Annotated in this window: 59 protein-coding genes, 6 pseudogenes and 1 riboswitch (1 of these 66 cut by a window edge); of the genes and pseudogenes, 13 read left to right on the forward strand and 52 right to left on the reverse strand. The window is 60.7% G+C overall.

What is annotated here, in order from left to right; genetic code table 11:
- A partial coding sequence (locus tag BFD71_RS35870) for an ABC transporter ATP-binding protein (protein ID WP_069268997.1) occupies positions 1 to 1,786 on the reverse strand: 1,786 nt, incomplete at its 3' end.
- A 613-nt stretch (positions 1,787 to 2,399) separates the two neighbouring features.
- Between BFD71_RS35870 and BFD71_RS35875 the strand changes: the two genes are divergently transcribed.
- Together BFD71_RS35875 and BFD71_RS35880 are read left to right on the forward strand one after the other, a co-directional pair.
- Entirely contained in the window at positions 2,400 to 2,798 is a 399-nt protein-coding gene (locus tag BFD71_RS35875) for a response regulator (RefSeq protein WP_069268950.1), read from the forward strand.
- Positions 2,798 to 3,202: a response regulator gene (locus BFD71_RS35880; RefSeq protein WP_069268951.1), complete on the forward strand. Its 405-nt coding sequence runs from the start codon at positions 2,798 to 2,800 to the stop codon at positions 3,200 to 3,202. The genes BFD71_RS35875 and BFD71_RS35880 overlap by 1 nt, the downstream gene beginning before the upstream one ends.
- Before the next feature lie 478 nt (positions 3,203 to 3,680).
- Here the strand turns inward: BFD71_RS35880 and BFD71_RS42480 are convergent.
- Positions 3,681 to 3,821 (reverse strand): annotated as a pseudogene (locus BFD71_RS42480) (IS110 family transposase); the annotation flags it as partial.
- Between BFD71_RS42480 and BFD71_RS35885 the strand changes: the two are divergent.
- Together BFD71_RS35885 and BFD71_RS35890 are read left to right on the forward strand one after the other, a co-directional pair.
- Positions 3,816 to 4,073, forward strand: a pseudogene (locus tag BFD71_RS35885) (DUF2384 domain-containing protein); the annotation flags it as partial. The pseudogenes BFD71_RS42480 and BFD71_RS35885 sit on opposite strands and share 6 nt — an antisense overlap.
- A gap of 84 nt (positions 4,074 to 4,157) precedes the next feature.
- Positions 4,158 to 4,240, forward strand: a riboswitch (ZMP/ZTP riboswitch).
- A 168-nt stretch (positions 4,241 to 4,408) separates the two neighbouring features.
- Complete coding sequence (locus tag BFD71_RS35890) at positions 4,409 to 5,257, forward strand: tetrahydrofolate dehydrogenase/cyclohydrolase catalytic domain-containing protein (protein ID WP_069268952.1); 849 nt, start codon at positions 4,409 to 4,411, stop codon at positions 5,255 to 5,257.
- Between the two features lie 346 nt (positions 5,258 to 5,603).
- Here the strand turns inward: BFD71_RS35890 and BFD71_RS41025 are convergent, their stop codons facing one another.
- The 10 genes from BFD71_RS41025 to BFD71_RS35935 form a co-directional block, all read right to left on the reverse strand.
- On the reverse strand, positions 5,604 to 5,771 hold the full coding sequence (locus tag BFD71_RS41025) for an acetyltransferase (protein ID WP_141710917.1): 168 nt from the start codon (positions 5,769 to 5,771) through the stop codon (positions 5,604 to 5,606).
- 703 nt (positions 5,772 to 6,474) lie between these two features.
- The gene (locus tag BFD71_RS35900) at positions 6,475 to 6,870 is read right to left on the reverse strand and encodes a hypothetical protein (RefSeq protein ID WP_069268954.1); all 396 of its coding nucleotides are present in this window, start codon (positions 6,868 to 6,870) and stop codon (positions 6,475 to 6,477) included.
- A gap of 36 nt (positions 6,871 to 6,906) precedes the next feature.
- A complete protein-coding gene (locus BFD71_RS35905) occupies positions 6,907 to 7,353 on the reverse strand; it encodes a hypothetical protein (protein WP_069268955.1) in 447 nt (148 codons plus the stop codon).
- The gene (locus tag BFD71_RS35910) at positions 7,331 to 7,741 is read right to left on the reverse strand and encodes a hypothetical protein (protein ID WP_069268956.1); all 411 of its coding nucleotides are present in this window, start codon (positions 7,739 to 7,741) and stop codon (positions 7,331 to 7,333) included. The genes BFD71_RS35905 and BFD71_RS35910 overlap by 23 nt, the downstream gene beginning before the upstream one ends.
- Positions 7,675 to 8,061, reverse strand: a complete 387-nt coding sequence (locus BFD71_RS42930; protein ID WP_083245673.1) for a helix-turn-helix transcriptional regulator — start codon at positions 8,059 to 8,061, stop codon at positions 7,675 to 7,677. Before BFD71_RS42930 ends, BFD71_RS35910 begins: the two co-directional genes overlap by 67 nt.
- Before the next feature lie 98 nt (positions 8,062 to 8,159).
- Positions 8,160 to 8,678: a 3'-5' exoribonuclease gene (locus tag BFD71_RS35920; RefSeq protein WP_069268958.1), complete on the reverse strand. Its 519-nt coding sequence runs from the start codon at positions 8,676 to 8,678 to the stop codon at positions 8,160 to 8,162.
- 174 nt (positions 8,679 to 8,852) lie between these two features.
- A complete protein-coding gene (locus tag BFD71_RS42485; protein WP_256095066.1) occupies positions 8,853 to 9,158 on the reverse strand; it encodes an HAD domain-containing protein in 306 nt (101 codons plus the stop codon).
- Complete coding sequence (locus BFD71_RS42490; RefSeq protein WP_256095067.1) at positions 9,073 to 9,414, reverse strand: HAD domain-containing protein; 342 nt, start codon at positions 9,412 to 9,414, stop codon at positions 9,073 to 9,075. The genes BFD71_RS42485 and BFD71_RS42490 overlap by 86 nt, the downstream gene beginning before the upstream one ends.
- Positions 9,415 to 9,489: 75 nt before the next feature.
- Positions 9,490 to 9,762, reverse strand: coding sequence for a hypothetical protein (locus BFD71_RS41030; RefSeq protein ID WP_256095068.1), 273 nt, complete (start codon positions 9,760 to 9,762; stop codon positions 9,490 to 9,492).
- Positions 9,763 to 9,948: 186 nt separating this feature from the next.
- Positions 9,949 to 10,425 (reverse strand): hypothetical protein, encoded by a 477-nt coding sequence (locus tag BFD71_RS35935; protein ID WP_069268960.1) that lies wholly within the window; start codon positions 10,423 to 10,425, stop codon positions 9,949 to 9,951.
- 239 nt (positions 10,426 to 10,664) lie between these two features.
- On the opposite strand from BFD71_RS35935, the gene BFD71_RS35940 reads away from it, so the two are divergent.
- A complete protein-coding gene (locus tag BFD71_RS35940) occupies positions 10,665 to 11,000 on the forward strand; it encodes a helix-turn-helix domain-containing protein (protein WP_256095073.1) in 336 nt (111 codons plus the stop codon).
- An 867-nt stretch (positions 11,001 to 11,867) separates the two neighbouring features.
- Here BFD71_RS35940 and BFD71_RS35945 read toward each other — a convergent pair.
- Both BFD71_RS35945 and BFD71_RS35950 read right to left on the reverse strand, forming a co-directional pair.
- The gene (locus BFD71_RS35945) at positions 11,868 to 12,761 is read right to left on the reverse strand and encodes a 4-hydroxy-tetrahydrodipicolinate synthase family protein (protein WP_069268962.1); all 894 of its coding nucleotides are present in this window, start codon (positions 12,759 to 12,761) and stop codon (positions 11,868 to 11,870) included.
- Between the two features lies 1 nt (position 12,762).
- Positions 12,763 to 13,095, reverse strand: a complete 333-nt coding sequence (locus BFD71_RS35950; RefSeq protein WP_069268963.1) for a hypothetical protein — start codon at positions 13,093 to 13,095, stop codon at positions 12,763 to 12,765.
- Positions 13,096 to 13,543: 448 nt separating this feature from the next.
- Between BFD71_RS35950 and BFD71_RS35955 the strand changes: the two genes are divergently transcribed.
- Complete coding sequence (locus BFD71_RS35955; RefSeq protein ID WP_069268998.1) at positions 13,544 to 13,957, forward strand: universal stress protein; 414 nt, start codon at positions 13,544 to 13,546, stop codon at positions 13,955 to 13,957.
- 79 nt (positions 13,958 to 14,036) lie between these two features.
- Here the strand turns inward: BFD71_RS35955 and BFD71_RS35960 are convergent, their stop codons facing one another.
- Positions 14,037 to 14,444 carry a hypothetical protein gene (locus BFD71_RS35960; RefSeq protein ID WP_083245675.1) on the reverse strand — a complete coding sequence of 136 codons (408 nt, stop codon included), beginning with the start codon at positions 14,442 to 14,444 and terminating at the stop codon, positions 14,037 to 14,039.
- A 113-nt stretch (positions 14,445 to 14,557) separates the two neighbouring features.
- Here BFD71_RS35960 and BFD71_RS41715 point away from each other — a divergent pair, with 113 nt between their 5' ends.
- Positions 14,558 to 14,701, forward strand: a complete 144-nt coding sequence (locus tag BFD71_RS41715; protein ID WP_176733010.1) for a hypothetical protein — start codon at positions 14,558 to 14,560, stop codon at positions 14,699 to 14,701.
- A gap of 45 nt (positions 14,702 to 14,746) precedes the next feature.
- Here BFD71_RS41715 and BFD71_RS35965 read toward each other — a convergent pair whose 3' ends face one another.
- The 8 genes and pseudogenes from BFD71_RS35965 to BFD71_RS35995 form a co-directional block, all read right to left on the reverse strand.
- Entirely contained in the window at positions 14,747 to 15,121 is a 375-nt protein-coding gene (locus BFD71_RS35965; RefSeq protein WP_069268964.1) for a hypothetical protein, read from the reverse strand.
- A 167-nt stretch (positions 15,122 to 15,288) separates the two neighbouring features.
- Complete coding sequence (locus BFD71_RS35970; protein ID WP_083245676.1) at positions 15,289 to 15,534, reverse strand: hypothetical protein; 246 nt, start codon at positions 15,532 to 15,534, stop codon at positions 15,289 to 15,291.
- 408 nt (positions 15,535 to 15,942) lie between these two features.
- The gene (locus BFD71_RS35975; RefSeq protein WP_256095069.1) at positions 15,943 to 16,233 is read right to left on the reverse strand and encodes a hypothetical protein; all 291 of its coding nucleotides are present in this window, start codon (positions 16,231 to 16,233) and stop codon (positions 15,943 to 15,945) included.
- 167 nt (positions 16,234 to 16,400) lie between these two features.
- Complete coding sequence (locus BFD71_RS35980; protein WP_069268967.1) at positions 16,401 to 17,015, reverse strand: GNAT family N-acetyltransferase; 615 nt, start codon at positions 17,013 to 17,015, stop codon at positions 16,401 to 16,403.
- Between the two features lie 13 nt (positions 17,016 to 17,028).
- Positions 17,029 to 17,247: a hypothetical protein gene (locus tag BFD71_RS41035; RefSeq protein WP_141710919.1), complete on the reverse strand. Its 219-nt coding sequence runs from the start codon at positions 17,245 to 17,247 to the stop codon at positions 17,029 to 17,031.
- A 241-nt stretch (positions 17,248 to 17,488) separates the two neighbouring features.
- A pseudogene (locus BFD71_RS35985) lies at positions 17,489 to 18,103 on the reverse strand (potassium-transporting ATPase subunit KdpA); the annotation flags it as partial.
- A 72-nt stretch (positions 18,104 to 18,175) separates the two neighbouring features.
- Positions 18,176 to 19,264, reverse strand: a complete 1,089-nt coding sequence (locus BFD71_RS35990; RefSeq protein WP_069268969.1) for an OpgC domain-containing protein — start codon at positions 19,262 to 19,264, stop codon at positions 18,176 to 18,178.
- A 485-nt stretch (positions 19,265 to 19,749) separates the two neighbouring features.
- Positions 19,750 to 19,968, reverse strand: coding sequence for a hypothetical protein (locus BFD71_RS35995; protein ID WP_069268970.1), 219 nt, complete (start codon positions 19,966 to 19,968; stop codon positions 19,750 to 19,752).
- Positions 19,969 to 20,213: 245 nt separating this feature from the next.
- Here BFD71_RS35995 and BFD71_RS36000 point away from each other — a divergent pair, with 245 nt between their 5' ends.
- Positions 20,214 to 20,846, forward strand: a complete 633-nt coding sequence (locus BFD71_RS36000; protein ID WP_069268971.1) for a lytic transglycosylase domain-containing protein — start codon at positions 20,214 to 20,216, stop codon at positions 20,844 to 20,846.
- 561 nt (positions 20,847 to 21,407) lie between these two features.
- On the opposite strand, the pseudogene BFD71_RS36005 reads toward BFD71_RS36000, so the two are convergent.
- The 3 genes and pseudogenes from BFD71_RS36005 to BFD71_RS36010 all read right to left on the reverse strand — a co-directional run.
- A pseudogene (locus BFD71_RS36005) lies at positions 21,408 to 21,590 on the reverse strand (transposase); the annotation flags it as partial.
- Positions 21,591 to 22,115: 525 nt separating this feature from the next.
- Positions 22,116 to 22,256: a hypothetical protein gene (locus tag BFD71_RS41720; protein ID WP_176733011.1), complete on the reverse strand. Its 141-nt coding sequence runs from the start codon at positions 22,254 to 22,256 to the stop codon at positions 22,116 to 22,118.
- Between the two features lie 1,124 nt (positions 22,257 to 23,380).
- On the reverse strand, positions 23,381 to 25,054 hold the full coding sequence (locus BFD71_RS36010; protein ID WP_069268973.1) for an NRAMP family divalent metal transporter: 1,674 nt from the start codon (positions 25,052 to 25,054) through the stop codon (positions 23,381 to 23,383).
- A gap of 1,079 nt (positions 25,055 to 26,133) precedes the next feature.
- On the opposite strand from BFD71_RS36010, the gene BFD71_RS36015 reads away from it, so the two are divergent.
- Positions 26,134 to 27,315 carry a cation:proton antiporter gene (locus BFD71_RS36015; protein WP_069268974.1) on the forward strand — a complete coding sequence of 394 codons (1,182 nt, stop codon included), beginning with the start codon at positions 26,134 to 26,136 and terminating at the stop codon, positions 27,313 to 27,315.
- Positions 27,316 to 27,343: 28 nt separating this feature from the next.
- On the opposite strand, the gene BFD71_RS36020 is transcribed toward BFD71_RS36015, so the two are convergent.
- The 15 genes from BFD71_RS36020 to BFD71_RS36085 form a co-directional block, all read right to left on the reverse strand.
- On the reverse strand, positions 27,344 to 27,772 hold the full coding sequence (locus BFD71_RS36020; protein ID WP_370684341.1) for a universal stress protein: 429 nt from the start codon (positions 27,770 to 27,772) through the stop codon (positions 27,344 to 27,346).
- A 95-nt stretch (positions 27,773 to 27,867) separates the two neighbouring features.
- A complete protein-coding gene (locus BFD71_RS36025) occupies positions 27,868 to 28,566 on the reverse strand; it encodes a response regulator (protein WP_069269001.1) in 699 nt (232 codons plus the stop codon).
- 5 nt (positions 28,567 to 28,571) lie between these two features.
- Positions 28,572 to 31,385 carry a sensor histidine kinase gene (locus BFD71_RS36030; protein WP_069268975.1) on the reverse strand — a complete coding sequence of 938 codons (2,814 nt, stop codon included), beginning with the start codon at positions 31,383 to 31,385 and terminating at the stop codon, positions 28,572 to 28,574.
- A gap of 82 nt (positions 31,386 to 31,467) precedes the next feature.
- Positions 31,468 to 32,049 (reverse strand): potassium-transporting ATPase subunit KdpC, encoded by a 582-nt coding sequence (gene kdpC / locus BFD71_RS36035; protein WP_069268976.1) that lies wholly within the window; start codon positions 32,047 to 32,049, stop codon positions 31,468 to 31,470.
- Between the two features lie 3 nt (positions 32,050 to 32,052).
- Entirely contained in the window at positions 32,053 to 34,203 is a 2,151-nt protein-coding gene (gene kdpB, locus BFD71_RS36040; RefSeq protein WP_083245678.1) for a potassium-transporting ATPase subunit KdpB, read from the reverse strand.
- Positions 34,204 to 34,216: 13 nt separating this feature from the next.
- Positions 34,217 to 36,025 (reverse strand): potassium-transporting ATPase subunit KdpA, encoded by a 1,809-nt coding sequence (kdpA, locus tag BFD71_RS36045; RefSeq protein WP_069268978.1) that lies wholly within the window; start codon positions 36,023 to 36,025, stop codon positions 34,217 to 34,219.
- Entirely contained in the window at positions 36,022 to 36,117 is a 96-nt protein-coding gene (locus BFD71_RS36050; protein ID WP_069268979.1) for a potassium-transporting ATPase subunit F, read from the reverse strand. The genes kdpA (BFD71_RS36045) and BFD71_RS36050 overlap by 4 nt, the downstream gene beginning before the upstream one ends.
- 333 nt (positions 36,118 to 36,450) lie before the next feature.
- Positions 36,451 to 38,262: a potassium-transporting ATPase subunit KdpA gene (gene kdpA, locus BFD71_RS36055; RefSeq protein ID WP_141710921.1), complete on the reverse strand. Its 1,812-nt coding sequence runs from the start codon at positions 38,260 to 38,262 to the stop codon at positions 36,451 to 36,453.
- A 340-nt stretch (positions 38,263 to 38,602) separates the two neighbouring features.
- Positions 38,603 to 39,241, reverse strand: coding sequence for a GNAT family N-acetyltransferase (locus BFD71_RS36060; RefSeq protein WP_069268980.1), 639 nt, complete (start codon positions 39,239 to 39,241; stop codon positions 38,603 to 38,605).
- Positions 39,242 to 39,363: 122 nt separating this feature from the next.
- Positions 39,364 to 39,558: a potassium-transporting ATPase subunit C gene (locus tag BFD71_RS42495; RefSeq protein WP_141710922.1), complete on the reverse strand. Its 195-nt coding sequence runs from the start codon at positions 39,556 to 39,558 to the stop codon at positions 39,364 to 39,366.
- Positions 39,506 to 40,222, reverse strand: a complete 717-nt coding sequence (locus tag BFD71_RS42500) for a potassium-transporting ATPase subunit C (RefSeq protein WP_256095070.1) — start codon at positions 40,220 to 40,222, stop codon at positions 39,506 to 39,508. Before BFD71_RS42500 ends, BFD71_RS42495 begins: the two co-directional genes overlap by 53 nt.
- A gap of 99 nt (positions 40,223 to 40,321) precedes the next feature.
- Complete coding sequence (locus BFD71_RS36070; RefSeq protein ID WP_069268981.1) at positions 40,322 to 40,687, reverse strand: copper resistance CopC family protein; 366 nt, start codon at positions 40,685 to 40,687, stop codon at positions 40,322 to 40,324.
- Positions 40,688 to 40,705: 18 nt separating this feature from the next.
- Complete coding sequence (locus BFD71_RS36075) at positions 40,706 to 41,605, reverse strand: hypothetical protein (RefSeq protein WP_069268982.1); 900 nt, start codon at positions 41,603 to 41,605, stop codon at positions 40,706 to 40,708.
- A 129-nt stretch (positions 41,606 to 41,734) separates the two neighbouring features.
- Complete coding sequence (locus BFD71_RS39870) at positions 41,735 to 42,127, reverse strand: DUF2946 domain-containing protein (protein ID WP_176733012.1); 393 nt, start codon at positions 42,125 to 42,127, stop codon at positions 41,735 to 41,737.
- Between the two features lie 596 nt (positions 42,128 to 42,723).
- The gene (locus tag BFD71_RS36085) at positions 42,724 to 43,206 is read right to left on the reverse strand and encodes a cache domain-containing protein (protein ID WP_069268984.1); all 483 of its coding nucleotides are present in this window, start codon (positions 43,204 to 43,206) and stop codon (positions 42,724 to 42,726) included.
- Positions 43,207 to 43,453: 247 nt separating this feature from the next.
- On the opposite strand from BFD71_RS36085, the gene BFD71_RS36090 reads away from it, so the two are divergent.
- The gene (locus BFD71_RS36090; RefSeq protein ID WP_069268985.1) at positions 43,454 to 44,446 is read left to right on the forward strand and encodes an NAD(P)H-dependent flavin oxidoreductase; all 993 of its coding nucleotides are present in this window, start codon (positions 43,454 to 43,456) and stop codon (positions 44,444 to 44,446) included.
- A gap of 386 nt (positions 44,447 to 44,832) precedes the next feature.
- On the opposite strand, the gene BFD71_RS36095 is transcribed toward BFD71_RS36090, so the two are convergent.
- Both BFD71_RS36095 and BFD71_RS41055 read right to left on the reverse strand, forming a co-directional pair.
- Positions 44,833 to 45,780, reverse strand: coding sequence for a Vgb family protein (locus BFD71_RS36095; protein WP_256095074.1), 948 nt, complete (start codon positions 45,778 to 45,780; stop codon positions 44,833 to 44,835).
- Positions 45,781 to 46,197: 417 nt separating this feature from the next.
- A pseudogene (locus BFD71_RS41055) lies at positions 46,198 to 46,368 on the reverse strand (helix-turn-helix domain-containing protein); the annotation flags it as partial.
- A 444-nt stretch (positions 46,369 to 46,812) separates the two neighbouring features.
- Here BFD71_RS41055 and BFD71_RS36100 point away from each other — a divergent pair.
- From BFD71_RS36100 to BFD71_RS43080, 3 genes are all read left to right on the forward strand, one after another.
- Positions 46,813 to 47,571, forward strand: coding sequence for an SDR family NAD(P)-dependent oxidoreductase (locus BFD71_RS36100; RefSeq protein WP_069268986.1), 759 nt, complete (start codon positions 46,813 to 46,815; stop codon positions 47,569 to 47,571).
- 48 nt (positions 47,572 to 47,619) lie between these two features.
- Complete coding sequence (locus BFD71_RS41835) at positions 47,620 to 47,991, forward strand: iron-containing alcohol dehydrogenase (RefSeq protein WP_218108687.1); 372 nt, start codon at positions 47,620 to 47,622, stop codon at positions 47,989 to 47,991.
- Positions 47,992 to 48,426: 435 nt separating this feature from the next.
- Positions 48,427 to 48,726: a hypothetical protein gene (locus BFD71_RS43080; protein ID WP_218108690.1), complete on the forward strand. Its 300-nt coding sequence runs from the start codon at positions 48,427 to 48,429 to the stop codon at positions 48,724 to 48,726.
- An 801-nt stretch (positions 48,727 to 49,527) separates the two neighbouring features.
- Here BFD71_RS43080 and BFD71_RS36110 read toward each other — a convergent pair.
- The 9 genes and pseudogenes from BFD71_RS36110 to BFD71_RS36150 form a co-directional block, all read right to left on the reverse strand.
- A complete protein-coding gene (locus BFD71_RS36110; RefSeq protein WP_069268987.1) occupies positions 49,528 to 50,004 on the reverse strand; it encodes a DUF3788 domain-containing protein in 477 nt (158 codons plus the stop codon).
- A gap of 44 nt (positions 50,005 to 50,048) precedes the next feature.
- Positions 50,049 to 50,552 carry a YkgB family protein gene (locus BFD71_RS36115; RefSeq protein WP_069268988.1) on the reverse strand — a complete coding sequence of 168 codons (504 nt, stop codon included), beginning with the start codon at positions 50,550 to 50,552 and terminating at the stop codon, positions 50,049 to 50,051.
- Between the two features lie 202 nt (positions 50,553 to 50,754).
- Positions 50,755 to 51,203 (reverse strand): annotated as a pseudogene (locus BFD71_RS36120) (GNAT family N-acetyltransferase).
- Positions 51,204 to 51,370: 167 nt separating this feature from the next.
- Entirely contained in the window at positions 51,371 to 51,841 is a 471-nt protein-coding gene (locus tag BFD71_RS36125; RefSeq protein ID WP_069269004.1) for a pyridoxamine 5'-phosphate oxidase family protein, read from the reverse strand.
- 88 nt (positions 51,842 to 51,929) lie between these two features.
- A complete protein-coding gene (locus tag BFD71_RS36130) occupies positions 51,930 to 52,349 on the reverse strand; it encodes a cupin domain-containing protein (protein ID WP_069268990.1) in 420 nt (139 codons plus the stop codon).
- 54 nt (positions 52,350 to 52,403) lie between these two features.
- A complete protein-coding gene (locus BFD71_RS36135) occupies positions 52,404 to 53,099 on the reverse strand; it encodes a glutathione S-transferase C-terminal domain-containing protein (RefSeq protein WP_069268991.1) in 696 nt (231 codons plus the stop codon).
- A 121-nt stretch (positions 53,100 to 53,220) separates the two neighbouring features.
- Positions 53,221 to 53,766 (reverse strand): carboxymuconolactone decarboxylase family protein, encoded by a 546-nt coding sequence (locus BFD71_RS36140; RefSeq protein ID WP_069268992.1) that lies wholly within the window; start codon positions 53,764 to 53,766, stop codon positions 53,221 to 53,223.
- A 188-nt stretch (positions 53,767 to 53,954) separates the two neighbouring features.
- Positions 53,955 to 54,572 carry a nitroreductase family protein gene (locus BFD71_RS36145; protein WP_176733013.1) on the reverse strand — a complete coding sequence of 206 codons (618 nt, stop codon included), beginning with the start codon at positions 54,570 to 54,572 and terminating at the stop codon, positions 53,955 to 53,957.
- Between the two features lie 451 nt (positions 54,573 to 55,023).
- Positions 55,024 to 55,213, reverse strand: the 3' portion of a protein-coding gene (locus tag BFD71_RS36150) for an AraC family transcriptional regulator (protein WP_069268993.1). 767 nt of this gene lie beyond the right edge of the window; 190 of the gene's 957 nt are visible here — the last part of the coding sequence; its start codon lies beyond the right edge, outside the window — the gene reads right to left on this strand; the stop codon is at positions 55,024 to 55,026.

A 55,213-nucleotide genomic window follows, 5' to 3' on the forward strand; every position in this document is an offset into this window, starting at 1 on the left:
GATAGATTCCGGGCCGACGCGTCAGTTCCCGCGGCGTGCCATCGTCGACAAGGCGCCCGTGCTGGATCACAACGATGCGATCGAAGTTCTGCAACGTCGAAAGACGATGAGCGATGGCCACAACCGTACGGCCCTTCATTAGCTTTTCCAGCACAGCCTGGACGACAGCTTCCGACGCGCTATCGAGTGCGGACGTCGCCTCATCGAGCAAGAGGATTGGCGCGTCCTTCAGGAAGGCGCGCGCGATCGCGATTCGCTGCCGCTGGCCGCCAGAAAGGCTCGATCCATGCTCACCCACAACGGTGTTCAGGCCGTCGGGCAACGAACGGATCAACTCCAGGCACCCTGCATGCTCGCAGGCCTTCATCACCTGATCTTCCGTTGCCTCAGGGCGGCCGTAGCGCAGGTTGTCGAGCAGCGAACGGTTGAACAGCGAAATGTCCTGAGGCACGATACTCACCGCATCGTGCAGGCTCCTCAGGCTCACGTCACATAGGCGCTGCCCGGATATGCATACTGCGCCGGCGCCCGCAGGTGGATCAAACCAGCGAAGGAGCAGCGCGAGTACCGTGCTTTTGCCGGCGCCGGACACTCCGACAAGCCCAACGCGCTGCCCTGCATCGATATGCAGGCTGAAGTGATCAAGCACGCGACGTCGTCCCGGATACGAGAACGAGATATTCTCAAAATCAATGTTCGCGTCGCGAATCTGCAGATCCGGGACGTCCACTCCCTGCTCCATTTCCCGCGGGATGAGCAAGGACTGCGCGGCCTCCGCAAGACGGGCGACATGCTGGGTCATATCCACGAGCGCCACGGCAAGATCTCGCGCGCCGTGCAGGATGGCGAAGCCTAGCGAACTCACCAGCACGACATCGCCAGTGGTGGCGCGCTCCTCGCTCCAAAGCCAGATGACCCATCCCAGCAGCAGGCAAGACAGTAACACCGTCATGATAGCGTGGACCAGGCGGAGCTTTTCGAGGTGACGCAATGAGGATTGGCGTGAGCGGATCTCGCTGTCGAGAAAGTTGCCGAAGCGCAGGCATTCGCGTGCCGTCGCATCAAACGCCCGGATAGTTGACATATTGCCGATGAGGTCGACCAGTTCCCCGTCGACTGACGCGGCCCGAGAAGCAAAATGCAAGTGACGCTCCCCTCCCTTTCTGGCGATCCAGGACAGGAACGTTGTCATGCATACGGAAATTCCAGCTAGGGCGAAAGCCATTCCTTTGCTTACCGAGCCGATAAGTACAACGGATCCCAATACGGACAGAAGCGTCGGAATGGCACTCCATGCCGCCATATTTTCGATCGTGAAAATGGCGATGGCGGTCGACGAGATCCGGCTCGCAAGCGTACCCGGCTGCATGTTCGAAAAGTAAGCGGGCGAATGACCGGTGAGGTATCCGAACAGTTCACGGCGTACATCCCCTGTCACCGCGACGAAGGTCCGCACGCCGGCCAGGCCTGCAAGACGCCAGAACAGGTTATCCGCGAACAGGAGTGCAACGATGATGAGGAATGCCTCCACTACACGACCGGGATGCGCGTGACCTGCAGGTAGCGTGTCGATGAGATTCTTCGTCGCGAACTGGGCGCCCAGCGAACAGGCAATGGCTGCCACGATGCCAGACAGGACCACCAGGTGGCCGTAGGGATGTGCCCGGACGTAACGCAAGAGCAGACTGATCGGTTTGCATGCATACTGAATCAACGCCGTCGCGCGGCGTCCGCGAATCTGCCTTCGGGGTTCCCCATCTGCAATGTCTGCACGTGTCGTAACCATCGCGGTACGCCCCTGTTAGCGCCAGATGAACGTCTGATCAGAAATGGCGCCAGCGGTAAGTGCGCATAAGTCGTTCCTGAGAGCGCGTGTTGTCATTGCACGACCGGTAATCCAGTCCGGAAGTTATAGCCTGCGCCGCTGCCGGTCGTACGTACGAACAGGAAAAAAGCTGATGAAGCGTATTACCGCGGATCAAGTCAATGACGCAAGCGGGGCACTTGGCCCAATACCTTGGTGACTTCGCTCGTTGGATGGCCGTTCCGTAATCGACAAAGGACATCGGAATCAACGGGACCGTCACGGGTCGAACTTGGTCACGTTCGATCAACCCTTCTCTCGTCTCAACGCGCATGGACGTGGCAAGGCTTCTCATGGGGAGCTGAAGTTGAAAGATGATTGCCTTGAGCCTGCCTGTCTTTCGGTTTCACACTGGATGCGTTACAAGACCGCGCTACGCCCCGCAGGGGCGTCGGGCCCAAACCATTGCCAGACAAGGCTTTGGCGCAGGAAAACCCGCCGTAGCGCACCGACAAGACACGCCCGAACAACCCCGGTGGGGAACGACAATTGCGACCTAGCTGTGGTGTGATCGCGCTTTCCTCGGGGAAAATCGATGGTGCCTCAACCGCAGCCGCAGCAAGGCGTGGCTCACGTCCTGGTCGCCGAGGATGACATCCTTGTTCGCGTGGCCTTGGCCGAAGAACTGCGTGCGGTTGGGTTTGCCGTGATTGAGGCGAGCTGCGCCGATGATGCATTGGCCTATATCCGCGCCGGAGGAAAGGTCGACCTTGTGTTTTCCGATATACAAATGCCCGGCGTGCTAGACGGTCGACAACTGGCCGAGTTGATTGCCAGAGACCATCCTGGCATTCCCGTCATCCTCACTTCCGGCGACATTCAGCTTGGCGCCGGCCTGCCGACGGGGTTCTTCGTCGCGAAACCGTATCGCATCCCACACACGGTGACGTTATTTTTTTCAGTGCTGGGCTTGCTACCACCGGAAGGGTCTTAGTGACTACACCTCATATCCTGATTATTGATGCAGACATACTCGTTCGCGCACCGCTTGCGGAATATCTACGCGAATGCGGATACCTCGTCATGGAGGCGGTTGACAGCGTAGAGGCCCAGGCCCTACTCGCCGACAAGCCTTCAGCCGTCGATATCGTGCTTGCGGACGTTGGGGGCCCTGACCGCAGCGGATTCGCGCTGGCGAAGTGGATACGCGAGCGGTTCCCCGACATTCGGGTGATCCTGGCTGGAAGCGTTGCCGGATCGGTCGAAAAAGCCGCAAGATTATGCGATGACGGTCCCGCACTATCAAAACCCTACGATCACCGGATCGTGCTGGAGCAAATTCAGCGTCTGCGCGCGGCCAGGAAAGGCGCGCCCGCAGATGGTTCCGTCAACTCGTAATCCACCTTGTCATCGTCCGTCAGCCAGCCTGGACGGGCGTCCGAGCGTCCACCTGCTACGTCCGGCGCTGTCCAGCTAACAAACGGCAGTTCGACGTTTGAAGGAAACTCGACTACGACACGCTCACCGGCAACGGCGCCGCGTGGGCCAAGGCGAAGTCGAGCAGCTATGCCGAGTCGTGTGTGAGCGAACTCGGCGCGTTGTCGCTGGATCTGCCGCAAATCGCTCACCATGCGGCCACGGCGCAACCGGCGGCACACCAGGCGCATTGATCCGCGATGCGTGAATCGCCCGCACGCTGGCCAGCGCGCGGCTGTGACGGACAGTCTCAGCACCCGTGCCGCGCCGAAGCCGCACATTATCGAACTATCAAGCAACCGAAGGGTAGCGCGTTGGCATCTGGCTGGCTTCTGGGGCACGGCAAACGGACATTCCTTTCGGTGCGAGGACAGACCGCTTCACGCCCTGAGTCACTCAGTCAAGCTTTTGGAGGGGGAACCGTGAGGTTTGCAAGAAGGGGCGAGCCTCGCTTCCTCAGTGCGTTCAGGTAGATGCTTTCATCGTATCGTGTCCCGGTCTGCCAGCAACGGTAGAGGATGCGTATCCATTTGAACGCCAGGCACACGTCCATAGCAACACGATCAGCAGGATGTCCGGCGCCGAGAGCGTTCAGCGCTTCCTACGGGAGGCCCTGCGCGTCATCCGTGCAGCAACGGATCTGTCTGGCGACGTTTCGAAAGCGCTGTTCTGGTATCGCAACGAGCCACTGCCCCTCTTCGATTACAAGACGGCCGAGCAACTGGTTTCGGAAGATCGTACGGACGACGTGCTGCGATATATGACGTCGCTCGAGGTGGGTGCCGCCGGATGACCCTCGTCCCGGCTTCGGCCTCGGGCAGGCGAAGTCCTTTGTACCCGGCTGAGTCATTCGTGAACCGCGGGATGCGGTAGAATTCGACATCTACGTGACTGGCGAGAACGGATGGAGCCCCATCGGGGAGCGTAGACGCAGCGCCGCCGTTCGCCTGGGCATCTTGATCGTCCATTCCTGAGACTTCCAATGATCACTGCCCCCATCTCCGTCTTGTTCTTGCACTCTTCACTGGGCCGGCCGCGCCCACCGATACTTTCGACCTCACGGTGCAGTTTTTGCATGCCACCTGTGTTTGAACAGGTAGAGGCAAAGCCCGCACGGCAGGAGGTCCTGTGACCATTCTGCTTGATGGCAAAAGACTGGCGGCACTCCAGGAACACGAATTGTCTGATCGCGTTACTGCACTCAAGACAAGGAACGGCGGGCAGACGCCGGTGCTGGCGACGATTCTAGTGGGCGACGATCCTTCGTCGGCGGTCTATGTGCGCATGAAAGGCAATGCGTGCCGCCGAGTTGGAATGGATTCGCGCGCGATCACGTTCCCTTCATCGGCGACAACCGAAGACATCCTGTCGCAAATCGACCAGCTGAATGCAGATCCGGATGTACACGGCATATTGCTCCAGCATCCGGTTCCGGCACATGTCGACGAACGCGCCTGCTTCGATCGAATCTCGGTTGCAAAAGACGTCGATGGCGTTACCAGCCATGGCTTTGGGCTCATGGCGCTCGGTGAACCCGCCTTCGGGTCTGCAACTCCAGCCGGAGTCATGCGCCTGCTTTCACACTATCAGATTGACGTATCAGGCAAGCGCGCCGTTATCGTGGGACGCAGTCCGATTCTCGGAAAACCCATGGCTCTCATGTTGGCCAACGCCAACGCGACGATCACGTTGTGCCATTCGAAGACCGTCAATCTCGAAGCTGAAGTTCGGCGTGCGCAACTCGTCGTCGGCGCTGTAGGGAAGCCCAATTTCATTCCGGGCGAGTGGATAAGCGACGGGGCTATCGTTGTCGATGCGGGCTACCACGTCGGCGGTGTTGGGGACATTGAGTCCGGCGACCTGCTGGATCGATGCGCTGCCGTGACGCCAGTTCCAGGGGGCGTCGGCCCAATGACCATCTCGACGCTGATCTCACAGACTGTGACAGCGGCAGAGCGCGCGGCCAAAAGCGCCTGAGGCCCAGGCGAAGGATTTCGAGGAGCAGCCCGGGGTCGGCGTCGGCTTGTCATATCCGGGCCGGCTCTATGGGACAATCAGCCAAAGCTTCAGGGCCATTCCGGCAGGATTCGCGAACAACTTCTGTTCCGATAGCGGCGGCGAGCGCAACGCCGAAATCTACACGCGGTCGGCACCGCCAAACTGAATGGTCTGAATTCCGGGGCCTCCCTACGCCAGGTCATTGCTCGCATCACCGAATACCCCGTCAATCGCGTCGACGAACGGTTGCCAACGGTCGTTTCGCACAAGCGCCTGAAATTCCCAGCGACTCGTCAGGACGGCGCTCGTTCAGTCCGCTTACGGTTTAACGTTCAGCGAGCGCCCTGATGACCTTCGCATGGGTCGCGAGGACGCGCCGAACTGCGGCGCGCACGATCCGCTCGCCCTCCGGGCCAGACAGGTCAATGTTGACCGGCCGGACGGGTTCGCGGCTCGGCAGGATGGTGATGCCGTGGATCTTCCTTACGGTCATGATGGCTCCGGCGATTCCGGTGATCTGCCCTGCCGCGCAGCGGCACGTGAAGGTTATGTCTACGAGAAACGAAAGGGACTGGCTTACGTCTGACGCGAATGCGATTGCCTGATATCGTGATTCATACATCGACGGCGCGGGAAAACGCATATCGAGCGAGCACTGCGGCATCCTTTCAGTCGGCGATACGGTGCCGGTCGGCCGGTTACGCGCCAACCGGACCCATACGGGTCTCGCGCATCCGGCATGGGATCGAGGTGTAGTTCGCCAGCGTGATTCGATAGTGCCGAATTCCGCTGGACGTGTCGAGCACCCTGCTCCATCGAAAGACGCTGGAAGCGTCGGCGACTTCCTGACGTGACTCACCACGGCCTGTACAGGTCTTCGCGGGGCGTGGCCAATCTGTCTTGCAGCAAGTTGAAGTCGTCGATCCAGGCAATAGCGCTTGGGATCTCTCCAGCGTGATTTGCGAGGCCTCGAGTTGGAGCATGAGCCAATAGGACACCCATTTACACCCATTTAAACCCCTCCGGGATCGAACCGTGTTTGCGCACACTCATCCGGCTCACGCGGCACGCGTAGATTCACCAGTTCTGGGAGATCTGGCCTGCCAGGACGACCTCAATGACATGCGAAAGGACACCCTGCATGACCATTTTCCGAGGACCTTGCAAACCGCCAACCGCATGATCGATGTACCTTGTCAGCTTTTTCCTGCGTGGACAGGGCATCGGGTTCGCATCCACCCCGTCTCGATCGTCTGTCCTGGATTGCCGCATGTTTCGCACAGCCGCCCGCTCATCATCTCGGCGAGTTCAATCATGCCGCGTTGTCGCTCGTCGGCGCCGGAGGCATTGAAGCGCAACGTCCCGAACTTTTCCTTGACCTGCCTCACGACGACCTGCGGTGCGCCATGCCTTGTCGCGAGTTGCAGTCGCGCGCACAACACGTCAATCAGATCAAACCAGCCATCTCCGCACTCGAATCCCCACAGTGAGAATACCGATGGCATGGCGTCCGGCATGTCGGCGACTGCCAGATCAACTGCAAAAATGAGCGGGTATCGTTCCCGCAGGATTCTCGACAACTCTTCGCGCACTGTCCTCTTTCTCCCTTTCCGGCATTGCTGTCGCGGCTAGCCGTACGGCACGCCGCGCGCCTCTTCGTGCGCAGCGGCAATCACACGCTCGGGCTCCGCGGCCAGCAGGTCAAGCGGGCGTCTGCCGTCGAGCCAGCTGTTGACCGACGCAAACCAGAATGCGAGCCGCCAGCCATCTTTCGTCTCACCAAACACGTGCAGGACCCTCGCAAGGGCGGCCAACGGTCGGTACTGCCGCTCAGGATCGAGCCCGTAGGACGGAAAGTATTCGCCTTGCCCGCGCCGGACGGAAAAGAGCCGCCCCTCCTGTTTCCAGCGCTCTGCCAGGAGAGGCTGGGTATCAGCATCCGGGCAGGCGAGCCTGTCCACCTGCGCCGCAGTCAGCCAGTCGCACGCTTCAAATACAGCCTGTCTGGCGGCTTGCTGCACTGGGGCGCCCTCATTGCCAGCATCCCCGTCGTCATTGCTGCGCGGCCTGTTCATCAGCAGTCCTCTCTTCAAGATTCTCGTGCAACGAGCGTTGCCCCATGTACGTGTTGTCGCCCTGAACGGCTTCGAAGCTCGCCTTTTGCGAGATCCCGGCACGCAAGTCGGCCACAGCCATGGGGACACCTGCATCGCTGATTCGCCGGGACAGCATCTCGCCAGCAAACGCATCGGCACGATCCAGACTCAGGGACGGCCCCAGCAGGTCACGCATGCGATCACCGGCGGCGGCGGTCGTGGACAAAGGGTCCGCCTCGGCCGCCTCCACGATCGAGTCCAGCACCGGAATCACAAACTCAAACTCTGTCGCGCGCTCAATCATGCGTGCGACAGTCTGGCGCGTGTGCGACGGATCCATCCCGTATGAGATGGCCACGTCGACCAAGGGCCACCGATGCGCGCCAATGCCATAGCGGTGGGCCAGCAGGTCGGCATCACGCCGGGCCCTCTCGTCCAGCGGCTGCTCGCGTCCGAGCAGACTGCGTCCCCGGGTAGCCAGACACGCCGCGACATCCCGGATTGCAGCTTCGAGTGTGTCCGCTCCGATACCAGCCCCCTCTCCCAGTGCACATAGGTCGATTTCGCAACGCCCGCCTTGCGTGCGAGTTCGGGCTGCGTCATCCCTGACGCTTTCCGGCGGTCACGCAGGCGCTGCGCGAACTGCGCTGCGAGCGATAGCGGTATCCACTCCCGCGCCCCGCTCATCGCGGTCTCCCCGTCATTCCTGTGGGCCTTTCAGGGAAAGGACGCATCCGCCAGGCCCCGAACGACCGGAGGATCGTTCCCGCGCGGACATTCCGCATTCAACCGGCGCAGGCATAGGCATTGGCCCTCGCATCATGCAGCGCATGGTGCTCGCCGCCATGGCGGGCGTAGTATGCGGCGAGGCGTGCCCGGTCGCGCTGGCCCGCGATGTTCTCGAGCCGCCAGCCGCCCGGTAGCGGGCCGCCCATCAGAAACCGGAACAGGTTCAGGTCCGTCTCGTAGTCGTAGCAGAGCACCGGCCCGGTGTCGTGCGGCACGTTCACGAGCCATGCACGCAGTGCCTCGCGCAGCGCGACGAACGGCATCGCGCGCCCCTCGAACTGGCCGAGCTGCGGCAGCACCACCGCGCGGACGAAGTCGCTGCACAGCGCCGGATCGAAGTCGGTACGCTCGCCATAGAACTCGTCCCCGTTCTCGCCGACGATGGCGAGACTGATGAGCTGGCACTGCCGGAAATCGGTGAATTCCGTGTCGATGTAGTAGCGGCTGGTCCCACCGCCTTCGGCGTCGGCCGGCAGTGGCCAGCGCAACGCACCGTGAAAGCCTGTATCCGTCATGTTCTAACCTTCTCTCTCCTGCGGCGCCGGAGCGCGCCCTCGCACGCTTCGGCAGCCGTATGGCAGCCCGCCCGATGCAGCAAAGGTGTTTGGCCTTTCCCACAGCCCGTCTGCACCAGCCGCCACCTCCGGCAGCGGCGTGATCCTGACCCGCTCAGGCAAAACCGGTAGATATCATCTGCCGGTCCGTCCCTGCGGGTGCAGGGAGGCGCCACCCTTCTGGAGCGCTTCCAGCGCTTGACGAAGCGCCTGCTGCACGTCGGTTGAGGCCACACCGGTACGTCCGGAGCAGGCGATGAAGTGGCGGTCCTCGCGCGCCGCATCGACAACGCTCGGATGATCGTCCAGGGCAAGCCAGTGGGCAATCGACCTGCGCTGCACCTCCCTCAAGATTTCAGCGGCCCGGGTCGGGCCATACCCCTCGACGACACCGGGCAAACCGCGCGCCGAGCGGACCCAGCAGCTTGATGAGGGCCGCATCGTCAAACAGTCTTCGCCAGTCCGAGCTGACAACAATGCGCACCTCGGGAAAGGGTGCAAGTATCCGCTCAAGGACCGGGCACCACATGAAGAGGTTCGGGTTCTCTATCAGGCGGAAGTTGTCGTCGAGCGCCAGCTCATCGTAGGCATGCAGGACGCCGTCAAAATCCAGAAACAGCACCGGGTGGCGCGTCGCCTCGATTTCAGGAGGTGTCGTGGCGGTTACGTCTGCCGGTCGAAAATCGGTCACTTGCATAAGGTGTCCAGGGACAAGCCAACATCCATTCTCCCGCCGTCGCCGCATGTCTCCTTCCCGTGATAAGGCGGATTATCACGGCGAGCCCTTTTCCGGCCCGCGCAGCGCGGCGAGCCGAGTCTGCGGTTCCGCGAGGACCGCTGGCGCGCTGATGCCCAGCACGGGGTCGGTTTGCACCAGTTGAGCCCCGCACACCGCCGGCCAGCCGGCATCGTCGTCGAGCCCGAGCCATGCCTCGGGCCGCCGTCGGCATACGTCGCCCCAGACCTGCACCCCAAGCGGCGATGCGCAGCTCAGGGTACGGCTCGAGGCAGCGCAAAAGCAGTGCTGCGCTTTCAAACAGCGCATGACCCGGCGGGCTCGCGACATACGGTCCGGAGCCAGGACGGCGCCAGACGCCCCCCCCTGGTGAAGCGCGCCGTCGAAATCGAGATACAGCACGAGGGCACACCCCGTCGCCGCGGGCGCGTGTCCGGCTCCTCAATAGCCAAGGCCGGCCCCCCGCTCCGGATGCGCAACCACAGCGGGTCTGCGTCAGGAACGGGCCTGTGTCGCTGGCGCCTTCGCGCGCCAGAGCCGCCTGCCGCGCGCCGGGCGCGTTGCCAGTGCAACCGGCACGGAGAACGTGCGCCCCGCCGCGGTCGTGAACCGGGTCACCGTCACCAACCGCTCGCCCTGGCTGTACCGTTCGGACTCGGTAACCCCCACCCGGATCTCGCTCAACGGATCGAGCGTCCAGCGGTCAACTTCGCGTGCGAACTTTGTGCTCAGCACGGCGGCGCCCCGCAGCACAACGTCCCCGCCGACGAACTGCTCCAGGTGCGGCGCCGTGGTGGACAGATCGAGCATCACAATCGACGGGACGACCCGCGAGCGAGCCGGCGACACCCGCAGGATCAGCACGTCCCGTGGAATCAGCTGCTCGATCGCCGTCCACGCGGTCGCGCCTTCGGGCTCGCCGAACGGCAATGCATACGGCGGCAACCGGTTCTTTTCACTCGTCACAAACATACGGCCAACTACCTCATTGCTTTCTCTATCAACTTGCCGGCCCGTGGCCGCGCCGTGTTCCCCAAGAGGATCAAACACCCTCCCGAGAACACATCACCACCACGAAAAACCTGCCGAACCCGGTCCACACATAGGTTTCAGCATGATATTTCCCGCCCTATTCCCAGTGTACTGGGAAGACAAATTATAGCGCCAAACGGAGAGTGCTCCCATTTCACTGGGAGAGAATTTTGGAGTTGGTGGAAGTCTTTGGCGCCGTGTTGCGCGAGCACCGTCTTCTCGCGGGGCTCACACAGGAACAACTCGGCTTTGAGGCCGATGTACAGCGCAAGTATGTCAGCATGCTTGAGCTGGGCCAGCACCAGCCAACGCTGACTACGCTGTTCGCGCTTGCTGCCGCTTTGAAATGCTCGCCCAGTGAGCTGCTTGCCGAAGTCGAACGGAGGCTCAAAAAATCACGTCGCTCGAACAAGAAAATAGCGAATCCGGTCAAAAGCCGCGCGAACACCGCCACCGACCAAGCGCGTGCCAGCGAGGCGACCGATCGCTCACACGGGCGGCCGCGGCACAAGTGAAGAACTAAATTTCGCGACCTCAGAGCGCGGAAGAGGTCCATCCGACTTTCCCGCACGCTAGTGAGTCCATTTGCCCCACCTTTCGGCGCCCGTGCTGCTTGTCACATCTACAAGGCGTGGAGAGGGCTGGAGCCTCGAAGATCGTGAGCCCGCTGGCCCAATTAACGATAGTTGGCATGTCTCCGGTGGATCAGTTGGACTAGCGTCGACGGTCGAACATGCGCCACGAGGACGCCGACCAACCGGCGTAGCGTAGTCCTCGACAGGGGAATGACCGCGCCAAACTCGGGCAGGATACTGTGCGGCCGGTTCATGGTGGCCGAGCGTTCGGAAACTGGCCCTTCACGTGTCCCGCAAATTGCCGCCAGAAGATCTCTGCTTCTTTCTGCATCTATATGTGGTTCAGTGACGCGCATCGCGAGGCCGGAGGCCGCCACGCAAATCGCCGACGCATCAACGCAATCGTTCCTCCAGCTAAATGGTGGATCGGGCGATGGACGATGCGAAGGATCACAGACGGGCGAATCGCGTGCCATCGATGTAGGGCAAAGCTGACGCATGACGCAGACGCAAAAAACCATAGTTACCAGAAGAATGCATGACGTTAGTTTAGGTTTCCTTATTAATTAAAAATTCGATCATTATATTTATGTAGAATTGCACCTACAGCCTGGGCGTGGCAACCCAGCGTCGCCGTTAATCAGCGGGCACACTCATCCCGTCACGCGCAAGCAAACGCGTTAGCGGGAAGACAAAATCAGCGTCACGCCCACATGCGCCGGCTCATCCCCAGTCCAATCCAGAGCCCACGTGGCACATGTAGGGAGCGAGTCGCGCGCGGGTTCGAATTGTGCGAAGGCGCGAAAATCAGCTCTCAACCGCGCCGTAAGCCGGCATTGATGCCCGTAACTCATCAAGCGTGGCGCGCGCCACTAGCAGGCGCCGAAGGAGCGTATCGGGCGCCGGCGTGATCGGCATGCGCGTTTCGGCAGAAATGCTGCCGTCGAGCGACATCATCGCCTTGATAGCGCTCGGGTTCGGCGCAGCGAACAGCAGACGCACGACCGGCTCGATGCACGCGAAAAGTCTGCACGCCTCGTCGCCTTTGCCAGCGCAGAACAGTGTCTGCACTGCGGCAAGCAGATCGCCGCAGACGTGGGCGCTCGCAAGGATCCCGCCGGTTGCGCCAGCGCGCAGACAGTCGAGAAACGAGTCGTCGTTGCCGCACAGCATGGCGATGGGCAACGTCCCAAACGCTGCGAATCGCTCACGGGCGCACGCTTTGATTGCGCGAATGTTGGCGATCTGCGCCAGTCTTGCGACCGTCGTTGCCGCGAGCCCTACGCCCGTACGATGCGGCACGTCGTATAGCACGATATCGCGCTCTGTGGCTTGAGCAATCTGTTCGAAATGCCAGATAAGACCGGCCTGATCCGGACACAGATAAGCAGGCGCGGAGACCAGATATCCCGCAAGATCCCACGTTTGCAGACGATGGATTTCGTCGATGAACGCCGCGGTGTCGATGCCTCCTACGCCTGCCACGACCGGCAACCGCCCCGCGACGACCTCCGTGATCGCCTGCAACACCACGCTGCGTTCCCGCGCGTCGAGCAGTGCGGCCTCACCAGTGGTTCCCAATGCGACGAAGCCGGCAATTCCGCTCGCTACATGGCGATCTGTCAAAGCTTCCAGTGAGGACACGTCGACCGCCCCCCCACGCATCGGCGTCACGAGCGGGATCCAGATTCCATTGAACATGTCAATTCACCTTCGCATTGATACGCGGACGCAGATAACTCACCGTCGCTTCGGGGACGGCGTGCAGCAGCGCATGCAGGACGAAGTCGAAATCCTCCGGCGCGATCTCGATGCGAACGTGGATCGAGTTCTTCTGCTCGCCTGTGCGCGTGACATAGACGCCGAGCGGCGAGTGCAGCAGCAGCGTCAGATGCGAACGCGTGTCGGCCAATGATTTACCGCAGAGCGTGATATCGAGCCAGGCGCGCGGCGCGTAGTACGGCAAGAGTTTGCCGCTCAAACGGCGCAAAACCGACGGCGTATCGGGAACCGGAAGCAAGTGTGCGTAAGCCATGCGAAGGGGCACGTCGTGCGTGCGTTGTGTCGATGAAACCTAGCGTAGCGAGCTTCGCGTAAAACGTGCGTAAAAAGATGCATTTCCGAAAAACTCGAGGAAATATATACGCCGCGTTTACGTTTTCCGACGACATGTCTGTGTGCCGTATATACATGTTTCGATAGCGTCACGGAGTCGATATCCACATCAATTAACCAGAGGCATTCATGTCGATTACCTACTCACAGCGTTCGCTTGATTCTCACACGTATTCTTCACCCGAAAAATGCGAGATCGGGCCACGGCATATCTCGTTCAACTGCCGGCGCCTCGTGCGCGCGCACCTCCATGTTGTTGCACTTCTGGGTGCGGCCGCAGCGATGACCTCAATCGCAATCGGCGAGCCAGTCATTGGGTTTGCCGTCTGTATCGCAACACTCGCGCCTCTCGTATGGGAGGCCTGACCATGCTAAAACTACTCATCCCCATTGTCGACAGTCGCGGCGCAGCCGAAGCGGCGCGGCATAGCGCGTTTCTTTTTGCGGAGCGCTGCGTCTCGATGATCGAAGTCGTCGAAGTTTGCAAGCCAACAGGGCATGCACACGCCGGTGCAAAATCGCGGAGCGGATCGCTGTCTCCGGACCGAGCGCTCACGCCTACGCCGTTGCAGCACGTTTGCGCCATCCTCGACGATGCGGGTGTGCCCTACACGTCCCGGCATGTCGCCGGGCCGACTGCGCGCGTTATCGCCGCGTGTGTTGAAGCTGCCGATGTTGATATCGTTGTGGTAGATGCGCGTGGACGAGGCTTTCTGCGCAAGTGGACGATGCTCGCGTGCCTGCGGCGCGTCTGCTCAGTGCCGGTGATGTTGCTTCATTGAACGAGCGGAAAGAAGATCCTTCCGCGGAACTCGAAGGCCGGATACTGTGGCGGACTCCACTTTAATTGCGCCGCCATCGCTAACGTCGCATGACGAGTTGCGGATTTAGTTGGATATGAAGAACAACCAACCAGCGACGTGGGCAGCGCGCCGCAATCACGACACTCTCGCCTTTGACGGCGTCTATCGCGGTGCCGGTGTAGCCGCTTCTTTTCGCGCTTACCCACGCTGCGCGCGCGTCCGAAACCAGCCAATTGCTCACCAGTATGCACGTAATGCAACTGAAGATGAGCGTTGGCGTTTCGCCAATGCTGGGATCAAGACTCCGCGCGGCAAACGAGAACACTGCAATCAGCAACTGATCGACCGCCATCGTCAGCGTGACCACCTTGAGCCATCCGCGCCAGCGCATCCGCGCAAGCAAATGGCGATACATCACCTCGTCCGGGTTTGCCAGTTTCTCTTTGCGGGGGTCCGGCGTATTCATCCTTGTCCTCATCGCTCGACCAACGTGGTGCGCCAGTCTAAGGAGAGTGCCCGCGTGTCACAAGGAAAAATGTCGTAAACACCGGGCGGGAGGCACGCAATTCTTACCTGCGTATGTTTATTCTGCTGCGCAAAAACGAACTGGATGCGACCACCCACCTGGGGGTGCCGCCTAACCGCGCAGTCGAGATGGGCGCGAGGCTCGACCTCAATTCAGCAATGCGCGGCGGCCATGAGCAGCCGCGCGTTCTTTCATGAGTTCCACCATGCCGCCCTCCCGGCCTCGTGGTCGCTGACGAACACTCACTGGCAACGCCTCATCTTCAGGACGCGGGACACCTGGCCCGGCGTGAACCCGCTGTTGCTCACATATGGCGCACAGTCGAGGGGCGCGGTCAGGGACTCGCACACTGCGAACAGACCGACGAAGCGGTACGAGTCGACTTCGATCTTGATGAATACCGGAATCGCGTCCCGCTGAGCCGCAAGCGTCCTGCCAGCAGCACGCCCCGAAGCACTGCCGTCGCAGATGATGACGTCCGGCGCCTGCGGATTCAGATCCATCCGCAGGCAGGCAGCCACGACCCTTCCATTCTTCGCGGGAAGGAAGGCCTGCTTGCTGCCCCCGCAGGCCGAGTGAATCGCTTCGCGAGAATATTGCTTGCTGAGTTCAAACATGGTGCGCTCCTTTATACAACTGGTAATCAATAAGTAGTGCTGTTTAATTGAAATTTAAGAACGGTGGCGATGTTTGCTGACTACACTGACTATCCGCAGTGCCTCATTCCGGAGAACGCCACCACATTCATAACGTGCCTGATGCGGCGAGCCTTTCAGTGACGTCTTCAGGAGGCGTTCAATGCATCAAGTGCCCGCAACATGTCCCTGCCCTCGTTCGTAATCGAAAATTCCTGCCAACCAGGGTCATACTCAGTCCGTCGCGCAAGCCCTGCATCCTGAAGGGCAATCATGTCGGGATCTTCCACCTCGAGCTTGACCGGCGCATAGCCGAGCAGCATCAATGCTGCCATCTCGTGCGCACTCAGTCGCACCGAACCCGCCCTCCGATCCTTCACACCTGGATTTCTCATAAGTACTCCTCTTCACAAGGAGACCAATCGGCCCGTTTGCGGAACATCCACGCGCTGCGATAACCACGCTTGAAGCAGGACCTACGTCGGCCACACGACCCGATTCCGGGTTCTGGCAACCCGCCTGGAGCTGGACGCGGCCGCACTGCGAGCCTGCAGAGGCGCAGTTGCGCTATCCGGCTGGCGCGATTGGTGGTTGGGAATGACTACGATGCGCACCGCTTGCCTGATTGCAAGACGGTGGCTCAAAGGAAAGAGACGCAGACGTCCTGCCTGTCAGGCAGCGAAACGACTCGGGGGACGGGAACTTCGGATGGCGCTCATATGAACGGCTCTGTGTGATTCATTTTCGAACATTGTATTACGCAGTGGCAGACTGGCAAGTAAAAAGATCGTAAAGGTCCCGCACTACTCCGTCACGGCCAATCCGCCCTCCCATTCCACATGCAGCACGACCAGCCAGCGGCGCGGGCATTCCGAGCGGATCGCGACCATGCCGCCACGAGCGATCGCGACGGGACTGACGAAGCCAGACTCGACCGCGTCCTCCCATGCGAGCTTCGCGTCCGTGCGAATCCAGACAATCAGGATTGCGCACAACGCGAAGCTGAACAGCACCGTGAGGCCAGGCGCGACGTCGGGATAATTACGGTGCGCAAGGAAGGAAAACGCCGTCGTGAGGATCTGGTTGGCGAGCACGACCAGAACCGCAATTTTGACTAGTGCGCGCCTGCGCGGCACACCTCGGCCGCGGGGCGAGGCTCCTGCATGCGTGACCTGAGGGTCGGGCTTCTCATGTCTTGCTCTCATTCCAGCGTCTCTCTGCTAAAGCGCCCACTGGGGCAATGGTACGCGGCGATACCTGCTTATCGCGAGCGATAGCTAATACGCGACGTTGGGGAACACGGCCAGCCGGGCAGGCTCGGCCGGCTCAGGACGGCGCTCTCGTATTCACAGCCAGGAAAGCGGACGGTATCAACCAGCCTGAAGCCTTGGCCGTGGTAGAAATCTAGCAGGCGGTGCGCGTTCATCGGCGCATCCAGGGCCAGTTGCATATATCCGTGCGCCGCCGCCCAGCGGTTGGCAAACGAAAGCAGCGCGCGGCCGATGCCCCGCCGCTGCTGCGACGGTTCGACACCATACCGATGCACCGTGGCGACATCTGGCCGCCGAAAGTGCCGGCAGGCCGAAGCCGGGTCTGTCGCGCGCAGGGTTAGCGTTCCCGCGAGGCGACCCTTGCACACGGCGACAAAGCACGCCTCGTCCACGGTGTCCCGATGCACCGTCCGCTCCCTTCGCTGGCAATGGACCGGGAGGTTGCCCGCGACACCGACCGACGCGGCCGCCCGGTGCAGCAGTTTCGTGATCTGCGAATTCAGGTTGTGCCCGGGATCAAATGGCCTGATGATCACCCGGCCAGCGTCCACTGAATCCTGCGTGAAGCTGACGTCAGGTTGTATCGAAACAGGCGTACACCGCATGGCGCCTCCTGCCTCACCAGGAAAGGATGATCAGCGGCGCGAGCGACGCGACGTATGCGGCAAGACCCACAACGGCCCAGCCCGACGCGACCGCGACACAAGCCACGAGCGCTCCGGCGATACCGATCGCGCGCATGCACTGCAGACGCGCGCGCCGGCGATCAATTCCGGTTCCGGAATCGTCCGGATCTGGAAGCTTGGTTCGACGTGTAAAGTGCACCAGAGTAGACATACGGTGGTCCTGTCGCAGCATTGTGACTTCTCTGCATCGAAGCTTACGGGACTCAATCAAAAAATCGCGTAAAAGGGATTCAGCGTTTCATAAACGTTCTGCGTAGAGATCATGAGCGCCGGCAGGGCGTCCTCGAGTTCAGTCATCCGTGCGCGGATCTCATTGAGTTCGAGACAACGAACTCGTAGAGCAAGCCCCGAGGTTTTTCAGCTCGTGGGCGGGAAAGCCGGCCGGCGTCCGGCTAATGCCTGACTGCTGAGCTCAATTGCTCGGCAATGGGTCCCAGCGCGAGCGCCGGCAGATAAGTGAGCGACGCAATCATGACCACCGTACCAATCAGCAATCCGACAAAGAGCGGACTGTGCGTCGGCAGCGTACCCGGCCCCGCTTCTCGCCGAAGTTTGCCCGCGAGCGATCCGCCAATCGCCAGCACGGGTACGATCACGGCGAAGCGGCCAAACCACATCGCAATCACGAGCATCCAGTTGTAGTACGGCGTATTGGCCGACAGGCCGGCGAACGCGCTGCCGTTGTTGTTTGCCGCGGACGAGAACGCGTAGAGAATCTCGCTGAACCCATGTGGGCCGGGGTTCGCAATGCCTGCGATCCCGGCCGGCACCGGCACGGACGCTGCGGTGCCGAACAGCACCAGGATGGGGGTCGAGAGAATGACCACGGCGACCATCTTCATCTCGAACGCGTCGATCTTCCTGCCCAGGTATTCAGGCGCCCGGCCAATCATCAGCCCGGCAACGAACACAGCCAGCATTACATAGATAACCATGCTGAAAAGTCCGGAGCCTGGGCCGCCGAACACGACTTCGCCTGTCTGCATCAGCACCATCGGTACGAGGCCGCTTTCCTCTTGTCGAGCCGTCCTTTTCTTGCCAGCCGGTATCGTCTCCCGCAAACACTCACCTTCGATGTTTCACGTAAGCGCGACTCGCGGCCGTACCGATTTCAGTCGTCGCGCGCCGCCCGCGAGCATGAGCAGCGCGCCGATCGCGAGCAGGTCACCGGCGAGCCTCGCGGGTAGCGAATCCGTGACATGCGTTGCGCGCAGGAGCGTGTCGATTGCATTGGAGGCCAGGGCGCCGCCCACAAAGCACACCAGGCCCTGCTGCCCCACCGTGATGACGGCCGGCAGCCGTTGTGCGAGCCATGCTATCCAGCCCTTGCGCACCGCCTGCGCGGCCAGCCAGGCAATGGCGGCGAAATTCACGATCCGCACGCTTGCGAGGTTCTGCTTCATGTAGCCGGGCTGCGGGTCCAGATCCGCGAAGAGCTGAATGAACGCGAACGTTGCAACCAGCGACACAGCGGACACGGTCAACGCGCGACCCGCCAACGAAACCTGGAAAGCACTTGAGACGCGATAGAGGCGGCACAGCAGGCCGAGCATGAACATGGCCTGCCAGGCAAACGGATTGAACGGCCACGACGCGCCCGGAGCCGCAGGCAACCACGCGGCAAGCCAGCAACCGCCGAACCACAGCACGAAACTGCCCACCAGCACGACATCGGGCGAACGGCGCGCGTGCGGCATCACGAACGGCAAGACCGTCACGAGCATGATGTACATCGGCAGCACGCCCGCGAGGTAAGGCTGATCGCGAAAGACCGCGATATTGGCGAGCATCGTGAACGGCTGCGCGGCGAAGCGCAGATAGCCCGACTCGGCCACCAGCGGTGAATCGACACGCAGCATCGCCGCGGCGGCACCCGACAGGAGCATGAGCGCGGCGGTGCACAGATACGCGGCGTAGACCTCGCGCCCGCGCCGCCAGAAGCGACGGTTGGCCGCCCTTTCTCCCTTGCGCTCGGCGATGGAGAGCCAGGTCGCCGCGCATACGTAGCCGCTCACGAACACGAACACTTCCGCGGAGTCGCAGAACGCGAAGTTGTGCAGCATCACATGCGAAAGCACGCTCGACGGGATGTGATCGAGTGCGATGGCAATCAATGCGAAACCCCTGAAAAAGTCGATTTCGATCGATCGCTTCGTTGTCTGGTTCATCAATGACGATTCCCGTTCGTGTCGAAGATAACGATTGAAGTGGATGCACGGCCGCGATTTGATGAAGCGCTCTGCTTCATTCCTCCTTTGTAAGGATGTCTGATCGATTCGCCCACCGCGCGCTTTGCACATGCAAGGCGCGCTGCCTTTAAGCATTTCACGTAGAGTGTGCGTCCGCGAAGTCGCAGCAGTACGTCCGAATGGTGCGTGCCATGCACATTGCGCCAGCATGCGCCCTCCCACTACATCCTTTGGTGCAGCATCCCGTGGTGCCCCGCCCGCTCCATTGCGCCTTTCCGCCATCGCTTCCACAGAAAAAGTAAACGTCCGGAGGCGCGGCGTCATGGAGGGGTGACGCCAGACCGCGCCAGAGGTTCCGGCGAACTTCCGGATTTTTGTAACTTGACAGAAAAAAAATAAAACACGTCTCAACCCCGACCAGCAAAGCGGCCCGTCCTGCCCCCCTCGGGGTCCGTCGCCCGCTGTCAAGAGCCAAACAGAATGAATGGCACCGACGCGAATAGATAGACCGAGAGGCCGACGATTGGAAGGCCGAGAGCGACGGCCACAATGACAATCGCTGCGCCTGACAGGACAAGCATCTTCAGCCACTGCTCGCGTTGGCAGCAGGTGTTCAACTGACCTTCGTGGGTTTCTTCGGTCTCTTCGCCGCTCGCGTGTTTCCAGAACATCAAGCCCAGCATGACCAATCCTGAATGTGAGGGTGGCATCGACGCCAATGATCGCTTGACCACGTAAAAGATTCTCGCACCGATCGCAGGCGGACTTCTGCAAAGTTTTGTGGATTACGTATATATCCCGAGTAAATGGTAGAGAAAATCACGGAATGTTTACGCAATTTTTTCGCCTGAAGGTCACCTTTTTCTGAAATTGTTCTTTCGCGCGGCATAGCCTTTCAAGCTGTTTCACTTGCTAAACGCTCACGAACATGAACAACAATTTCGGTGATCTGCCACGCGCTCGTTCCCGTGGCCTTCGCGCGATTGTTTTCGCTGCACTGCTGGCCACCGGATCGCTCAGCGGCATGACCTACGGCGCTGACGCATCGGTCGTTGCGCCGCCCGACCCCGTCTCCGAGGCGACTTCCCCAGGTAGCCCCACGGCTGAAGACATCGCGACGATGCTCAATGTGCGGTTTCACGTGGGTTTGCAGGAAGCAATGAAGATTGGACGGGCAGTGGTGCATGCCGCCCAACGCGATACGATCTCGCCGATCCTGCTTCTTGCCGTCATCGCGGTCGAATCTAATTTCGACCGCTTCGCCGTGAGCGTGGCAGGGGCGAGGGGGCTCATGCAAATCCTGCCCTCGCAGCACAAGGACCTCGTCCTTCGCACCTCCGATCTGAACGATGCGGGTACCAATGTCAGCATCGGATCATCGATCCTGCATGACTACATCGCGGCGTCGGATGGCGATGTCAATGGCGCGCTCCGGCGCTATAGCGGTGGCGCCAAAGACTACCCGCGGCGCGTGGCCTATCGCCTCAATATGATGAGGACGGCATTCAATGTCCAACCGGACAGTCCCGCATCGGAAGCGTCGGCGACGTTCAGGTATTGAGGTATTAAAGCTTCCCGTGCGAATAAAAGCGAATGGCGCGATGAGGTGTTGGAAGGTCTACGCGGCACCGATCATCCGTCGGCTTGATGGCGAATTGCCTGCAGATGTAGCACCGCTCGGAATCGTTCCGCGAAGGCACATTCCTGACCGGGTCTGCCGCACGAAGGTACTTGCCGGATTATCGTGCAGCACACGGTGATGTTCGAACGCTTCATTCGCGCACTGCTTCGAACCGCAGGCGGTCGCCACGTTTGGTAAGGACGATCTCGCGTCGTTTTTCGTAGACCTCAATCGCGTTGAACACCCGGCATGAGTACCGCGCCTCGGTACGCAAAACTGCTGGAGCGCCTTTGCAGTCATCTGATCGGCCTGCGCTCCTATCTGATCGGCCTGCGCTCCTGCTGCGCAGTCAATTTCGAACTACAGGTATCGGCCGAGGCCGTGTAAAAAAGCGCAGAACGGTGGACCGGTGACGCCCGGTGGGAAGCGCCGTTGCGTTAGGCCGAGATACCGGCAGATGACCCAATCGTGCTTACTGGCAAACAGCGTCGGCACGCGAGTTCACGTGCCTGCCAGCTTCATTGCACGCATCGTCTTTGCGACCCCGAGAATCCTGATGACGCGTTTGAGGTTGTAGGCCAGCACATGCAAACTCATTTCAGCTCCGACATGGCCAAGTCCGCGCGTCTGGAAGTGCGTCGATCCCATCCAGTGCTTGAGTGTGCCGAACACATGCTCAACTGTCCATTCCGGCAGCAACGTTGCCTGATTGCTGTTCGCACCTTCGACAAATCGCCCCACCTCCGCCTCTCCCGCTAACAGGTTGATTCAGTCTAGGTGATCGCGCGGGTTTTGACACAGCCTCGGCCATCAACAGCCATCCGCGAATGCAGCGCGAATGACCGCAGTCCACGGCGGACTACCGCTCGTACGCAGCAGGGCCGGCTCGGTAGCAACGCCCCTGTGCGTTCGAGGACCGGGACGCAGTTGCTGCCACGATATGGGAGTGATGAGTTTCACCACCACCGGAATCTGCCGCGCGGCTGGATCCAGGTAAAGCGAGCGCGACGATCGGCAACGTCCATACGCTTCGGCAATATCCGGGTCAACTGGGTCGTGCGGCGAAGCCGCGGGCGTCGTCGCACTATCCGGCTAAGCGTTTTGCGCGTCGCGAGCGCATTGATCCATTGCCCGAAAGCGGTGAGCTTCAGGGACGTATGTCGTTGACCGACGGCGTAGCCCGCGTATGGTGGGAAGCCCCACAGTTGCTCAGGACATGAGGGCTTTCAGGCGGCGCCAGAAGGCGGCGAACCGGTGGTGTTCCTGCGTTTGCAGCGAAAGTATCGCGTCGTACTGGACACGTGCTTCGTCGACGTGCGGCAGGTTCGACAGGAGGAGGCCGAAGTTCATGATTGTGCTCCGTGCGTCTGGCTTGACGCGTTATTGTGGAAAGCCAGTAGACACGGAAGACCGGGCGGATCATTGGCGCGGCGGCAAAGGTCTACTTGCTTTCCTCGCTTAAAAACAAAGGCAGAGGTGAGCGACATAGGGGATGACTGTCAGGGTCCGACATTTCGACTCCTTATCGATGTTGAGGCGCACGACTGTACCGTGCGTGCTTGTTCAAGCGCTCGGCAGCGAACGACTCGCACGAGCGCGAACGAACGTCGCCGCGAGTTGAAAGCTGCGATGCGTCCATACGGACCCATCAGCAGCATCCAGATGTCCCTCCGGTTTCAACTCTGTGTCAGGGTAAGCCATGTCGCGTAAACGTAGTGAAAAAATGAGGGTATCGCGTAGAAAAATGCGATTGCGACTCAATTGGTACCTGAATGTTGCCGCCGCGTTCTGGTCAGAATCGTACGACTGCACGCAGCTTGCGCGCTTAGATCAATTTCATTCGCCTATTGCCGTTTATCCCGTCAGATGTCCGTCCGAATTTGTATCCGCAGCGGCCATTTGCTGACATTCGACGATTGGCAGACAAGGGCCGGCTCCTGCCGACCTCATCAGGCAGCAGTCGGCAAGAAGCGACATTCGGCATGTATTGTGTACTACCCAGGGAACGACTCCCACTCGCCTGAGAGAAGACATCCACTTGCAGGCTATCCGCTGCGTAGCGTATTACTTAGGCAGTATTTCCCATAGACGAGGCAGTGGGTCGCCCCGCCATTCTGCGGTCCGTTCGCAGAAAAAGCGTCCGCAGCGGGCTGCGCTACGTTTGTTGTGGTCGTCGAGCAATTTCGTTCGGCAGCCAGAAACGTCGCGACCAGGATCAGGGCAAAAACCACAGATATCTCGAGAATGTGCTTTTTCATCATCGACTCCTGATGCCGTAACCCGAAGCCGCATCACGTCCGGAGACCTCGCGACGCGCCCTTCCAACCACCTCTGTCGTTGTCCCCTGTGCGGGCGGACAGCTCAGACGCGGCTCACCACCGCCCCAATCACAATTCCCCGGAACTGCTGCCCAATGGCCTGGTGGAGATGCGCCGCCCGCGAGCCAAATAGCGGACGGTGCCCGGATTTTCTGGCTATTTAAGAAACATTAGTTGCCCGACTTTCACGATCACGAGCGCAACCGCGATCAACAGATAACCGCGCAGTACCCCCATCCAGATCCGTTTGGCGAGAGTCAGTCTGGGCGGCGGCAATTCGTCGAGCGGCGGCATGCGCCACCAACGGCGTGCGTCTTCCGGATACACCAGCGGCTCGCCGCCGACTGCGTCCGTGGGTTCACGATGCAGTCTTCGGATCCCAACCGTGACCAGATAGCCCACGACCGCCAACAAAGTGCCGCCCGCGAGCACCTTCAGTATGGTTTCTCCACTCATATCGGGATACATCACAGATGCGGTCAGGATGACTGACAGCATCACCAGCACCCAGATCACCGCGCCCGTGAAAAGGTTCACCTTCTGCGAGTTAGCCCATGGACCGAGTACCTCCCGGTCATTGCACAGGAGTAGCAGGAACACAGTTGCGCTTGGCAGCAGCACGCCTGCGAGCGTCTGCACGGCCAGCGTCAGTAGACCAAGCGGGCTTCCCGGAATCAGGACCAGCCCCGCCGACCCAGCGACAATTCCGAAATACACGAGATAAAAGCCCTTTGCGGCAAACACGCTGCGGTGCAGCGAATGGCGAATCCTGAACACGTCGCCGATGGCGTAGGCCGTCGACAGCGACACGGACGCCGCGCCGATGATCGCGGCGTCGAACAGGGCCACGGCGAACAGGGCCGCCATCGTCCAGCCGGCGTACTTCTCCAGACCGGCGATAACGCCACCTGCATCCGTAAAATTGCCGAATTCAGGCTTGCCAGCGAACAGTTCCGCGCAGAAGGCCATCATCGCGACCGCGCCAATCATCACGAACACGATGCCGATCCACAGGTCAGCCCGTTCATACCGGATGAAGCGCGGCGTAATGCGTTTGTCGACCACGTAGCTCTGCTGGAAAAACAACTGCCACGGAGCAACCGTCGTCCCGACGATGCCTATCACGAGCAGCATGACGTCGGAAAGCTTCGAATGAGCGGGCCATCCCGGAACAAGGAGGTCACGCGTCATCTGCCCGACCGGCGGGTGGATCGACACCAGTACCGGCACCAGCAGCAGACTCAGTACGCACAGCACCATCGCGAAGCGTTCGAAACGCCGGAAGTTTCCCGTGCTGACCGCCGCCATCGTCAACGCCGCGGCAATGCAAACGCCGGCGAGCCTCGAAAAGCCGAAGAAGTCGAGCACGAACGTAATGCCGATGAACTCGGTAACGATCGTCAGTGCGTTCAGCAGAAAAAGATCAATGATGCTGAACGCGCCCCAGAAGCGGCCAAAGCGCTCGAAAATCAGGCGCGCGTGCCCCACTCCGCTCACGGCGCCCAGTCGCAGTACCATTTCCTGGTTCACGTAGAGTACCGGCACAAGCAGCAGGAGTGTCCATAACAGCGCGGTGCCGTAGTTCTGTCCCGCCTGGGTATAGGTGGCGAAAGCGCCCGCATCGTTGTCACCCACCATCACTATGAGGCCTGGGCCGAGAATGGCCAGAAGCGTGCGCAGACGCGCCCACCAATGGGTTCGGGGCGCTACGTCGTGGCGTGCGATGGTGCCCAACGCACCGGTTATATCGCCAAGATGCGCTTCGTCCAGGACCGCACTGCGCTCCAGCACGCCGCCGGCCGACGATGAGCTTTCCGTCTGGATTGACATGCTGTTTCTCCCCGCTGTTTCGGGTTACCGAAACGCAAATGCCCGCCTCCGGCGAACCCGAGCGAGCGGAATCGCGACGTGAACGCATCGCCCGCTTCTGCCGAAGGAGAGTGGTTCAATTTACGCGACCAGCTACGAAATACTCGCCATCAAACGGTCCCAGAGGGCAGCGATCCGGTGCCTGGCGTTGACGCATCAGCGCGGATAGCCGACGGACACGAAGAAGGTGCGCATCATGGGCGCCGTAACCGTCTGCTAACCGCCAGGCGGCGGCACAAGGAACAATTGTCACTTGCTGGCATTGAGACTCCTCCTGGTTGCCGGCCACGTCCAGCGCTTTGTGCCTATGACGTTCCCACGCGAACGAACGCATGCTGCGAGCGGAATGTTCGCAGCATGATGCCAGTCGAAGCGCACGCAAACGCGGCACCTGCATGGCGCTAATCATCAAGGTGCACGGGAGGTATTACCGGGACGCGCACCGCCTGCCGGACGGCAGGACGGTGGCCAAAAACGGGCGCAGACGCCCTGCGGACTCAGGCAGGAAGACCGTTCGAAGATCGACAACTACTGGTGTCCAAGGCATCAGCCCCTTTAGTGAAGACTCTTATAGTCTAGGTTTATGCATACGGGTCGTCAACGTGATTCGTTCAGCACCACGAACCTGTACTTCGCACAAGAAACTGCCGGAATCAGGCCTTCCACAACCCGACCCACGATGGTCGCAGATACCTATTTGTCGCTGCTTTTGCCACCGACGCCGACCTTGCCGCGCCCGAACTTGCGATGCGGTGCAGGGGCACGCAGCCTCTTCCTGGCGTCGGTTGCCAACGAGACGTGCTCCGCAGGGTAGCGGGTCGTTCTGTGCGATGCGGCCTGACAGGCGGGACCGCCCGGAACGATGCGTTTGATAGCTGACATGACTCGAGCCTCTCGAATAGCAACCGGGGCCTTCCCCTGCGTATGATCCGATAAGAGGGTAACGCACATACTATGGGGTCTGCCCAACAGCGCGACCCATAGGCCGAATCAGGCCAGACGCAGCGAAACTTCTGTACCCCTCGATCGGAGCCGTCCGGATGGACTTTAACGTCGGCCTCTTTGAAGTCCTGTTGCTCGTTTCGGCATTGGTGGCAATGCTCGCGCGGCGCTTGCATATGCCGTACAGCGTCGGTCTGGTCATCGCTGGGGTCGCCCTATCGCTCCTGGCCTCTTCCCGATTTCCCGTTATCCCCCTCAACCAGGATTTCATCTACAACGTACTGCTGCCACCGCTCATTTTCGAGGCGGCGTTTCACATGCGCTGGGGGGAAATTCGCAGGGATTTTGCCGTAGTCCAGACGTTAGCTATCGTCGGTGTGCTCGTATCGGCTGGCGTAACGGCGATAGGCGTGCATTACCTGTTGCACTGGGAATGGATTTCCGGCGTGCTCTTCGGCATGTTGATCGCCGCCACGGATCCCGTCTCTGTCCTGGCGAGTTTCAGGGAGGCTGGCGTGGCGGGACGCTTCAGGCATTTGATGGAGGCAGAAAGCCTGTTCAACGACGGGACGGCAGCAGCAGGCTTTCGCGTTGTGCTGGCATTCGTGGGCGGCGCGCACGTTCTCCCTGTCGACGTATTGAGAATATCTGGCATCGTGCTTCTCGGATCGGTCCTTTGCGGCTTGCTGATCGGCAACGTGGTGCTGTCACTGCTACACCGCACCGCCGATCACCTCGTCGAGATTGCGTTTGCGATGATCGCGGCCTATGGGTCGTTTCTGCTCGCCGAAAACCTTCACCTGTCCGGTGTGCTGGCGACGCTGGTTGCCGGTCTCGTGATGGGGACGCGCAATGCGGTCAATCCGATGACGAAGCGAGGCCGGGAAGCCGTTGAAAACGTGCTTGAATACGCGGTATTTGCCGCCAATTCGTTCATCTTTCTCTTCATTGGCATTCAGCAGGCTCAGCGCGAGTACGAAACGGTGTGGGCTTCGATCGGCATCGCCGTGGCAGTCGTGATGGTGGCCCGCGCTGTGGCTGTCTACCCGTGCTGCATGCTTTTCACGCGCACGTCACTGCGCATCGACGTGCGGCATCAACATATCCTGTTCTGGGGCGGAATGCGCGGTGCTCTCGCCCTGGCGCTCGCAATGGGCTTGCCACCCGGCGTGCCGCGTCGCGAAGAAATCGTTACCGTTTCCTTTGCCGTGGTCGCCTTTTCGATTTTCGTTCAGGGCACGACGATGTCCGCGCTACTGCGGCGACTGCGAGTCGTATGACCCTACGCCGCCCAGTGCGGTGCAGACTTCAGTGGATCATCGTCACGGGTGTTGAAGTCAGTCGCCATAGCCTGGCGAGGACCGCCCATCTGTGGAAAAAGCCTAGGTGGCTTGCGTCAAGCACCACGATGTCCGCATGCCCCTTCTCTGCGCACTGTGCGATGGTCCGCTCCGCGGGCCCGAATACGCGCTTCCATGTGTACGGGACGCCTGCGTCATCGAGAATCGCCCGCGTCTTCATGAGCGCATCGAGCGCCGCCTGCTTTTCCCGTCTGTGCAACGCCGCCGGTGAATGAAACGCTACGGCACGGCCTTGCGCGACATCATCGAGTACCTCGACGATCTCGACCTCGGATACGCATCGCTCCGCAAACAGGAACGCTCCGTGACGCGCCGCTTCGGTTGCCCCTTTGGCGCCGAGCACGGGAATAAGCAGTTTCAGCACAGCCAGCCTCACCGGTAAGTCGAATTCAGCTTGATTGGATCACGGAGCTCACCAGGATCACGTAAAAGTACGAGGAACGCGTGTAAAAATCTCATTGACATCGCTGCTCACCTGACACCAACCAGGCAATATCCAACGCCCGTCTCCGTCACGATGTGTTCGGGCCGTGCCGGGTTCCGCTCGAGTTTGTGGCGCAGGTTTCCCATGTAGATCCGCAGATAGTTCGCGTTTTGCGCATGGGCGGGTCCCCACACCTGCTCCAGCAATTGGCGATGGGTCAGCACGCAGCCTGCATGACGAACGAGCGTGACCAGCAGGCGATACTCGATGGGCGACAGATGAATCGTCTCACCATTGCGCTGGACCGACCTCGCTGCCAGATCGATCGTCACCGCGCCGAACGATACCCTGGCCGAATCCGGGGTCACGGAGCGATCCTGTCGGCGCAGGTGCGCCCGGATTCGCGCCAGCAATTCGCCGATACCGAATGGCGTAGTCATGTAATCGTCGGCCCCTGCGTCGAGCGCCATCACCTTGTCCTTTTCCCGCGAGCGGGCCGACAGCACGATGACCGGCACAGCGGACCAGCCGCGCAGTTGCCGGATCACGTCCAAACCATCCATATCCGGCAACATCGGATCGATAATCACCAGATCGGGCCTGGCGGTGGCGGTGATGGCGAGCCCCTCCTGCCCGGTGCTCGCATCGAATACGCGCATCACCTCGCTTTCAAGCGCGGCTCGCACATAGCGGCGAATCTGCCTTTCATCCTCGATCAGGACAACCGTAACGGCCGGATCGCTCATGACATTCATAGGCGATTCGCGGTACCGCCGGACACGTCCGATGACCGGTTCCGGGATGATGCCCCCGTACCGGGAAGCTCCGGAACTTCGGTTTCCGCAGGCGGTGTCTCGTCCGCGGGCAGCATGATCCAGAAACAGGCGCCGAGCACTTTGCCGTTCATGTCGACGCGGTTTGACGCGCCTATCCTGCCCCCGTGCGCCTCGACGATCGCGCGGCAGATGGCAAGCCCCAGACCAATGCCCGGCAGTGCCGACTCCTTCTCACCCCGGGTGAACTTGTCGAATACCCGTGATTCCATTCCCGTGGGCAGACCCGGCCCGCTATCCCGGACTTCGACCCCCACGTACCGGTGCGCCTCATCCTGCAACATGGACGCATCAATGGTTACCGGCGTCCCTGTCGGCGTATATTTGGCCGCGTTCTCGAGCAGGTTTGCGAAGAGCCGTTCGACGAGTACCGCGTCGAACTGCACAAGCGGGATATCCGCGGGCACAAGTGCCTGAACCTTGCGTTCGCCCAGCATGCGCCGGCAGCCGGCCAGCGCGGAGCCGATCACCTCCTCGATCGACGACCACTGCCGGTTCAGCCGCATGCTGCCTTCCTCGAGGCGCGCCATGTCGAGCAGATTGACGACGAGCCCATTCATCCTCAGCGCCTCCTCGCGGATCGCCTCCGAGAGCTCCAGTGCCCTGGGCCCACCCGTCACGGCGGCGCCCTGGTCGGCAAGCACCGATGCAAACCCCACGATCGCCGTGAGCGGCGTGCGCAGGTCATGGGAAATCGCGGACAACAGCGAGTTGCGCAGTCGTTCCGACTCCATGCTGACCAGTGCGTCCTGCGCGATCTCGACGTAGTGCACCCGTTCGAGCGCGAGCGCGATCTGCGCGACAAAAGTGTCGAGCATGCGCCGCTGCTCTGGCACAGCAAACTCTGCCATCCGTTCAGACAGCAACGCGATCACGCCGCGCGTGCGCATTGGCGCCTTCAGCGGCAGGTACAGCGCCGTCGCGGCAGGAAGGGTCTCCGTGCCGTGACCGGCCTGTTTCTGCTGGTCGTAGACCCATTGGGCGATGTCGAGGTCGACGTCGCTGAGTGCGGTCGCCGGATCGGGATTCTCGACCTTGGGCCGCACCTTCTCCACGCTATCCGGCAACAGGATCGCCGTGCGCGCCTGGAACACGTCGCTCACGTGACGCATGCCGATCTCGATGATCTGCTCCGTCATCAGTGCGCCACCCAGTTCGCGCGTCATCGCGAACATTGCCCCCGTGCGGCGCTCGCGCAGCGTGGCGAGATGCGCCTGACGCTTGAGGCTCGCCGTCAGGTGACTGATCACCAGCGACGTCATCAGCATCACGGCGAAGGTGAGCAAATATTGTGTGTCGGCGACCGTGAACGACATGCGTGGCGGCACGAAAAAGAAATCGAACGCAGCCACGCCGAGAAACGAGAAGAGCACGCCTGGCCCGCGCCCGAGCCGTGCGGCCGTGAAGACAGCGCCGAGCAGATAGAGCATCACGAGATTGGTCTGCGCGATCCGGTCAAGCAGCATGCCGGCGATCGCTGTAATGGCCGCACAGATCGCGAGTGCGTAGGCGTACGAGACCGGTGTGGAGCGGCGCGCTCGCATGTCGGGCCCAGCAAACCCACTCATGGCATCGTGGCGCTCGGCGGCTTCGCGCACCGAGCCGGAGTTGACCAGTGTGACGTCGATATCGCGCACCGACCAGACCATCTGCTGTGCGACGGACGGCCTGAGGCGTGCGCGCCATCCCCTCACAGAGGACGCGCCCACTACCAGTTTCGATACGTTGCGCATGCGAGCGTACGCAAGCACTGTCGGCGCGACCTCGTCGCCTTGCAGCGTGACAGTTTCCGCGCCCAGCTCGGACGCGAGCTTGAGCGCGTCGAGCGTGCGCTTGCGAATGGCATCAGGCAGCCGCTCAAGCTTCGGCGTCTCAACGTAGACCGCTAGCCAGTCCGCCTTCTGGTTCGAAGCGAGGCGCGCCGCCGCGCGCACGAGATTGCTGCTTTCCTGGCCTGCGCCGACGCACACGATGATGCGTTCGCGCGCCTGCCAGATCCGCTCGATCGACTGATCGGCGCGGTACTCGCGCATCTGCGCATCGACACGGTCAGCTGTGCGGCGCAACGCGAGTTCGCGCAGCGCGATCAGATTGCCCTTGCGAAAGAAATTGCGGACCGCATGCTCCGCCTGCTGCGGCATGTAAACCTTGCCTTCGCGCAGCCGGTCAAGCAGTTCCTCAGGCGGCAGATCGACCAGCGTCACCTCGTCGGCGAGATCGAACACGCGGTCGGGTACCGTCTCCCACACGCGGATGCCCGTGATCTGCCCGACCACGTCGTTCAGGCTCTCGAGATGCTGGACGTTGACCGTCGTGAACACGTCGATGCCGGCATCCAGCAGTTCCTGCACGTCCTGCCAGCGCTTCAGATGCCGGCTGCCCTGGACGTTCGAATGCGCGAGTTCGTCGACGAGGACCAGCTGCGGCTTGCGCGCGAGCGCGGCGTCGAGATCGAATTCGGCAAGCAGGCGGCCGCGATATTCAATGCGCGCCGGTGCGATGACCTCCAGGCCTTCGATCAGTGCGAGCGTCTCCTTGCGCCCATGCGTTTCGACGATCCCCACGACGACGTCGGCACCTTCGTCCTTGCGGCGCCGCGCGGCCTGCAGCATCGCAAACGTCTTGCCGACGCCGGCTGATGCGCCGAAAAAGATTTTGAGTCGTCCTCGCTGGCTTTTCTCTTCATCACGCTGCAGCCGGTCCAGCAGTTCATCAGGATCGGGCCGGTTCATCGCACGTCTCCTTGCGAGTCATCCCATTGTCGTGCTGTCGAGGGCACGCGCGTTGGCCAGGTCACGCCGCGCCAGCAGAACCTCAATGCATAGGCTTCATCGCGTCGAGCGCGAGATTCAGCTTCAGCACATTCACGCGCGGCTCACCGAAAATGCCGAGCTGCCGTCCAGAAGTGTTCTGCGCGATCAGTGCATTGACCTGATCAAGCGGCAGTCCACGCGCTTTCGCCACGCGCGCGGCCTGATACGCGGCCGCAGCCGGCGTGATGTCGGGGTCCAGTCCACTACCGGACGAAGTCACGAGATCCACCGGTATGGACGCGGTGTTCGACGGATCGGCATCGTGCAGTGCCGCGATACGCCCCTTCACTTCGTCGGCAAGGGCCGGATTCGTCGGACCAAGGTTCGAGCCGCCAGAATTCTGTGCGTTATAAGGATTCGGTGCCGTGGCCGACACGCGGCCCCAGAAGTAGGACGGTGCGTCAAACTGCTGGCCGATCAGCGCGGAGCCGACCGGCTTGCCGTTCTGCTCGATCAGGCTGCCGTTGGACTGCCGCGAAAACGCGGCCTGAGAAACCGCCGTCACCACGAGCGGATAGATGCCGCCCGTAATTACCGTCAGCAACACAAACAACACCAGCACGGGTCGCAAGGAATTGTTCATGGTTCAAACCCATCCAAAAGCGGTAAGGATTACGTCAATCAGCTTGATGAACGGAAATGGCAACAGGATTCCGCCGAGACCGTAGATCAGCAGGTTCCGGCGCAAGACGGCTGCGGCGCCGAGCGCGCGATACCGGACACCCTTGAGCGCGAGCGGGATGAGCGCGACGATGATGAGCGCGTTGAAAATGACCGCCGAGAGGATGGCCGACGACGGGGACGTCAGGTGCATCACGTCCAGCACGCGCAGGTTCGGATAAGTCGATGCGAACGCCGCCGGAATGATCGCGAAATACTTCGCGACGTCGTTGGCGATCGAGAACGTCGTGAGTGAGCCGCGCGTCATGAGCATCTGCTTGCCGATCTCGACGATCTCGATCAGCTTCGTCGGGTTCGAGTCGAGGTCGACCATGTTGCCCGCTTCCTTCGCCGCCTGCGTGCCGCTGTTCATCGCCACGGCGACGTCGGCCTGTGCGAGCGCCGGCGCATCGTTGGTGCCGTCGCCCGTCATTGCGACGAGACGCCCAGCCCCCTGATGTTCGCGGATCATCTTGAGCTTGGCTTCCGGCGTCGCTTCGGCGAGGAAGTCGTCGACCCCGGCCTCGGCTGCAATGGCTGCGGCCGTGAGCCGGTTGTCACCGGTGATCATGACCGTACGGATGCCCATCTTGCGCAGTTCGGCAAAGCGCTCCTTGATGCCGCCCTTCACAATGTCCTTGAGCTCGATCACACCGAGCACCCGCGCCGGTCCGCTGCCGGTACTGCCGTGGACGCCCGGCTTCTCGGCCACAACCAGCGGCGTGCTGCCGCGTCTCGCAACATCTGTCACAGCGGTGTTGACTTCGCCAGGATAGCGGCCACCGTGGGCCTCGACATACAGCTTTACCGCATCCGACGCGCCCTTGCGGATCTCACGCTCCGGCAGGTCGACACCGCTCATCCGCGTCTGCGCCGTAAATCCCAGGAACGTGGCGTGCAACGCCCCCATGTCGCGTTCGCGGATATTGAAGCGCTGCTTTGCGAGCACGACGATGCTGCGGCCTTCCGGAGTTTCGTCGGCAAGCGACGCCAGTTGCGCTGCGTCCGCGAGGTCCTGTTCCGAGACGCCGGGAGCTGGTACAAAGGTCGACGCCTGCCGGTTTCCCAGCGTGATGGTGCCCGTCTTGTCCAGCAGCAGAACGTCGACGTCACCCGCCGCCTCCACGGCGCGCCCAGACGTGGCGATCACGTTCGCCTGCATCATCCGGCTCATGCCAGCGACGCCGATCGCGGAAAGCAGACCACCAATCGTGGTGGGAATCAGGCAAACCAGCAGGGCCACAAGTGCCGTAATGGTCACGACGTGGCCCGCCTTTGCGGCCTGGACGGAGAAAATCGAGAACGGCAGCAACGTTGCAGTGGCAAACAGCAGGATGAGTGTCAGCGCCACCAGCAGGATCGTCAGCGCGATTTCGTTCGGCGTTTTCTGACGCTTTGCCCCTTCGACCATCGCGATCATCCGGTCGAGGAATGCCTCCCCCGGATTAACCGAGACCCGCACGACGATCCAGTCCGATAGCACGCGCGTGCCGCCCGTCACTGATGAGAAATCACCGCCCGATTCGCGGATCACCGGCGCGGACTCGCCCGTAATGGCCGACTCATCTACAGACGCGACGCCCTCGATGACCTCGCCGTCAGCAGGAATCGTGTCCCCCGTCTCGACCAGCACGACGTCGCCTTTCCTCAGATCGGTGGAGGCCATGAGCGTGACGGGCGATTTCGGATGCCCGTCGTTGAGCTTTTTCGCCATCACGTTGTGCTTCGCGCTGCGCAGCGATGCTGCCTGCGCCTTGGAGCGGCCTTCGGCAAGCGCTTCCGCAAAGTTGGCGAAGAGCACGGTAAACCACAGCCATAGCGCAATGGCAAGGATGAAGCCCGCCGGCGCCTCGGCCTGACCCGCGAGCGCGGCAAACCAGAGTATCGTTGTCAGGATGCCGCCCACGTACACGCAAAACATCACGGGATTGCGCAGCTGCGTACGAGGCTGGAGCTTGATGAAGGACTCTGCGATGGCGGGCTTGACGAGCACCGGGTCGAACATCGAGCGTGCAGCCGTGCGTGCCTGGCCAAGATTCTCGGGACGATGGACAGGCGGTTGAGCGGGCGTAGTCATGCTTTCCTCGTACTCAGTGAGCGGCAACCATCGACAGATGCTCAGCAACGGGCCCAAGCGCAAGCGCTGGCACGAACGTCAGCGCGCCGATCAGGAGCACGGCCCCGAGCAGCAGCACGACGAACAGTGGACCGTGCGTGGGCAACGTCCCTTCGGTCACCCCGATGCGCTTCTTTTGGGCGAGCGAGCCCGCGACGGCGAGCACCGCGACCGCCGGAACGAACCGGCCAAACCACATGGCGATTGCCAGCAGCACGTTATAGAACGGCGTGTTGACCGAAAGCCCAGCAAACGCGCTGCCGTTGTTGTTCGTGGCCGAGGTGAACGCGTAGAGAATCTGGGAGAATCCGTGCGGGCCGGGATTGGAAATACCCGCGGTGCCCAGCGGTGACAGCACCCCGATCGACGTGCCAACGAGCACGATCATCGGCATGATGAGGACTGCGAGCGACACCATCTTCATTTCGTACGATTCGATCTTCTTGCCGACGTATTCCGGCGTGCGCCCAATCATCAACCCGGCGATGAACACCGCAAGAAGCGCAAATACCAGCATCCCGTAGAGCCCCGAGCCTACGCCGCCGTAGACGACCTCGCCCAGCTGCATCATCAGGATCGGCACGAAGCCACCCATCGGCGTGAGCGAATCGTGTGCATTGTTGACCGCCCCGCACGATGCCGACGTGGTGGCGACCGTGAAAATGCCGGAATCGGCAATGCCGAACCGCACTTCCTTGCCTTCCATGTTGCCGCCCGTCTGCAGCGCCGACCTTGTCTGGTCGACGCGCAGCGAGGTGAACAGAGGATTGCCCGCCTGCTCAGACGCGATCTCACCCCAGCATCCAATCGCAAACGCGATGGTCATGGCCGCGAGCACCGCATAACCTTGCCGGTTATCGCCGACCATCCTGCCGAAAACGACGCACAGCGCCGCGCCAATGCACAGCATGGCGATCATCTGGACGAAATTGGCCAGGGGCGTCGGGTTCTCATAGGGATGCGCGGAATTGGCATTGAAGAAGCCGCCTCCGTTGGTGCCGAGCATCTTGATCGCTTCCTGAGACGCGAGCGGCCCCATTGCAATGGTCTGCTTGTCCGCCTTCATGTCCTGCATCACGGGGTTGCCCTTTGCATCCTTGATCGGGTTGCCCTGTGCGTCGGTCTTCGGCACCTGGTAGGTCGTGACCTGCAGCGTGGGCACGTCCACGTACGCCCTGAAGTTCTGGATCGCGCCCTGACTCACGAGCACTAACGCGATGACAAACGCGATTGGCATGAGGATGTACAGCGTGGAACGCGTCAGGTCGACCCAGAAATTGCCGATCGTCTTTGTCGTGTGGCGCGCAAACCCCCGTATGAGCGCGACGGCCACAGCAATGCCGGTCGCTGCGGAAAGGAAGTTCTGGACAGCGAGCGCCGTCATCTGCGTGAGATAGCTCACCGTTGTTTCCGGCGTATAGTTCTGCCAGTTCGTGTTGGTGATGAAGCTCACTGCCGTATTGAATGCGGCGTCGGGTGTCATGGGGCCGAAGCCCTGCGGGTTCGCCGGCAGCCATTGCTGCAGGCGCAGAAAGCCATATACCGCCAACGCGCCGAGCGCATTGAACAGCAGCACCGCGAACGCGTACTGTTTCCACGACATCTCGGCATCGGGATCCACCCCAGCAAGCTGATACAGAGAATGCTCGACTGGCCGCCCGATCTTGCGCACGACGACCAACGTGCCGTCGAGCACCGAGGTCATGTAGTGGCCGAGCGGAATGGCGACAGCAGTCAGCACTACGATGAAAAGCACGACGTGAAGTACGTTGTAGGTATTCATTCGAGCTCCTCCGCGCGCAGGAGCGCGTACACGAGGTACACGAGCAGGAGTAGCGTCGCGGCGGCGGCGAGCCAGATCATCCATGTGGTCATGGCCGACCTCCCGGTGCACGTCCGTATAGCTTCTCGCAACCAACGACAAGCGCGACACTGAGTCCCAGGAAGACCACAATGCCGGCAATATAGATGAGGTCCATTTCTGCCCCCCTTGGCGGATCGGAAATGACGACGTAAGTCAGAGCCTCGTAATGGTCATGACAAGACTAGGCAGCCGCGAATAAAAAAGGTATAAATATCGAATACATGGAAGACTGCGACCATCGACACATCTGTGGCCGCAGCGTCGCCCCCCTATTGCGTAAGCTGCTTAATTCATTAGGTCCGACCGTCGTTGCGATCATGGGCGCGAACACCGGCCCTTTCCGTCTAGTGGCCAACTGCTGCGCTTAACTGCTCGACGATGGGTCCCAGCGCAAGTGCCGGTAGATACGTGAGTGAGGCAATCATGACCACGGACCCAATAAGCAGCCCGACAAAAAGCGCGCTGTGCGTCGCCAGCGTGCCCGGACCCGCTTCTCGCCGAAGTTTGCCCGCGAGCGATCCGGCAATTGCCAGCACGGGAACGATCACAGCAAAGCGGCCAAACCACATCGCAATCGCGAGCATCCAGTTGTAGTACGGCGTATTGGCCGACAGGCCTGCGAACGCGCTGCCGTTATTGTTCGCCGCAGACGAGAACGCGTAGAGAATTTCGCTGAACCCATGCGGGCCGGGGTTCGCAATCCCTGCGATCCCAGCCGGCACCAGCACGGAAACCGCGGTACCGACCAGCACCAGAATGGGCGTCGAGAGAATCACTACTGCGACCATCTTCATCTCGAACGCGTCGATCTTCTTGCCCAGGTATTCAGGCGCCCGGCCAATCATCAGCCCGGCAACGAACACAGCCAGCATTGCATAGATAACCATGCTGAAAAGTCCGGAGCCTGGGCCACCGAACACGACTTCACCCGTCTGCATCAGCACCATCGGTACGAGTCCGCCGACTGGCGTGAACGAATCGTGCATCGCGTTGACGGCGCCATCGCCGCCGCTCGTCGTCACCGTCGCATAGAGGGCAGACGTCACTACGCCGAAGCGCGTTTCCTTGCCCTCCATATTGCCGCCCGACAGATTGACCGACATGTTCGCCATGCCGGCTTGTGGCGCTGCGATGTGAGTGACGGCATGCTGCTCGGCTTGCGCCGTGATCGCGGCTGCCACGACAAACATGACAGCCATGGCCGCGAGCAGCGCCCAGCCTTGCCGACGGTCGCCGATGACCACGCCGAACGTATAGCAAAGCGCGGCCGGAATCAGCAGAATGGCCAGCATCTGCAAGAAGTTGGCCAACGGCGTTGGGTTTTCATAGGGGTGCGCAGAATTTGCGTTGAAGAAACCACCACCATCGCCGCTCAACAGCTTGATCGACTCCTGTGAGGCGACCGGGCCCATGGGTAGCAACTGCTGCTGCGAAGTCATGCTTTGCTGCACCACGTTTCCTGTGGCGTCGTGCACCGGTTGACCCTGCGCATCTAGTTTTGGCTGCTGCCATGTGATCGCCTGCAAGGTGTGCACCTCGCGGTATGTGTCGAAGTTCTGGATCACGCCTTGCGCCATGAACGCGATTGCGAACAGCACGGAGAGTGGAATCAGGACGTAGAGAGTCGAGCGCGTCAGATCGACCCACAGGTTGCCGACCGTCTGCGCGCCGTGCCTCGCGAGTCCCCGCATGAGGGCGAACATCACCGCCATGCCGCTTGCTGCTGAGAGAAAGCTTTGCACGGTAATGCCGAGCATCTGGCTCAAATAGCTCAGGGTCGTTTCGCCGGCGTAACCCTGCCAGCTCGTGTTCGTGACGAAACTCACGGCCGTATTGAAGGCCGAATCCGGACTCACGGCAGGGATCGCCTGGGGATTGAGCGGCAGCCATTGCTGCACCCTTTGCAGCGCATACAGGAAGAGCAGGCCGACGGCGTTCACCAGAAGCAGCGCAACTGCGTAGGTCTTCCAGGTCATCTCCGAGTCTGGATCGACACCGGCGACGCGATAGATCAGCCGCTCGACAGGCCGTCCGATCACTGAGAGCCATGGAGCCCTGCCTTCGGCTGCTCGCGCCATGTAAAGCCCGAGCGGCTTCACGAGTGCGATCAGTACGACCAGAAATAGACTCATCTGAAAGCCGGCACTCGCCATCATCTCGCCTCCCGCAGCCGCCGTAGTCCGCCAAGCGGGCGTTCCATCTCTATTTCAGCTCGCGAAATGTCAATTCGACGGAAAGACTGCGGCGAACCGTATAAAGATCTTGTCAATACGGCTTCAGGAGGGCGAGTTGTGCTGCGCGCTACGCCAGAGCGTCCACGCGAGATCCGGAATCAGTTCGATGCGGGAGATGAGGAGCCAGTGCCTTCGGGGTCAGCTGCCGGCAATTGGATGATTCGGCAGCACGGCGAGCCCGTGGGTCGAACGGCTGTGCAACTTGCGAAACAGGATGAACGGCAAGCGGCTGCTATCGACGGCTCGCGGTTGTCGTTTTGTTTCATGCAGCGAAGCGAACAAAACGCGCACTCGGCAGCGCGATCTGATGCGTCCATGCGGCCAGTGTCCGTGCAACGACAGGCGCCTTGCTCAGTATCGCGCTTTCGTAGACCTTTCCGGCGAATCGTATCGCATCGACAATGCGGAACCCCTGCCCGCGATAGAACGAGACCAGATGCGCTGCTGGATACGGCGTGTCGAGTGCCAGCTCTGCATAGCCGCGCGTCGCGGCCCAGTGTTCGGCGAACGCCAGCAGGGATTTTCCGATGCCGCGATTCTGCCATGAAGGCTCGATCGCCAGCTGACGGACCGTGGCCACGTCACCGCGATGGTAGTGCTCGCAGGCTGATTCGCTGTCGCGTGCGTAGAGCGTCATCGTGCCGATGACCTCCCCTTCGCTAACTACCACAAAGCAGTCGCCAGCTTGTGCTCGCCGCATCGTGACACTCACGTCCTGGTCCACGCAGGTGCAGTTCAACCCCGACATACCGAGTCGCGCAAACGCACGATGCAGCAGCGTCGTGAGCTGCTCGTACGAATCGCGCGAGGGATCAAACCGCCTCAGTACCACGCTGCCGATGCCCCGCTTGCTGCGTGCGCGGGATGCGTGTCTCGCAGTTGTTGAATGTCGCCTCGACATGAGAACTCTCCAGGATCTACCTTTCATCAAAAGTCTAGAGTTGACGTTTGTGCCCCACAAGAAAAAATGTCGTAAAGAGTGGCGTTTGCTCCCTGCGCAAGACTCTTCATCGAAGCGAACAATTACGCCGGCGAGCCAAACTTGCGACGCAGATCCAGATTCATCTGCAACACGTTCACCATCGGCTCACCCACGAGACCGGCGAGCGGCGCGTGGGCCGTATCGTGAAGCATGGCACTGATCTCGGCGCGAACCATTGCAGGATCACGCTTCGTATCCTTCGCCCACGCCGCCGCCACGCGGTCGAGCTGGAACATCGCATTCGCGAGCGTGATGTCCGGGTCCCGGCACGTTCTGCAGCGCGGCGTCCGGATGGTCCTGCCGCCACATGTCGAAGAAGGTCGATTGCACATCGCTCCCTGCGTTCACCGGCTCGATCGCACTCACGTCCTTCTCGTTGGCGTCCTTGTGCATGACGGCGGAGGGGAACGCACCCGGATTCGCCGCCGAAAACGCCGTGAAGAACGGCACCGCGAGATCGGCGGCCTTCGGCTGCGGCATGCCGGGGTTTGTGGCTATCCATCGCTTCACGTCCGCGGGATGCTGCTTCGCCCAGGCGTCCACATAGGCGCCGTGCGTGGGATCGGCATTGACCCACGCCTGCGCGAGGCTGTTATGCGCGTTGGCCCATTGCGCGACGATATGCGGCTGGCCGCCGAAGCGATCCGCCTGGAACCACGCCTCCACATCGGGCGCGACGAGCTGGCCCGCCTTCGGCCCCGCCGCATACGTTGCGATCGGCCCGATGGCGCGCGCCACGCGGTCACGCAGCGCGTAGTTCGCAGCACCGAGCCCCGACGATCCGGACGACGACGCGTCATATGAAACCGCCGATGGCCGCGGCTGGAAGTATTCGTCCTTCGTGAACGGCCGAGCGATCAGCAGCGAACCCACCGCCTTCCCGTCCGGTCCCTTGACCACGCTGCCGTTGGCCTGGAACGGAAACGCGGTCTGCCGTCGCGAACAGCACGTCCTGCACTGCGGCAAGGGCGATCTGCCCGGCGACGAGGAGCTCCATGATCACTTCACCGTGAACGTGTAGTGCCCCTGCGTGCGATGCCCGTCCGCCGCGACAGCGACCCACGCGACCGCGTAGACACCCGGCGTCTGCGGGTTCAGCGCGACCGACATGTGCTTGCTGTTCGACGGGTCGGCAACGGCCTTGCCGCTCGTGATGGCCTTGCCCTGTGCGTCCGTGACGGTGATCGAGCTGAATGCGGGCTCGAGGCCATCGTCGAAGTCGATTGCGACTTCCTTCTGCGAGCCTGGCACGGTCGAACCAGCCCCCGGCGCCTGATGGGTCGGGTAGGCGTGCGCCCGCACGAACTGACAGACGGCGATCAATAATGCGGCAACGGCGCCGCGTGCGGTCGTATGCAGTTTCATGAAAGGATTCCTCATAGGTCAGAACAGCGGCTTGCCGATCGAATTCGGGAAAATGTCGTCGAAGTAGATATGAGCTTGCACCAGGATACCCGTGTGCGTGCCGGTCGCGCGATTGACGGGAATCTGCGCTTCGACGCCGAACTGCCCGTATCGATTGATCCAGATCACGCCGGGGTTGATCGTGCCCGTTGTCTGTCCTGAGCACGCGCCAGCCGTGCAGGTGCTCATCGGGAATTCGACGACGGGAATCAGGTTGCTGAACGGCTGGGGCAGCCCGAGATCCTTCACCTGCTGTTGCAGGTACGGAATGCTGTACTGCAGCGTCAGGCCCCAGCCGAGCGAGTTCGGCCCCTGGTCCGATGACGCGGTCGTCAGATTCGGGCCGATCGTGCCGGTGATGGCGAACGGCCGCAGGTAGCCGAGCGACGCGGGCAGGTCGCCGAAGCCCTTGCCGAAGTAGACGGTCGGAGTGAAGGTCGAAAACGGATTGGCGATCGATTTGGCGCCAGTGCCGCCGAGCGTGGCAAGCAGCCCGACCGACGCCATGAACTCGTGCTGCGGGTTCGCGTAGACAAGATATTTGACGCCGAGCGTGAAATTGTCCCAGCCCTTCGCGCTGCCATCCGGCGAGTTCAGGCTCGCGTAGTTGCTCGCAACACTGAACGCGAGATTCTTCGTGATCAGCTTGTCCCACTCGTACGACACCGTGTTGACGTTCATGTCGTTGCCGTTGCTGTCGGGCGTCTTGATGTGGCCGTACTCCAGGTTGAATTCATCGCCGACGCCGGGGTCGTCGACCGCCATCGTGGCCGGAAAGACACGGTCGCCGACCACCGCGTGGGCCGACGCATCGACTGAAACCAGGCACGGCGCAAGCGCGCACAGCGCTGCGGCACCCCGTTGGAGAATGGTTCGCATGTCCAGATCCTGATCGAAATGTGGTGAAGCGCCCTCGCGCCGTGGCAGGCTGGCGCAGAGCAGGGGCGCGCCAGCGCAGCGATGCCGTTCACCGGCATCGCCACATTGGCTGGAAAACGTCTGCGAGGATCAGGATGAGGCGGGCGGAGCGCGCGGCTGGGCCGGCGTCATCACTGTGTATGGGCGGAACGCAGCGGTGACGAGGGGGACAGGAAAGAAGGGGCGCAGCGGCGCGACGCTCGATTTGACGGCCAGGCCAGGCAAGGCTGGCGAGTGAGCGAACAGTGCGCAATACGGACACGCGTCGCACAGCGACGATGAATCGGAGCCATGGTGGTGCCCGGCATGGGCATCGCACGCAAACTCGACAGCCAGTTGAGGGTGATGAGCATGATGGGCGTGATGCGCGACGCCGCCATGCACGCCGCGCAGCACCTGGGACACCGTAGGCGCGACCACGCTCAGCAGGATGGCAAGCATCCCGAGCCAGGCACCCATCTTCTGACGGCGGCGGTCGAGCATGGCGAATCTGCGAGACGGCAAAAACACGAGGGGAAAGAATGCTAACAACCGGCCTGGCGTTTCCGACAAGCGGAAACCCATAACGGCGACAGGCACGTCGCGTCAGCACAACAGGCCGCCGCCACCCACAAGCGATTCTGCCGCCGAAGCAGGCGCAAGGCTTCAGGTACCGACAGTGCCGGAACCACGATTCGTTCGACTAACTTGCGCTCGCAAATGTGGAGCCGGTACGACGCAGTTTGCAAAACTCTGCCGCCATCAGACCGAGTATCGCGCGCCGCTTTAATTGACGCATTCCTGCCAACCCCTCGATGTTCGTGGGGGCAATGCCCCTAAATAGCAGCTGTTCTGCGGCAAGATTGTGTCCTCCAGCGCGGGGAACAACGCGGCAACGTGTTGGCGGGCATGCGCTCGCCCATTTGACGTCTCGGCTTCAACGCAACAGAAAGTCCCCTTTCCGCCTGAACCCGGTCGTTCGTCTAGCAACGACGAACGTCAGTAACGGAGTCTCTGCCGACCGCGTCCTGGTTCGGCCATGCCAGAAGCAATGGCCCCCTTACTCGTGCCCGCGTTGGATCGGGTTGAACCCAAAGGGGCTACCAGGGATAGAATCCCGAACCCACCAGACCAGGAACTCCATCGATCGTCACGGCCTTCACGTAGGTCCATTTCTGCGATGGCTGGGTCTGCCCAGGTTTCGGGGACATGTAGTCGACCCATCCCGATCCACTGGTCCTAGCCGTCTGAATCATGGCGTCGTGAAACAACTTGCCATTGACATCTTTCTGACCGCTGACCTTCGTCCCCTCGCGCGCTGGGATGCCCGTATTCAACAAGACATTCGACTCAAGGTCGTATACGAACACATATGTGTCACCGTGCAACCACTCCGAGTCCTTTACTCTGAACTCGGGAAAAGCTGCCTTGCCTTTACTGTCGATCAACGCGGCGGCTTTGTTGACTAGCGCTTCGACTTGTCTCGCCTGCTCGGATGGGGGAGGAGACGACTGAGCAAATGATGCGGTGTCGGGCAAGCCCAAAAAAAGCAAGAGACCGAGCAAGAACGCTTTCATCTTCATGACATCACCTCCAGCGGTGGACATTGTGGCCGTGTGTGCGCTTCCAGAACTGACGCCGGGAATTTCTGGCTAGCCTGATTGATAGGCAGGAAAGCCGCAATACCGTGAAAGTGCGCGCCGCCCGGCATACGGGCGACCTAATCGAGCGGTACTAAAACAAATCATTTCCGGTGCGGCCCATCATGCTCCAGTATTGATGCAAAAGCTGGGGCACGGGAGCAAAGCGTCATCACTGCGGGGGACGGCGATGTTCGAGCGATACGAGCGACTGGCGAAGCAACTCGGTGTGGACCATCCGGTGCTGCTCGCACCGATGGATCTGGTGGCAGACGGCAAGCTCGCCGCGGCCGTGACGAAGGCGGGCGGATTCGGCCTCATCGGCGGAGGCTACGGCGACGAGGCGTGGTTGCGCCAGCAGTTCGCCGCCGCTTGCGGCGCGCGGGTCGGCGTCGGTTTCATCACATGGAGCCTGTCGCGGCAGCCACACCTGCTCGACGTCGCGACCGAGCATGCACCGGCCGCGATCATGTTTTCGTTCGGCGACGCGAGCGCGCACATCGGGACGACGAAGCGTGCCGGCATTCTCACCATCTGCCAGGTTCAAACGGCGGCGATGGCCCGCGAGGCTGTCGATTGCGGCGCCGATATCGTCGTCGCGCAAGGCGCCGAAGGCGGCGGTCATGGTATCGCTTGCAGCACGATCTCGCTCGTTCCGGCAGTCGTTGACGCCGTCGGCGATCGCGTGCCCGTGGTGGCGGCCGGCGGAATCGCGGATGGCCGCGGCTTCGCGGCGGCCGTCGCGCTTGGCGCGTCTGGCATCCTGATGGGCACGCGCTTTTACGCGAGCGAAGAAGCGAGCGGTGACAACGAAGCGAAGCGGCGCATCGTCGAATGCAAGGGCGGCGAGGAAACCGTGCGCGGCATCCTGTTCGACATGGCGCGCAACAACGTCTGGCCGGCACCGTACACGGGGCGCGTGTTGCGTAACGCGTTTTCGGAGAAATGGGCCGGACGCGAGCGCGAGCTGTTGCAGCAGTTGCACGTCGAGCATCCGCGCTATATGGAGGCGCGCGCCACAAGGCAGTACGACCTGGCGGCAGTGATCGCCGGCGAGTCGGCGGCGTTGATCCGCGAGGTACTGCCGGCCGGGACGATTGTCGCAAATGTCGTCAGGGAAATGGATGCGATTATCGGGTATTCGTCATACAAAGCGCGGCGAGCATCAACTGCCTCAGCTTAATCGCTGCCGGTGTGTCGCCCCGGCCACAAGGCGACGCAGACGCTCGCATCCGCAACGACCGCAATCCGCGTCGTAGCAGACATTCATGCGAGCGCATGACGGCGGAAACAGTCGAGCCGCCGGTCAGTGGCACTCACAGTGCTGCCTGTCAGCAGCTAGCGTCGCCCGCTGCGGCCCCATACGTACCGTACCCACCGATGCCATCGGCTTTTAGGCGCGGGCGCGTTGTGCGCGGGCTGCGCTTCGCGATCCCGCTGGACGGATTTGCGTACCTGTTCGTGGATCTGCCGCAGCGTCATGCCACCAGGGCCCTTCAGTTTGTCGGGATCGGAATCGGAATTGTCTGTCACTGGGGGCGCCTGGAGAGAGCAACGGTTGCAGTGGCCTCACTTGCTGCCGCCAATCGTTGCGCTGGACCGGTAGCGCAGCAGATGATCCGTGCCAGACTCCGACAGCCAGACTTCTCCCGGCCGGCCCATCATCTGGCGTACGTTCGCGTGTGGCCGCGGCAGCGCAAACGTCTCGAATCGTTCGGTTCTTGGGTCAAAGCGCACTAGCGCATTAGTGCTCCATTCGCTGAGCCAGACGATGTCTCTGTCGTCAACGAATATCGCATACGCATGCGGATCGGAGCCCGGGAGTTTCCATTCGCGCCACCGATGCGTCGCCGGGTCAAACACTCCCACCTTTCCTGCGTTCCACTCGCTGATCCAGACGCGTCCTTTTGAATCGGACCATACCCGGCGCGCTCCCTGTTCCGGTGTTGGCGGCTCGATGACCTCCGCCGCGCCGCTCACCGGATCGATGCGGCCGAGGTAGCTGCCAGCCAATGAAGCGAAGTATAAGCTGCCATCAGGGGTGACACAGATGCCATAGGCGCCCGGCCCTCGCGGCGCATCGAACACGCGCATGCTGCCGCTGCGCGGGTCAAGCTCACCATAGATTCCGCCTTGTCCGGTAAACCAAAGGTGCCCCCGTTTGTCGAAGACCGCCGTGTTCAGGTTGGCGTTCTGTCGGTCTTCAGGCAACGGGAAGCGCGCGACAGCGAGTGTCTTCGGATCGACGCGTACGATCGCGTTCAGCCCGCCGTCGGTGATCCATGCTGCTCCATCCGGACCAACGATCACGCCGTGCGGCGCCGATCCGTTGCCGAGCGGGATCCGCTCGGTCTTGCCGCTGCGCGGGTCCAACCTTCCGACTGCGCCTTGCGCCTGCGCGGTGTACCAGACGGTGCCGCCAGGCTCTGGCGCGACATCGTGCGGTGCGCTGCCGGAGGGCACCGCAAATGAGTCGAACGAAAGGGACTGAGCCTGCGCCGAACCTGGTGCCAACATCGCACCAACAAGAACCGACGCAAAATATCGGAAGAAGCGGGATGCGATAATTCCGTCCACCGTCGCGCAAACCGCTGTATTTGCGATGTGAACCACGTCCGCCTCCGTGACGGGATTTTGCTGGCACTGATGCGTGCTTATTGTGGCACTAACCGGGAGGATTCTCGGCCTCGGCGCAGACAAAGTGTGTGACAGGCATTTGTCTGCGATTGGCAGGCGGCTCGACAGGCGCGCAACGACGCATGGCGAACTGAGCAAAGGAGCAGCCACGCGCGCGGTGGCCGTCTTATGAGGGCGAGTGCATGAATTCGGCGCCATGAACGGACACTGGGCGTCGGTTCGGCGCGGACATTCGAACGGCGGCACCGGCCCAAGTAACGGACACTTGCTACCGCTTCCCAAAAAATTACCTGATGATCAGCACAACCATCCCATGCGGTTATTGCGCCAGGCGCGCGGCGTCATGCCGAAACGCCCGACGAACCAGTTCGTGAACGTCCCCTGATGCACATATCCCACAAGGCCCGACACTCGTCCGATCGGAAAGCACGAGTTGCTCATGAAGCGCACGGCGAGTTCGTACCGGACTGCTAACTCTCACTAGTCTTACGTGGTGAGCGGGCGAAGCGGCAGCGAACATACGCACGCGAAGAGTCGTCGGCCAAGATCTGCGGTAGACACTCGCTCGGCAACACAATGCCGGGTTCGCAAATCGGCGCCACGAAATATGCGTAGAGCGTTACGACGTTCATCGTTGCATCGCCGCGCATTCGGACCGGTCGGGAACGATACGCCTGACGAGGAAAAAGCCGATTATGCGAAATTCAATGGGTCTGCCTCCGTAGCATGACTCGAGCAAAACAGTCCCCGGAACTCCCGAGGCGATTCAATCGCAAATTTGCACGTCGCCAAGCATGCGTTTTATGAATGCTCGCCCACGAAAAATGTCGTGCAAGCTCCCTGCACCGTACCGAATCCTGCTCGGCTATCCTCATTCCCGGTTCGTATCTCAAACTTAAAAAGGAGACAGCAATGTTCGACCTTTCAGGAAAGGTGGCGGTCATTACGGGTGGAGCGAGCGGCATTGGGCTCGGCATCGCTCGCGGCATGGTTGCCGCTGGTGCGCGTGTTGTGCTGATTGGTCGCGATCGATGGAAGGGCCGTGCTGCAATTGAATCGCTGTCAGGCGGTAGTGCAAACGGCCATTTCATTCAAGCCGACATCACGAATCATGGTGAGTGCACTAAAGCAATCGAGCAGGCCGAGCAGCATTTCGGTTGTCTAAATATCCTTGTAAACAACGCTGGCATGAATATCCGCAAGCAAGGGCACGAGCTAGGCTCCGAGGAATGGCAACAGATTGTCGATACGAACCTGAGCGGCGCGCATTTCTGCGCTCAGGCTATTCATGGTGCGTTCACGCGCGCAGGTGGCGGCAAGATTATCAATATCGGCTCGATGCTCTCCCTGTTCGGCACGACCTACGGTTCGGCCTATGCGGCCAGCAAGGGCGGAATCGTGCAGCTCGGCAAAGCGTGGGCTGTTGAATGGGCACCTCATAACATTCAGGTCAACACGTTGCTGCCTGGCTGGATCGAAAGCGATCTGACCGCCGAGGCGAAACGGCTTTTCCCTGACCTCGAAGCGAGCATCTTGAGCCGCACGCCTCAGGGGCGCTGGGGCAAGCCCGAGGACCTTGCCGGCATTGCAGTGGCGCTCTGTTCAAGCGAATGCGACTTCATGACTGGCGCGGTCATTCCGGTAGACGGTGGATATTCGGTTCAAGGTTAGCCGATTCTTTTTGACGCCGCCATATCAAATACAAAGGAGACACCCAGCATGTCCAGCGCTTATGCCGGGCCCGGAAAATATATCCAGCGCGCGGGTGAGATCTCGCGCCTTTCACAGCACGTTGCACCGTTGGGCCGCAACGTGCTCGTTCTGATCGATCCATTTCTGTTCGAACGCTTCAGCAGTTCGCTACAGCGCGATCTCGAAGGTGCCAAGCTGTCGGTACATCTGGAGAAGCTCGGCGGCGAATGTACGCTGGCTGAAATCGCGCGCGTGGCCGCAATCGCCAGAGGCAAGGAGAGCCAGATTCTCGTGGGCGTCGGCGGGGGAAAGACAGCAGATACCATCAAGATTGCGGTATTCGAAGCCAACGCGCGGACCGTCATCGTTCCGACGATTGCCTCAACGGACGCCGTGTAGCGCTGTCGCCGCCCGCTATACGTCTGAGGGCGTATACGAGGGGTCCGCGCGGCTGCCTCGTAATCGCGATCTGGTCGTAGTGGACACCAGCATTGTGGCGAGTGCGCCAGTACGCTTTCTCGTCGCAGGAATCGGCGATGCGCTATCGACTTGGTTCGAGGCACGTTCGAACCTGGAGTCGCGAACGAACAACTACGTCGCGGGAGGGTTCCCTCCGACAGCTACTGGTATTGCCATTGCGCGAGCCTGCCACGATGTGCTGATGCGAGACGGTCTGAAGGCAAAGCAGGCGGTCGAAGCCGTCTCTGTACCACGGCAGTCGAAAACGTCATCGAAGCTAATACGCTGCTCAGCAGTATCGGCTTCGAGAACTGCGGATGCTCCGCAGCACACGGCATGCATGGTGGACTGACTGCCCTAAGCGAAACACGCGGCATGCTGCACGGCGAGAACGTCGCGTTCGGGACGCTATGCCTGCTCATGCTAGAAAATCGCCCGATCCAGGAAATCGAGGAGATGATCCGGTTCTGCGAACAGGTCGCGCTTCCTACGACACTCGCCGAACTAGGGCTGACCGGCGACCTGCGGTACTACGCGAACCGGATCGCCGAGGCATCGCTCGCTGAAGGAGAATCTACCCGCGCGTGTCCCGTCGATGTTTCCGTGGCCCTCGTGAGTGATTCGATACTCGCGGTCGACGCGACGACGACGCGGATGCGGGCGGCGAGACACTAGCGCCTGTTCACATTCTCACCTGCTGGCCAAAGGCGCACACCAGCTGCGCCTCCTCCGGCCTGCGCTTGCCGCAGTGGCTCAGCGCCTTATTTTCGTGCGCCCCCCGCGCCGCTCGCGGCAAATAGCGCTCGCATGGTACGGAGTCGCTGTGGAAAACATCAGAGTGCTGACACCCCGTTCCACAGCGCCGCTACATCCGAGTCTTTGCAACTCAATCCGGCTATCAAAGCCTAAGGCGCCCCACCACTTACCCACGAGCACTGATTTTTAGCGTATTGGCAGCTGCCGAACTCATCTCTTCGTTGGCCACGAATACGATAAGTGCATCTCCATCATTGAGCTTTCCAAGCTGTGCGCGCAGTCGCTCGTCGACGCGCTCAATGGAATCAAGAACCACGATTCTGATTTCACCACGCGTCTGGATGTCGTCAAGGTCACTCAGCCTGGTGACACCATCCCCATAGCGAATATCGACGAGAACCTCTCCGCATGGGAAGCTGTATATGCGAGTTTGGCTGTTGGCTCCGGGGTTGGAAACAAGCTTCTGGGGTATTGTAGGTATCTCAAGTTCTGGCGTATCGCCTTTCCTAATCGACGACGGGAGAAAACGCTCGCGACGGTTTAGCCCAACTCAGCCGGAGCCCAGATTTACGTGCATCTTGGTGATTTTTACGCAGGTATCCGCGTGACCTTTGCGTGCCGGTCAGCCACGGATGGCCCGCAGAAATTTATATGAGGTGCGGAGCGAAAGCGCAAACAGGCGGTGCGCAACAATGCAACCACCGCCCATGTGATACCGGGCTACGACCCGCGAAAAGGTGTAAGCGTGGGGCGTTTCATCCTCATGAGATCTGTCACCTCAACTCGGTCATCCACCGACAGGATTGGAATTGTCATCCATTTCCCGTCATGATAAGTCCGGGATTCGTCGTACTGTTTGACCAGCGGCGGACTCCAGAAGTAACGCCTTTCTTCAAACTTCTCTCGTTCGGCCCGGCCCAAGACGACCAATACGGACAACAGCCTGTATGCCGGAAACAGACTGCAAAACGCCCTGTTCTCCTTGTAGCGCAGTGCCCAACCACGCTTCTTGCCGCCATATATCCAATCCGGCGTGAAAACATTGGGGTAAAACTCGTCGATCCAGCTTCGCAGCTCGCCCCAATGTTCGAACGCCTCCGGGCCCAACCAGTCGCGGAGAGTACGCTCATCCGGATGCGAGGATTTGTCAGAAATTCTGTCGCCTATCTCAGCGCTTCGTGCGGTTTTGCTTTCCATTCTTCATCTCCTCAGCTTATCCAGATATTTAACTTTCCATCAACTCACCGCCGTGCGTCGCCGTGCGAAGTCCGGAGCGACCCCAGCAAGAGCGTCAACGATGCAGCCAGCAGGACGAGGTCTTTAAGCAGGAACTGGCCGGGCAACGCCGAAATCGCAGGAAAGCCACCTGCAGTCGCTTCGGCGACGCCAGGGGTGCTCAACATGAAGGTAAGCGTGATCAGATAGGTAGCGGCCGACATCGCAGCGCCCAACGCAGAGAAAAAGGGCTGAATCGATCCGATAATTAGAGCGACTGCGGTCGACAGCTCTAGCAAACCAATCACATCACTTGCCCCTTGAACACCGAACGCAGAATTCAACCAGCCCATGATAGGACTATTCACGATAAACGGCGATATTCCAGTCGCTTCATAGTGGGTGAATTTCATTGCTCCGAACCACAGAAAGATTATGACAAGCGCCCACCTCAGCAACAAAAGACCAGTTCGAGACCCAACGCTCCGTTCTGCGATTTGAAAGCGAAACTGACTTGCACGAATGCTCATTTTGATTTCCCGATTCAGTATGTTGAAGGGTTTTTTACCGATTCACAGCTTTACTTTTCCGATAGCGGCTCCGGGACTAACTTCGACCGAAATAGTCCCGGAAACGTTAGACACACTGGAGATCCGACCCGACGCCACCCCTTATTTCCATCCAGCTCGCGACGCCTCGCTAGTCTCCAGGCAAAGGTTGGACAAGTGAGTTTCACTTGAACACCTTCCGGTACTGTATAAAGCCAGAGCGCTCTCCCACGGCGTCGTAGAGGAGCCTGCCTGGGTAGTTCGTTTCGTGAGTCAGCCAGTGCACCCGAGGAGCTTTTCGACGTTTCGCCGCCGCGTACACATGTTCGATCAGTGCGCGACCAATGCCACGCCCACGTGCGTCAGGTCCGACAAACAGGTCCTGCAGATAGCAGTAGTCGGCAGATGTCCAGGTCGACCTTTGGTAGACCGTGTGCGCGAAGCCGCAAGGGTGACCGCATGTCATGGCGAGCACCGCGTGCATCGGTTCGTTGGGGTCGAGGAAGCGCTCCCAGGTGTTGCGCGTCACAGCATGCGGGATATCAACCTTGTAAAACTGCTGATAGCCTTCCCAAAGTGGCAGCCACATATCGAATCACTATTCTCGATGGCTTTGATCTCAACTGATTGCATAGAGTTCTCCCGAAGTCCTATGGCAGTAAAGCGATGAAGCGCAACTGTGACCAAACCACAGCATCAAGCAATGCGATCAACCACAATTAACTTTAGTCTCACGGGCAATTTCTTTCCTCCGGTCGCGAAGGCGTGATTCGATCGAACCGCAGGTTGACATTTAAAGTCTATTCCCCGGTTAAGCGCATACCGTACTTCCGACGGTACGTACTCTGTATCTCATCTTGACTGCGAGGCGGCTCGGCGAAGATGTGCGCAGGGGAGAGTAATGAAGACATCGAAGTAACATCAATCCTGACAACGTGTTCGACAGGATATTCAGGCCCGTTGCTTATACGAACCCAGTCCGCGATCGTTGAGTATTCGTCACCGTCAGGCGGCAAAATGAACGCCTTTCCTCTGAACCGGTAACCACGCCTCAGGAACACGTCGACTACGTTGATCTCGACGGCGGCGTTGGCATTCAAATTCCTCAACGTCCCGGGCGACGCGATATCGGCGAAGTAGAGCTTGCCATTCCTGACCGTTAAGGAGGCCTTCGGCGAAAGATTCGGCGTCCCATCCTCATTGACCGTCGCGACGAACGACAGTATTGCCCCTTTTATGATCGCTTCGGCGTCTGCGGTAATTTCGATCATGGATTCACTCGTCTGAAAGGACTTCCTGCGCATTCAAGAAAAACTCTCCAGTGCTTCGCAGGATTCGTGTTTGTCGGAAAAATTCCCGCTATCTGAGCGGCGTGGTCAGCGCTTTGTCGTCCGTGTCGAGGACAAACACGGCAAGCAATTTCGCGGGTTGAGTTTTGCTCGCGTTTCGGCTGATTGAATGTATAGCGCCGGGCGGTTCTGACCAGCTCTCACCCGCTCGATAGATGCGGGTTGGGCCGTCATTCACCTTGGACTCGACAGCGCCCTCGATCACGTACGCGTAAATGAATGCGGATTTCGCGTGGGTGTGAGGAACAGATGCCGCGCCGGGCGCGTACGTAACTTCCAGTACAATCAGCGATTTGCCGGGGACGTTGGGGATCGCTGCGTCGAAATTCTTCGTGACGGTTTGTCCGTCACCGTCGTGAGCTTCCGCGGAATCGGCGGCCATCGCAGCTAGTGCAACGAAGCTGGCAATGATGATGTTCCGTATCTTCATGGTCTTTTCCTTCTGCGTGTCAGCGAGGCTATGCGGCTAACTGCCCGGCCTGATTCAGGCTGATGGCATCTCGAGGCCGCGCTGCACAGCAGGGCGTGCGAGACCGCGATCGAACCAACGCTGGACATGAGTGAAGCGATCGAAGCCGACAAGGTCGCGCGCCTCGTAAAAGCCAATCAAGTTACGAACCCACCCGAGCAGAGAAATGTCGGCAATACTGAAGTCATCGCCCATCACCCAGTTGCGTCCGGCAAGCCGAGTGTCGAGCACGCCGAGCAAACGCGCGGCTTCCGACGCATAGCGGTCGCGCGGGCGCTTGTCTTCGTAGGCTTTTCCGGCGAATTTGTTGAAAAAGCCGACCTGTCCAAACATGGGACCGACACCACCCATCTGCCACATCAGCCACTGGATCGTCTCAAAGCGAAGCGCTGGGTCCGTGGACAAGAGCTGCCCCGTCTTGTCGGCAAGATAGAGCAGGATCGCACCTGATTCGAACAATGCGATCGGGCGATTCCCGGGACCGTCTGGATCGAAGATCGCCGGAATCTTGCCGTTCGGGTTGAGAGAAACGAAAGCAGGTTCCTGGTTTTCGTTCGCCAGGATGTCGATACGATGGGCCTCGTACGCCAGGCCCGTCTCCTCCAGCATGATGCTGACCTTCACGCCGTTGGGAGTCGGCAGTGAAAAGAGCTGGAGCCGGTCGGGCTGTTGCGCTGGCCAGCGCGTGAAGACTGGATGCTGAAGGGTCATCTTTTTCCTTGATCGGGGACGGCCAGCCATTTAACGAAACTGGCTGACCGTCCCCGCGAATGGTGCCCCCAAGAACGTCGCTCTCGGGGTTACCAACGTCATGGGCGTCGCAGTCTCGAGCTCAGATCGAACCGGCCGGCGTGACAGCGGGGAAATCCATGTCCGGATCGAACACATTATTGAAGAAATTCGTCAGGGAATACATGGCCACCAGTGCGACGATTTCCATCACGTTTGCATCCGTGTAGCCCGCTTCGCGAACTGCGTTCAGGTCGGCGTCGCCCACCTTCCCACGGGTTTCGATGACCTTGCGCGCGAACTGGACAGCCGCATCGCGCTTCGGATCGGCGGCGTGGCCTTTGCGCGCGAGGATGATTTCTTCCGCCGGAAGTTTCGCCAGATGCTCAGCGGTGAAAGTGTGGACCGTCAGGCAGTAGTTGCAACCGTTCACTTCGGAGACTGCCAGGCCGATGCTGTCGCGCGTCTTCACATCCAGCGCCTTGCTCAGGGAGCCGAGCAGGTAGGCCCAGGCGTTGAACGCGATCGGGCTTTGCGCGAACGCAGCCATCATGTTCGGCGTGAAGCCGATGTTCTTGGCGAAGCCGTCGAGCGTTGCCTTTGATTCGGCGGGTACTTGTTCCGGCGTAAGAATGGTGGTACGGGTCATGATAGGATCTCTGATTAATTCGTACTACTTATTAAGAACGGTTCATTTTTGAACCCTTCTCTCGGATTGCTTCGTGCCCGGGCGCGGGTCGAAGCCGTTCAGGACTTCAGTTGAGCGTCATCTTGCCTACGACTACCCTTTTCGCGGCTGGCTGGTCCTTGTACGTAGTGAACACTCCAGCAACCCGCTTAGACGAGGTCGAGAACTTCGTCCACGGGACGGCGCGGCTTTTGCGCCCAGTTGCCTTGACGCTCGGCACCGACAGCGAGCAGAAGCGCGGGCACTTCGTCATCGGCCAAGCCGAATTCGCGATGAACCGCCTCAGCGTCGAAGCCGATCATCGGCGTGGACCCCATACCCAGCGAGCGGGCAGCGTAGATCATTGCCGACGCGCCGAATGTTGCCGTGCGTACGGCTTCGTCGCGACGACGCTGCGGATATTCCATGTACAGTTCGCGGGCCGGGGCCTCCCACTCCGACACCATCGTCGCCGGCATCACGCCTGCTTCGACCAGCGGAGCCAGGCGATCCGGAATCACGCTGGTGTCGACCAGCTGTCCGCAGATGATGAAGGTGACTGCCGCGTCAGCGACAGCCGGCTGGCTCCAGGCAAGCGGAAAGAGCTTGGCCTTCGCTGCGGGCGTGCGCACCGCAATGAAGCGCCAGTTCTGCAGATGAAAGGACGTCGGTGCGCTGGTGGAGATCCGCACCAGCTCGCGGATCTGGTCGTCGCTCAACTTCGCCGACGGGTCGTAATACTTCGTGGCGCTACGGCTGACGATACAGTCGATGACTGCGTTGGTCATGGTCGTCCCGCTGTTCAGGGTGGTTTCGCTGCTCATGATGATTCCTTTGGGTGGAGGGACCTGCTGGGTACAGAAGCGCCTCTTACGAGATTGCGCGGCAAAAAATCACTTTCGTGTGCAGATTGCGGATCACCGTCGCCGCTTTCACCGTGACGTCGCAGTCTCTACTGCGTGTCTGCCGTCAAGTGGTGAGGTGTTTCAACTTTAAGGCCCCACGAGGGCTTTTTCGAGAGCGAAAATGCTCAATAAAGTGTCCAAAAGGATCAAACTCCACAAGGGCTCATCGGTTCGCTCGATCTTGCGACGCCGCAGCGTTCATCGCGCCGACGCGATTGAAGTCCCTTGTCCAGATTGCATCGAAGGACCCACGGACGAAGAGCGGCCGCTCCGCGTCGACCTCGCCGGATCGTGTCCGATGTTGGTTAGAACCGGGAGCGACAAACTTCGGGGTCTATCGCCCCTGACGTGCGAGACGACGCCATTCACCTGGTGTCATGCCCATCCTCTCTGTGAACAAACGCCGGAATGAAGATACAGATTGGTAGCCAACTGATTCGGCTACGGCCTCTGTGGTCATCGTCGGCTTCTTCAACTCGTTTGCAGCGTGGCTCATACGGATGTCGGTTAGCAAATCAACCGCT

Source organism: Paraburkholderia nodosa (assembly GCF_001718195.1).
Lineage (GTDB): Bacteria > Pseudomonadota > Gammaproteobacteria > Burkholderiales > Burkholderiaceae > Paraburkholderia > Paraburkholderia nodosa_A.

Coding starts and splice junctions, on each gene's coding strand:
- BFD71_RS36085 (WP_069268984.1), bottom strand. CDS start 43,206: ATGAAGATGAAAGCGTTCTTGCTCGGTCTCTTGCTTTTTTTGGGCTTG.
- BFD71_RS35980 (WP_069268967.1), bottom strand. CDS start 17,015: ATGCGGTGTACGCCTGTTTCGATACAACCTGACGTCAGCTTCACGCAG.
- BFD71_RS35905 (WP_069268955.1), bottom strand. CDS start 7,353: ATGAACAGGCCGCGCAGCAATGACGACGGGGATGCTGGCAATGAGGGC.
- BFD71_RS35965 (WP_069268964.1), bottom strand. CDS start 15,121: ATGTTTGAACTCAGCAAGCAATATTCTCGCGAAGCGATTCACTCGGCC.
- BFD71_RS36135 (WP_069268991.1), bottom strand. CDS start 53,099: ATGACCCTTCAGCATCCAGTCTTCACGCGCTGGCCAGCGCAACAGCCC.
- BFD71_RS36125 (WP_069269004.1), bottom strand. CDS start 51,841: ATGATCGAAATTACCGCAGACGCCGAAGCGATCATAAAAGGGGCAATA.
- BFD71_RS36025 (WP_069269001.1), bottom strand. CDS start 28,566: ATGAGCGATCCGGCCGTTACGGTTGTCCTGATCGAGGATGAAAGGCAG.
- BFD71_RS41715 (WP_176733010.1), top strand. CDS start 14,558: ATGTTTATTCTGCTGCGCAAAAACGAACTGGATGCGACCACCCACCTG.
- BFD71_RS35970 (WP_083245676.1), bottom strand. CDS start 15,534: ATGAGAAATCCAGGTGTGAAGGATCGGAGGGCGGGTTCGGTGCGACTG.
- BFD71_RS41835 (WP_218108687.1), top strand. CDS start 47,620: ATGTCCAGCGCTTATGCCGGGCCCGGAAAATATATCCAGCGCGCGGGT.
- BFD71_RS42485 (WP_256095066.1), bottom strand. CDS start 9,158: ATGCGGCCCTCATCAAGCTGCTGGGTCCGCTCGGCGCGCGGTTTGCCC.
- BFD71_RS36070 (WP_069268981.1), bottom strand. CDS start 40,687: ATGAAACTGCATACGACCGCACGCGGCGCCGTTGCCGCATTATTGATC.
- BFD71_RS42495 (WP_141710922.1), bottom strand. CDS start 39,558: ATGTTCCAGCTCGACCGCGTGGCGGCGGCGTGGGCGAAGGATACGAAG.
- kdpB (WP_083245678.1), bottom strand. CDS start 34,203: ATGACTACGCCCGCTCAACCGCCTGTCCATCGTCCCGAGAATCTTGGC.
- BFD71_RS41035 (WP_141710919.1), bottom strand. CDS start 17,247: ATGTCTACTCTGGTGCACTTTACACGTCGAACCAAGCTTCCAGATCCG.
- BFD71_RS36095 (WP_256095074.1), bottom strand. CDS start 45,780: ATGTTGGCACCAGGTTCGGCGCAGGCTCAGTCCCTTTCGTTCGACTCA.
- BFD71_RS36115 (WP_069268988.1), bottom strand. CDS start 50,552: ATGAGCATTCGTGCAAGTCAGTTTCGCTTTCAAATCGCAGAACGGAGC.
- BFD71_RS42930 (WP_083245673.1), bottom strand. CDS start 8,061: ATGAGCGGGGCGCGGGAGTGGATACCGCTATCGCTCGCAGCGCAGTTC.
- BFD71_RS35945 (WP_069268962.1), bottom strand. CDS start 12,761: ATGTTCAATGGAATCTGGATCCCGCTCGTGACGCCGATGCGTGGGGGG.
- BFD71_RS41025 (WP_141710917.1), bottom strand. CDS start 5,771: ATGACCGTAAGGAAGATCCACGGCATCACCATCCTGCCGAGCCGCGAA.
- BFD71_RS35960 (WP_083245675.1), bottom strand. CDS start 14,444: ATGAATACGCCGGACCCCCGCAAAGAGAAACTGGCAAACCCGGACGAG.
- BFD71_RS36010 (WP_069268973.1), bottom strand. CDS start 25,054: ATGTCAATCCAGACGGAAAGCTCATCGTCGGCCGGCGGCGTGCTGGAG.
- BFD71_RS36130 (WP_069268990.1), bottom strand. CDS start 52,349: ATGAAGATACGGAACATCATCATTGCCAGCTTCGTTGCACTAGCTGCG.
- BFD71_RS36100 (WP_069268986.1), top strand. CDS start 46,813: ATGTTCGACCTTTCAGGAAAGGTGGCGGTCATTACGGGTGGAGCGAGC.
- BFD71_RS36060 (WP_069268980.1), bottom strand. CDS start 39,241: ATGTCGAGGCGACATTCAACAACTGCGAGACACGCATCCCGCGCACGC.
- BFD71_RS35920 (WP_069268958.1), bottom strand. CDS start 8,678: ATGACGGATACAGGCTTTCACGGTGCGTTGCGCTGGCCACTGCCGGCC.
- BFD71_RS36075 (WP_069268982.1), bottom strand. CDS start 41,605: ATGCGAACCATTCTCCAACGGGGTGCCGCAGCGCTGTGCGCGCTTGCG.
- kdpA (WP_141710921.1), bottom strand. CDS start 38,262: ATGATGGCGAGTGCCGGCTTTCAGATGAGTCTATTTCTGGTCGTACTG.
- BFD71_RS42490 (WP_256095067.1), bottom strand. CDS start 9,414: ATGCAAGTGACCGATTTTCGACCGGCAGACGTAACCGCCACGACACCT.
- BFD71_RS41030 (WP_256095068.1), bottom strand. CDS start 9,762: ATGCGCTGTTTGAAAGCGCAGCACTGCTTTTGCGCTGCCTCGAGCCGT.
- BFD71_RS36015 (WP_069268974.1), top strand. CDS start 26,134: ATGGACTTTAACGTCGGCCTCTTTGAAGTCCTGTTGCTCGTTTCGGCA.
- BFD71_RS41720 (WP_176733011.1), bottom strand. CDS start 22,256: ATGAACTTCGGCCTCCTCCTGTCGAACCTGCCGCACGTCGACGAAGCA.
- kdpC (WP_069268976.1), bottom strand. CDS start 32,049: ATGAACAATTCCTTGCGACCCGTGCTGGTGTTGTTTGTGTTGCTGACG.
- BFD71_RS39870 (WP_176733012.1), bottom strand. CDS start 42,127: ATGCTCGACCGCCGCCGTCAGAAGATGGGTGCCTGGCTCGGGATGCTT.
- BFD71_RS43080 (WP_218108690.1), top strand. CDS start 48,427: ATGCTGCACGGCGAGAACGTCGCGTTCGGGACGCTATGCCTGCTCATG.
- BFD71_RS36050 (WP_069268979.1), bottom strand. CDS start 36,117: ATGACCACATGGATGATCTGGCTCGCCGCCGCCGCGACGCTACTCCTG.
- BFD71_RS35955 (WP_069268998.1), top strand. CDS start 13,544: ATGCTAAAACTACTCATCCCCATTGTCGACAGTCGCGGCGCAGCCGAA.
- BFD71_RS35950 (WP_069268963.1), bottom strand. CDS start 13,095: ATGGCTTACGCACACTTGCTTCCGGTTCCCGATACGCCGTCGGTTTTG.
- kdpA (WP_069268978.1), bottom strand. CDS start 36,025: ATGAATACCTACAACGTACTTCACGTCGTGCTTTTCATCGTAGTGCTG.
- BFD71_RS36030 (WP_069268975.1), bottom strand. CDS start 31,385: ATGAACCGGCCCGATCCTGATGAACTGCTGGACCGGCTGCAGCGTGAT.
- BFD71_RS36000 (WP_069268971.1), top strand. CDS start 20,214: ATGAACAACAATTTCGGTGATCTGCCACGCGCTCGTTCCCGTGGCCTT.
- BFD71_RS36140 (WP_069268992.1), bottom strand. CDS start 53,766: ATGACCCGTACCACCATTCTTACGCCGGAACAAGTACCCGCCGAATCA.
- BFD71_RS35935 (WP_069268960.1), bottom strand. CDS start 10,425: ATGTTTGTGACGAGTGAAAAGAACCGGTTGCCGCCGTATGCATTGCCG.
- BFD71_RS35995 (WP_069268970.1), bottom strand. CDS start 19,968: ATGCTGGGCTTGATGTTCTGGAAACACGCGAGCGGCGAAGAGACCGAA.
- BFD71_RS36090 (WP_069268985.1), top strand. CDS start 43,454: ATGTTCGAGCGATACGAGCGACTGGCGAAGCAACTCGGTGTGGACCAT.
- BFD71_RS36145 (WP_176733013.1), bottom strand. CDS start 54,572: ATGACCAACGCAGTCATCGACTGTATCGTCAGCCGTAGCGCCACGAAG.
- BFD71_RS35875 (WP_069268950.1), top strand. CDS start 2,400: ATGGTGCCTCAACCGCAGCCGCAGCAAGGCGTGGCTCACGTCCTGGTC.
- BFD71_RS36110 (WP_069268987.1), bottom strand. CDS start 50,004: ATGGAAAGCAAAACCGCACGAAGCGCTGAGATAGGCGACAGAATTTCT.
- BFD71_RS35990 (WP_069268969.1), bottom strand. CDS start 19,264: ATGAACCAGACAACGAAGCGATCGATCGAAATCGACTTTTTCAGGGGT.